Annotated in this window: 53 protein-coding genes and 2 tRNA genes; 30 read left to right on the top strand and 25 right to left on the bottom strand. The window is 69.9% G+C overall.

Going from position 1 to position 55,890, the window contains the following annotated elements; all coding sequences use genetic code 11:
* Positions 1-12: 12 nt before the first annotated feature.
* Positions 13-150, bottom strand: coding sequence for a hypothetical protein (locus H5411_RS47650; RefSeq protein WP_246369066.1), 138 nt, complete (start codon positions 148-150; stop codon positions 13-15).
* Here H5411_RS47650 and H5411_RS18960 point away from each other — a divergent pair.
* From H5411_RS18960 to H5411_RS18950, 3 genes are all read left to right on the top strand, one after another.
* Positions 149-1,489 carry an MFS transporter gene (locus H5411_RS18960; protein ID WP_246369065.1) on the top strand — a complete coding sequence of 447 codons (1,341 nt, stop codon included), beginning with the start codon at positions 149-151 and terminating at the stop codon, positions 1,487-1,489. The two genes, H5411_RS47650 and H5411_RS18960, sit on opposite strands and share 2 nt — an antisense overlap.
* Complete coding sequence (locus H5411_RS18955; RefSeq protein WP_279629980.1) at positions 1,486-2,418, top strand: ribokinase; 933 nt, start codon at positions 1,486-1,488, stop codon at positions 2,416-2,418. The genes H5411_RS18960 and H5411_RS18955 overlap by 4 nt, the downstream gene beginning before the upstream one ends.
* A gap of 258 nt (positions 2,419-2,676) precedes the next feature.
* Positions 2,677-3,915, top strand: coding sequence for a L,D-transpeptidase (locus H5411_RS18950; RefSeq protein ID WP_101434145.1), 1,239 nt, complete (start codon positions 2,677-2,679; stop codon positions 3,913-3,915).
* A 988-nt stretch (positions 3,916-4,903) separates the two neighbouring features.
* On the opposite strand, the gene H5411_RS18945 is transcribed toward H5411_RS18950, so the two are convergent.
* The 3 genes from H5411_RS18945 to H5411_RS18935 form a co-directional block, all read right to left on the bottom strand.
* The gene (locus tag H5411_RS18945; protein ID WP_183124497.1) at positions 4,904-5,380 is read right to left on the bottom strand and encodes an NUDIX domain-containing protein; all 477 of its coding nucleotides are present in this window, start codon (positions 5,378-5,380) and stop codon (positions 4,904-4,906) included.
* 5 nt (positions 5,381-5,385) lie between these two features.
* Positions 5,386-6,606, bottom strand: coding sequence for a helix-turn-helix domain-containing protein (locus H5411_RS18940; protein WP_220817129.1), 1,221 nt, complete (start codon positions 6,604-6,606; stop codon positions 5,386-5,388).
* Positions 6,607-6,806: 200 nt separating this feature from the next.
* The gene (locus tag H5411_RS18935; protein WP_183124493.1) at positions 6,807-7,163 is read right to left on the bottom strand and encodes a GntR family transcriptional regulator; all 357 of its coding nucleotides are present in this window, start codon (positions 7,161-7,163) and stop codon (positions 6,807-6,809) included.
* A 60-nt stretch (positions 7,164-7,223) separates the two neighbouring features.
* On the opposite strand from H5411_RS18935, the gene H5411_RS18930 reads away from it, so the two are divergent.
* The 13 genes from H5411_RS18930 to mobF all read left to right on the top strand — a co-directional run bounded on the left by H5411_RS18930 (position 7,224) and on the right by mobF (position 22,291).
* Positions 7,224-7,613, top strand: coding sequence for a helix-turn-helix transcriptional regulator (locus tag H5411_RS18930; protein WP_312878428.1), 390 nt, complete (start codon positions 7,224-7,226; stop codon positions 7,611-7,613).
* Positions 7,613-9,637: a type IV secretory system conjugative DNA transfer family protein gene (locus tag H5411_RS18925; protein WP_183124492.1), complete on the top strand. Its 2,025-nt coding sequence runs from the start codon at positions 7,613-7,615 to the stop codon at positions 9,635-9,637. The genes H5411_RS18930 and H5411_RS18925 overlap by 1 nt, the downstream gene beginning before the upstream one ends.
* Entirely contained in the window at positions 9,637-10,026 is a 390-nt protein-coding gene (locus tag H5411_RS18920; protein ID WP_183124490.1) for an SsgA family sporulation/cell division regulator, read from the top strand. Before H5411_RS18925 ends, H5411_RS18920 begins: the two co-directional genes overlap by 1 nt.
* The gene (locus H5411_RS18915; protein WP_183124489.1) at positions 10,023-10,580 is read left to right on the top strand and encodes a hypothetical protein; all 558 of its coding nucleotides are present in this window, start codon (positions 10,023-10,025) and stop codon (positions 10,578-10,580) included. The genes H5411_RS18920 and H5411_RS18915 overlap by 4 nt, the downstream gene beginning before the upstream one ends.
* A complete protein-coding gene (locus tag H5411_RS18910) occupies positions 10,577-10,981 on the top strand; it encodes a hypothetical protein (protein ID WP_183124487.1) in 405 nt (134 codons plus the stop codon). The genes H5411_RS18915 and H5411_RS18910 overlap by 4 nt, the downstream gene beginning before the upstream one ends.
* Before the next feature lie 95 nt (positions 10,982-11,076).
* Positions 11,077-11,280: a hypothetical protein gene (locus H5411_RS18905; RefSeq protein ID WP_183124485.1), complete on the top strand. Its 204-nt coding sequence runs from the start codon at positions 11,077-11,079 to the stop codon at positions 11,278-11,280.
* On the top strand, positions 11,277-11,729 hold the full coding sequence (locus H5411_RS18900) for a hypothetical protein (RefSeq protein ID WP_183124484.1): 453 nt from the start codon (positions 11,277-11,279) through the stop codon (positions 11,727-11,729). The genes H5411_RS18905 and H5411_RS18900 overlap by 4 nt, the downstream gene beginning before the upstream one ends.
* Complete coding sequence (locus H5411_RS18895; RefSeq protein ID WP_183124482.1) at positions 11,726-11,989, top strand: hypothetical protein; 264 nt, start codon at positions 11,726-11,728, stop codon at positions 11,987-11,989. The genes H5411_RS18900 and H5411_RS18895 overlap by 4 nt, the downstream gene beginning before the upstream one ends.
* Entirely contained in the window at positions 11,986-12,744 is a 759-nt protein-coding gene (locus H5411_RS18890; protein ID WP_183124480.1) for a hypothetical protein, read from the top strand. Before H5411_RS18895 ends, H5411_RS18890 begins: the two co-directional genes overlap by 4 nt.
* Positions 12,741-15,245, top strand: coding sequence for a hypothetical protein (locus H5411_RS18885; protein WP_183124478.1), 2,505 nt, complete (start codon positions 12,741-12,743; stop codon positions 15,243-15,245). The genes H5411_RS18890 and H5411_RS18885 overlap by 4 nt, the downstream gene beginning before the upstream one ends.
* The gene (locus H5411_RS18880; protein ID WP_183124476.1) at positions 15,242-16,687 is read left to right on the top strand and encodes a hypothetical protein; all 1,446 of its coding nucleotides are present in this window, start codon (positions 15,242-15,244) and stop codon (positions 16,685-16,687) included. The genes H5411_RS18885 and H5411_RS18880 overlap by 4 nt, the downstream gene beginning before the upstream one ends.
* Positions 16,684-17,607 carry a DUF2637 domain-containing protein gene (locus H5411_RS18875; RefSeq protein ID WP_183124474.1) on the top strand — a complete coding sequence of 308 codons (924 nt, stop codon included), beginning with the start codon at positions 16,684-16,686 and terminating at the stop codon, positions 17,605-17,607. The genes H5411_RS18880 and H5411_RS18875 overlap by 4 nt, the downstream gene beginning before the upstream one ends.
* A gap of 220 nt (positions 17,608-17,827) precedes the next feature.
* Positions 17,828-22,291, top strand: coding sequence for a MobF family relaxase (mobF, locus tag H5411_RS18870; protein WP_183124473.1), 4,464 nt, complete (start codon positions 17,828-17,830; stop codon positions 22,289-22,291).
* Positions 22,292-22,308: 17 nt separating this feature from the next.
* Here the strand turns inward: mobF and H5411_RS18865 are convergent, their stop codons facing one another.
* Positions 22,309-22,908 carry a hypothetical protein gene (locus tag H5411_RS18865; RefSeq protein WP_183124472.1) on the bottom strand — a complete coding sequence of 200 codons (600 nt, stop codon included), beginning with the start codon at positions 22,906-22,908 and terminating at the stop codon, positions 22,309-22,311.
* 371 nt (positions 22,909-23,279) lie between these two features.
* Here H5411_RS18865 and H5411_RS18860 point away from each other — a divergent pair, with 371 nt between their 5' ends.
* From H5411_RS18860 to H5411_RS18850, 3 genes are all read left to right on the top strand, one after another.
* A complete protein-coding gene (locus tag H5411_RS18860) occupies positions 23,280-23,501 on the top strand; it encodes a hypothetical protein (protein ID WP_183124471.1) in 222 nt (73 codons plus the stop codon).
* 153 nt (positions 23,502-23,654) lie between these two features.
* Positions 23,655-24,071 (top strand): hypothetical protein, encoded by a 417-nt coding sequence (locus H5411_RS18855; RefSeq protein WP_183124470.1) that lies wholly within the window; start codon positions 23,655-23,657, stop codon positions 24,069-24,071.
* Positions 24,068-25,648, top strand: coding sequence for a DNA cytosine methyltransferase (locus H5411_RS18850; RefSeq protein ID WP_183124469.1), 1,581 nt, complete (start codon positions 24,068-24,070; stop codon positions 25,646-25,648). Before H5411_RS18855 ends, H5411_RS18850 begins: the two co-directional genes overlap by 4 nt.
* Before the next feature lie 70 nt (positions 25,649-25,718).
* Here the strand turns inward: H5411_RS18850 and H5411_RS18845 are convergent, their stop codons facing one another.
* From H5411_RS18845 to H5411_RS18830, 4 genes are all read right to left on the bottom strand, one after another.
* Complete coding sequence (locus H5411_RS18845; protein ID WP_143271344.1) at positions 25,719-26,177, bottom strand: hypothetical protein; 459 nt, start codon at positions 26,175-26,177, stop codon at positions 25,719-25,721.
* Positions 26,174-27,091: a DUF6192 family protein gene (locus tag H5411_RS18840; protein ID WP_101434165.1), complete on the bottom strand. Its 918-nt coding sequence runs from the start codon at positions 27,089-27,091 to the stop codon at positions 26,174-26,176. The genes H5411_RS18845 and H5411_RS18840 overlap by 4 nt, the downstream gene beginning before the upstream one ends.
* A gap of 290 nt (positions 27,092-27,381) precedes the next feature.
* Positions 27,382-27,912, bottom strand: a complete 531-nt coding sequence (locus H5411_RS18835) for a hypothetical protein (protein ID WP_143271345.1) — start codon at positions 27,910-27,912, stop codon at positions 27,382-27,384.
* 5 nt (positions 27,913-27,917) lie between these two features.
* Positions 27,918-28,184 carry a BrnT family toxin gene (locus H5411_RS18830; protein ID WP_101434166.1) on the bottom strand — a complete coding sequence of 89 codons (267 nt, stop codon included), beginning with the start codon at positions 28,182-28,184 and terminating at the stop codon, positions 27,918-27,920.
* 394 nt (positions 28,185-28,578) lie between these two features.
* On the opposite strand from H5411_RS18830, the gene H5411_RS18825 reads away from it, so the two are divergent.
* Positions 28,579-28,875: a hypothetical protein gene (locus H5411_RS18825; RefSeq protein ID WP_143271346.1), complete on the top strand. Its 297-nt coding sequence runs from the start codon at positions 28,579-28,581 to the stop codon at positions 28,873-28,875.
* Between the two features lie 204 nt (positions 28,876-29,079).
* Here H5411_RS18825 and H5411_RS18820 read toward each other — a convergent pair whose 3' ends face one another.
* Both H5411_RS18820 and H5411_RS48970 read right to left on the bottom strand, forming a co-directional pair.
* On the bottom strand, positions 29,080-29,268 hold the full coding sequence (locus tag H5411_RS18820) for a helix-turn-helix transcriptional regulator (RefSeq protein ID WP_101434168.1): 189 nt from the start codon (positions 29,266-29,268) through the stop codon (positions 29,080-29,082).
* The gene (locus tag H5411_RS48970; RefSeq protein WP_312878425.1) at positions 29,252-29,572 is read right to left on the bottom strand and encodes an excisionase family DNA-binding protein; all 321 of its coding nucleotides are present in this window, start codon (positions 29,570-29,572) and stop codon (positions 29,252-29,254) included. The genes H5411_RS18820 and H5411_RS48970 overlap by 17 nt, the downstream gene beginning before the upstream one ends.
* Positions 29,573-29,956: 384 nt before the next feature.
* Between H5411_RS48970 and H5411_RS18810 the strand changes: the two genes are divergently transcribed.
* Together H5411_RS18810 and H5411_RS18805 are read left to right on the top strand one after the other, a co-directional pair.
* Positions 29,957-30,208 carry an excisionase family DNA-binding protein gene (locus H5411_RS18810; protein WP_244194487.1) on the top strand — a complete coding sequence of 84 codons (252 nt, stop codon included), beginning with the start codon at positions 29,957-29,959 and terminating at the stop codon, positions 30,206-30,208.
* A 2-nt stretch (positions 30,209-30,210) separates the two neighbouring features.
* Positions 30,211-31,671: a tyrosine-type recombinase/integrase gene (locus tag H5411_RS18805; protein ID WP_183124468.1), complete on the top strand. Its 1,461-nt coding sequence runs from the start codon at positions 30,211-30,213 to the stop codon at positions 31,669-31,671.
* Between the two features lie 123 nt (positions 31,672-31,794).
* Here the strand turns inward: H5411_RS18805 and H5411_RS18800 are convergent.
* Positions 31,795-31,868 (bottom strand) — tRNA-Pro (locus tag H5411_RS18800).
* 102 nt (positions 31,869-31,970) lie between these two features.
* Here H5411_RS18800 and H5411_RS18795 point away from each other — a divergent pair.
* Positions 31,971-32,044, top strand: a tRNA-Gly gene (locus H5411_RS18795).
* Here H5411_RS18795 and H5411_RS18790 read toward each other — a convergent pair.
* On the bottom strand, positions 32,013-36,734 hold the full coding sequence (locus tag H5411_RS18790; RefSeq protein WP_208637250.1) for a HAMP domain-containing protein: 4,722 nt from the start codon (positions 36,732-36,734) through the stop codon (positions 32,013-32,015). The genes H5411_RS18795 and H5411_RS18790 overlap by 32 nt on opposite strands.
* Before the next feature lie 155 nt (positions 36,735-36,889).
* Here H5411_RS18790 and H5411_RS18785 point away from each other — a divergent pair, with 155 nt between their 5' ends.
* On the top strand, positions 36,890-38,401 hold the full coding sequence (locus H5411_RS18785; RefSeq protein ID WP_101434170.1) for a SpoIIE family protein phosphatase: 1,512 nt from the start codon (positions 36,890-36,892) through the stop codon (positions 38,399-38,401).
* 291 nt (positions 38,402-38,692) lie between these two features.
* Here H5411_RS18785 and H5411_RS18780 read toward each other — a convergent pair whose 3' ends face one another.
* The gene (locus H5411_RS18780; protein ID WP_101434171.1) at positions 38,693-39,991 is read right to left on the bottom strand and encodes a serine/threonine-protein kinase; all 1,299 of its coding nucleotides are present in this window, start codon (positions 39,989-39,991) and stop codon (positions 38,693-38,695) included.
* A gap of 213 nt (positions 39,992-40,204) precedes the next feature.
* On the opposite strand from H5411_RS18780, the gene H5411_RS18775 reads away from it, so the two are divergent.
* Complete coding sequence (locus H5411_RS18775; RefSeq protein ID WP_183124467.1) at positions 40,205-40,657, top strand: MarR family winged helix-turn-helix transcriptional regulator; 453 nt, start codon at positions 40,205-40,207, stop codon at positions 40,655-40,657.
* Positions 40,658-40,708: 51 nt separating this feature from the next.
* Here H5411_RS18775 and aspS read toward each other — a convergent pair whose 3' ends face one another.
* Both aspS and xylA read right to left on the bottom strand, forming a co-directional pair.
* Positions 40,709-41,953 carry an aspartate--tRNA(Asn) ligase gene (gene aspS, locus H5411_RS18770; RefSeq protein ID WP_183124466.1) on the bottom strand — a complete coding sequence of 415 codons (1,245 nt, stop codon included), beginning with the start codon at positions 41,951-41,953 and terminating at the stop codon, positions 40,709-40,711.
* A 289-nt stretch (positions 41,954-42,242) separates the two neighbouring features.
* A complete protein-coding gene (gene xylA / locus H5411_RS18765) occupies positions 42,243-43,391 on the bottom strand; it encodes a xylose isomerase (RefSeq protein ID WP_183124465.1) in 1,149 nt (382 codons plus the stop codon).
* Positions 43,392-43,470: 79 nt separating this feature from the next.
* Here xylA and H5411_RS18760 point away from each other — a divergent pair, with 79 nt between their 5' ends.
* Positions 43,471-44,604: an ROK family transcriptional regulator gene (locus H5411_RS18760; RefSeq protein WP_101434175.1), complete on the top strand. Its 1,134-nt coding sequence runs from the start codon at positions 43,471-43,473 to the stop codon at positions 44,602-44,604.
* On the opposite strand, the gene H5411_RS18755 is transcribed toward H5411_RS18760, so the two are convergent.
* Positions 44,601-45,323, bottom strand: a complete 723-nt coding sequence (locus H5411_RS18755) for a dienelactone hydrolase family protein (RefSeq protein WP_101434176.1) — start codon at positions 45,321-45,323, stop codon at positions 44,601-44,603. The genes H5411_RS18760 and H5411_RS18755 overlap by 4 nt on opposite strands.
* Before the next feature lie 134 nt (positions 45,324-45,457).
* On the opposite strand from H5411_RS18755, the gene H5411_RS18750 reads away from it, so the two are divergent.
* Positions 45,458-46,684: an alkaline phosphatase gene (locus H5411_RS18750; protein ID WP_183124464.1), complete on the top strand. Its 1,227-nt coding sequence runs from the start codon at positions 45,458-45,460 to the stop codon at positions 46,682-46,684.
* A 70-nt stretch (positions 46,685-46,754) separates the two neighbouring features.
* Here H5411_RS18750 and H5411_RS18745 read toward each other — a convergent pair whose 3' ends face one another.
* Both H5411_RS18745 and H5411_RS18740 read right to left on the bottom strand, forming a co-directional pair.
* Positions 46,755-47,225 (bottom strand): SRPBCC domain-containing protein, encoded by a 471-nt coding sequence (locus H5411_RS18745; protein ID WP_183124463.1) that lies wholly within the window; start codon positions 47,223-47,225, stop codon positions 46,755-46,757.
* Positions 47,222-47,557: an ArsR/SmtB family transcription factor gene (locus H5411_RS18740; protein WP_183124462.1), complete on the bottom strand. Its 336-nt coding sequence runs from the start codon at positions 47,555-47,557 to the stop codon at positions 47,222-47,224. The genes H5411_RS18745 and H5411_RS18740 overlap by 4 nt, the downstream gene beginning before the upstream one ends.
* A gap of 396 nt (positions 47,558-47,953) precedes the next feature.
* Between H5411_RS18740 and H5411_RS18735 the strand changes: the two genes are divergently transcribed.
* A complete protein-coding gene (locus H5411_RS18735; protein WP_101434180.1) occupies positions 47,954-49,408 on the top strand; it encodes an amidohydrolase in 1,455 nt (484 codons plus the stop codon).
* Between the two features lie 86 nt (positions 49,409-49,494).
* On the opposite strand, the gene H5411_RS18730 is transcribed toward H5411_RS18735, so the two are convergent.
* Positions 49,495-50,259, bottom strand: a complete 765-nt coding sequence (locus H5411_RS18730; RefSeq protein ID WP_101434181.1) for an SDR family oxidoreductase — start codon at positions 50,257-50,259, stop codon at positions 49,495-49,497.
* A 101-nt stretch (positions 50,260-50,360) separates the two neighbouring features.
* Between H5411_RS18730 and H5411_RS18725 the strand changes: the two genes are divergently transcribed.
* Positions 50,361-51,200 (top strand): MmyB family transcriptional regulator, encoded by an 840-nt coding sequence (locus H5411_RS18725; protein WP_101434182.1) that lies wholly within the window; start codon positions 50,361-50,363, stop codon positions 51,198-51,200.
* Positions 51,201-51,256: 56 nt separating this feature from the next.
* Here the strand turns inward: H5411_RS18725 and H5411_RS18720 are convergent, their stop codons facing one another.
* Positions 51,257-51,634: a winged helix-turn-helix transcriptional regulator gene (locus tag H5411_RS18720; RefSeq protein ID WP_101434183.1), complete on the bottom strand. Its 378-nt coding sequence runs from the start codon at positions 51,632-51,634 to the stop codon at positions 51,257-51,259.
* Positions 51,635-51,723: 89 nt separating this feature from the next.
* On the opposite strand from H5411_RS18720, the gene H5411_RS18715 reads away from it, so the two are divergent.
* Positions 51,724-52,566: an NAD(P)H-binding protein gene (locus tag H5411_RS18715; protein WP_183124461.1), complete on the top strand. Its 843-nt coding sequence runs from the start codon at positions 51,724-51,726 to the stop codon at positions 52,564-52,566.
* Here H5411_RS18715 and H5411_RS18710 read toward each other — a convergent pair whose 3' ends face one another.
* The 4 genes from H5411_RS18710 to H5411_RS47645 form a co-directional block, all read right to left on the bottom strand.
* On the bottom strand, positions 52,567-53,115 hold the full coding sequence (locus tag H5411_RS18710) for a phosphoribosyltransferase family protein (RefSeq protein WP_183124460.1): 549 nt from the start codon (positions 53,113-53,115) through the stop codon (positions 52,567-52,569).
* Positions 53,116-53,155: 40 nt separating this feature from the next.
* Entirely contained in the window at positions 53,156-54,025 is an 870-nt protein-coding gene (locus H5411_RS18705; RefSeq protein ID WP_183124459.1) for an SAM-dependent methyltransferase, read from the bottom strand.
* A gap of 31 nt (positions 54,026-54,056) precedes the next feature.
* On the bottom strand, positions 54,057-54,935 hold the full coding sequence (locus H5411_RS18700; protein WP_244194488.1) for a helix-turn-helix domain-containing protein: 879 nt from the start codon (positions 54,933-54,935) through the stop codon (positions 54,057-54,059).
* A 153-nt stretch (positions 54,936-55,088) separates the two neighbouring features.
* A complete protein-coding gene (locus H5411_RS47645) occupies positions 55,089-55,337 on the bottom strand; it encodes a DUF397 domain-containing protein (RefSeq protein ID WP_101434188.1) in 249 nt (82 codons plus the stop codon).
* Positions 55,338-55,890 lie beyond the last annotated feature (553 nt).

The raw sequence follows: 55,890 nt of genomic DNA, 5'->3' as shown, positions 1-55,890 counted from the left end.
AATGAAACTGCGTCAGTCTACCACATTCATGATCGAAACCGAGGTGCCGACAATGACGTCTGTCAACCGAGCCCGGTCCGGGTCGCCGGTCGCGATATTGATGGTGGCTTTGCTTTCCGCTTGCTTGGCGTTCCAGTTGAACGCAAGCATGCTCAGTCCGGCGCTGGTGTCGATTCAGCGGGAATTGAACGTCAGCGCGGGCGCGGTGGCCGACACGCAAACCGCATTTTTCACCGCCGCCGCCCTGTTCTCGTTGTTTCTTCCCCGGCTCGCCGATATCGTCGGCCGGCGTCGTGCTCTCACCGGCGCGCTGCTCTTGATGGCCGCGGGCTGCGTGCTCGCCGCGCTGGCGACGAATGTCGAAATGCTTTTCGTCGGCCGGGTCATCCAGGGCGCATCCGGCCCCGTCGTCCCGATCTCGCTGGTGATGTTGCGCGTCGAGGTCCGAGAGCCGAAGACGTACGGAACGCTCATGGGGGTGGTCACCGCGGTCAACGGCGGGATCGCCGGATTCGACGCCCTCCTCGGCGGCTACCTCGTGACCGAACACGGATTCCACTCCATCTTCTGGACGATGGGGGCGGTGGCCGTTGTCGCAGCGGTCCTGGTGCGCCTGCTGACCCGCGAATCCTTCGCGAAGGACCGTCGCCGCCTCGACATCGGGGGAACTGTACTGCTCGTCGTCGCCGTCGGCGCGGCACTGATCGCCGTCAACGAACTGGGCAAGCTGCTCAACGCCAACTTGGCTATCGCGCTCGGAACCGTCGTTCTCGCCGCGGTCGCCTTCGCCGTGTTCTGGCTCGTAGAGGGACGTGTCTCCGCTCCCTTGGTCCCGATCTCGCAGCTGCGGGAGCGGGCAACCTGGGCATTGGTCAGCACGACCGCGCTGACTCTGGCCGGCGTCTTCGCGATGATGAACGGCATCCTCCCGGCGCTCGCTCAGGACGGCGCACTCGGGTTCCGCCTCAGTGCCGAAGGAGTGTCGGCTCTCGTCCTCACGCCCTACGCTGTCGCCGGTCTGCTCGTGGGCCCGCTCGCCGGACGGCTCGCCGCGGGTTTCGGCTACCGGACGATGCTGCGGTCGGGCATCGCCGGCGCGTTCATCGGCATGGTCGCCCTGACGTTCGGTGTGGCCGCCACCGCCCCGATCTTTCTGTTCGTCATCGCCGTATGGGTCGGAGTCACCTACGCGGGCGTAGCGAACATCATGCTGAACGGTCTCGGGGTCGTCCTGAGCCCGGCGGACCGCCCGGGTTCCCTACCCGGACTGAATACCGGTGCCTTCAACATCGGTGCCGGCCTCAGCTTTTTGGTGATCTATGCGATCCAGACAGCCGCGACGCCGTCTCCCACAGCCCCGGGCACCGGCTACGTCGCCGCGGCGATCGGCAGCGCGGCGCTTCTGGTCGCCGCCTTCGTCGTCTCGTTCGCGATCCCGCGCCCCGTTTCCGCTGAAGCAGCGGCCACCCCGGCCAGGACTGTCCATTGAGGACCGGCCGGATCCTGAGCGTCGGCTCGGTGAACATCGATCATTGTCTTGGGATGCCGGCGATCCCGAAGCCGGGGGAGACCGTGCTGGCCGAGTCCGTCAGCACCTGCGTGGGAGGCAAGTCCTTCAACCAGGCTGCGGCGGCGCGCCTGCTCGGCGGCGACGTGGAACTCGTCGCGATGGTCGGGGAAGACGACGCCGCGCGTACGGTCAAGGACGAGCTCCGTGAGCTCGGGATCGGTTCGGAGCGGATCCTCGTGCACCGGGAGGAATCGACCGGGTCTGCGTTCATCAGCGTCGACGGGAGCGGTGAGAACTCGATCGTTGTCGTCCCGGGCGCCAATGCGAAAATGGCGGCATGCGGTGAGGCCGATGCCGCGGTCGCGGAAGCAGATGTCGTTCTTCTTGCTTGCGAAATTCCGGTCGATGCGGTCGCTGCCTTCGCCCGGCGTGCCGCGATGACTGGTGCGAAAGTGGTACTCAACCTTTCGCCGTATCGGCCAGTCGCCGAAGAACTCTTCCGGGACTCATTCGTGGTCATCGTCAATGATCACGAACTGGCTCGGTTGCGATCGGACGCCATGCCTCCCGGCACTGCCGAAGATGACGCTGAGACTGCGGCGGCGTTGCGACACATGGGAATCCGCCGCGCCATCGTGACCCGCGGCTCTCGGGGATCGATGCTTGTCGACGCTGACGGGTGCACCAGTATCCCTGCTGTACAGGTGAATGCCGCAGACACGACCGGCTGCGGGGACGCTTTCGCCGGCACCGTCGGATACGGTCTCGCGTGCGGTCTCGATCTCGCCGCAGCGGTCAGGCTGGGTTCCGAGGTGGGAGCGTTCGCGGCGACACGCCCCGGAGCGCGCCCCTCGTATCCGACGATGAGTCAACTGGAAGCGTGGCGCAAGTCGGGCTACCCCAGGTGAAGGTGGTGCACGCCACCGCATCAGCTGGACGACGATCCGGACCGGCGACGCCGAGGCCACCGCCGCGGAACTGCGCGGTCCCCTCGGAGGCTTCTCCCAGCGATCGAGATCCGGGCGTCCTGGCCATTGTGGTCGCGCGCGGTCATGCATCAGCTGCCGACCCGGCGATCGTCGAACGTGTCTCACTGCACCCTGGCCTGTCCAGCGGGGAGCAATGTCACGGCGTCCCGGCTGTGGTCGGCGGTAGTCTCTTGTCGTATGGCACGAGGTGGACAACAGTCTCTGGCGCGCGAGACCGCCCGGCGGATCTTCGGGACGAAAAGATTGGCGGTCGGCGCGATCGTCGCGGTGGCCCTGTCGCTCACTGCCTGCTCGACGTCGAGCTCTCCGTCGGCGGGACCGGCGGGAGGCGCGCCGGCTCCGCGGCCGGTCGCGCAGGTGAGCATCTCGCCTTCGCCGGGTTCCGGGATCAACCCGACGACCCCGGTCGTCGTGCAAGCGGTGCACGGGAAGCTCACCACCGTCACGGTGACGAACGCGAGCAAGGGCAACACGGTCGCTGGCGCCTTGTCGCCGGACGGGGCGAAATGGACCTCCACCGAAGACCTCGCGTACGGGGCCAGCTACCGCGTGGTCGCGGACGCCACCGGCACGGACGGCAAGACCGTGACGCAGCAAAGCACCCTGACGACCGTGAGCCCGGCCGCGCAGGCGTTCCCGGCGTTGACCCCGGCGCCGCCCGCGCCCGGACTGACCTTCGGCGTCGGCCAGATCATCGGGGTGTCCTTCGACCACAAGGTCACCGACCGCGCCGCGGCCGAAAACGCGCTCACGGTCACCACGACGCCCTCGCAGCCAGGTAGCTGGCACTGGATCGACGACCGGACCCTGCACTACCGGCCGCCGTCCTATTGGCAGCCTGGCACCACCGTGAAGCTGGACGCGAAGCTGTACGGCGTCAATTTGGGCTCGGGCGTGTACGGCAAAACGGACCGGTCGGCTACTTACCACATCCACGACTCCTGGATCGCGAAAGCGGACGGTGCGACCGATCAGATGCAAATCGTGCACAACGGCGCGGTCGTCGGCACGATGCCGATCAGCATGGGTAAGGACGCCACCCCGACCCACAGCGGTCCGCACGTCATTTCCGACAAACAGCAACAAGTCGTCATGGACTCGTGCACCTACGGGGTCTGCCCGCCTTCGCCGAAGGCGTACAAGTCGACCGAGTTCTGGGCAGAACGGATCTCGAACGACGGAGAGTTCGTGCACGAGAACCCGGCGAGCGTCGGGGCGCAAGGCAGCACCAACGTGTCGCACGGATGCATCAACCTGAACCCGCAGAACGCGCAGATCTTCTTCAACGAGTTCGGCCTCGGCGACGTCGTGGAGGCGGTCAACACGCCTGGCGGGCCGTTGCCGATCTACGACACCTACGGGGACTGGGAACTCAACTGGACGCAATGGCAAGCGGGCAGCGCTCTGCACCACTGAAACCGGAACCTGACCAGGTGTCTGGCGCGAGAGTCATTAAAGACCCCGTCAAGCTATGGATTACGTGGTCGGGTCTGGCCCTTGGCATGCTCGGGTTCGTCGCATGGGGTCTCATTGCCGGAGATTTTCGGTGGGCATGGATCCCGATCGGGGTAATAGGTGCCCTTCGAATTGTTCCGTTTTCGATAATCGACGGCCGAGTCAAGGCGACGTAGCCAGTCTCGAGAAGCAGGCTTCGGGACGGAGGCCCTGGTGTGCACAAGGTCGCGCGCCAGGGCCAATTCTCACTTTGCAGACGAGCGACGTTGCGCAGTCGACGGTGTGTCGGCGGGCAGTTCCGGGCCTGTGGCCGAATGCGCGGGCTTGCGGCGCAGGCGCTCGGCGGTGACCGCACAACCGCCCGGCCCGGCTGTTCCGCGTCGAACCGCTGCCACGCGCGTCCACTGGCGTGCCGGATCGCTTCGTCAACTCGGCGAATTGTTCTGCGTGAGCGGTGACGGGTGGTCCTGCGGATGCCCCTTGCTGCCAGTCCGAACCCCCCACCGTGCAGGCGAAGATCATCGTGGGTGAACCAGGCGCTCAGCGCCCGGTAGTTGTTGTAGCAGCGGACCGTGCGCGGGCTCTTGTTCTCCGCCTCGAGTGACATGGCCCACTCGTCGATCAACGCCTGTCAGGGCACCGGAGCGGGGACCAGGGCTCGGGTGCGCAGGTGAAAGTCCTCAAATAGGAGGGTCACTGAGCGCCACGCCAGCTCCCGCGCCGCGTCGGACGGCACGAAAAAGGGGCAGAACCCGCAGGTCCAGCCCCTCTCGGTCGGGATGACAGGATTTGAACCTGCGACCCTCCGCTCCCAAAGACCTGGTTTGCCGGGTTGTTAGGTCACCCGAAGTTGCTTATGTGCTGGTCAGCGCGATATGAGCAACCCTCGCGAAGCTTGAAAACAGCACGAACTGAGACGGAAACTGAGACGGTTCGCGCGGGGCAGTCTTCACTCAGCGGGCGCGACGAGCGCAGGCTCGCCGTGTTCGAGGTAGACCGTCGTACTCGACTTGTGCGCCTTAAACGCCTGTGACAGTCGGCGGGCAAGCCTCGGGATCAGGTAGTCGTCAAGCTTCGAGGCGGGCACCCACTCCCAGTGGTCGAGTTCCTGCCCGTCAAGCGTTATCCGGTGTTCGTCGTCCCCGAGCGGGCCGCAGTCGAAGACGTACAGAAGCTTGTCGCCTTCCTTCTCGTTCGGAGCCCAGTCCTGGACGAGGAGATGGACAGGCGCGCGGTCGAGACTGAGTTCCTCGCGAAGCTCACGCTTGCAGGCAGCGGCAGGCGACTCGCCGCGGTCGACGTAACCGCCCGGGATGTCCCAGCGGTTGCCGTACGTCTTGCGGACCAGCAGCACACGGTCGCCATCAACGAACAACGCCCCGGCTGCGACCCGGGGCGTTGCGAACTTCTCGGTTGGATCGCTCATGATCCCTACCCTACGACCCGCATCCTGCGGGCGAGCTGGTCTAGCTCGAAGGACGGCTTACCGGGCGCGTTGCGGACCCAGTTCAGTACGAGCTGGCGGCTCAGGTAGTGGTGCCGCACCTGGTCGGGAGCCTTGCGTTCCGCATCGAGCACGGTACTCAATGCCATGTCGGCCCGTCCGGAGCTGTTGTACGCGCGGGCGACATCCAGCAAGTGCCGAACCTGGCGCTCGGCTGGCAGGGCGCTCGTGTCGAGCGTTGGTCCGAGGTCGAGCGCGACCTGGACATCGCCCAGCTCCATCGCAGTGTTGACGCGGTGTATGGCGACGTTGGTTGGTCCGAACGCCGTCCATAGGTAGTTGCTATCCGTGCCGAGCCGACGTGCGGCGTCGTCTGCCTCGGCGAGATAGCTCCTGGTTGTGGTTCGGTCGTCGGACCTGGCTGCGGCCATCGAACCGGCAAGGAAGAGCGTCCCGTAGGCGGAAAGCACCTCACCGCCTCCGGTGCCGAGGTGCGGCTCAAGATATGCAGCTCCCGCCTCCGTCAGACGCATTGCTGGCTCGTGTCGACCGGTAGAAAGAAGAGCGAACGCTACCGATCGGAACAGCGAGCCAGTGATCGCGTGATTGTCCGACTGCTGCGCTGCCGCCAGGCCCCGCTCGGCGGCGATCCAGGCGAGATCCGACTCGCCGAGCTTGGTGAGAACTGACGCCCCAGCTTGGTAGCTCAGGGCCAGCAGTTCATGCGCACGAACTCGTTGGTCTCCTTCGTGCTGGCGGGCAGCGAGGAGCGCGTCGGCCAGGAGGAGCGGTGCTCTGCCAGCTGCGAATCCGAACCGAGAGTTTTGATAAGCGTCGAACACCGATCGAAGCTCTGAGGCTAGAGCGTCGAGGCTTGGAGGTTCGGCGTCATCGGACGTTGCGCTCAGGATCGGCGTGAGCTGGCGGTAGTCCATCAGAGCGGCGCGGAGCGCCGGCACTGTCGATGTTCCGCTGTCTGGTGTCCAGTCGAGGAGCGCTGGCTCACCGATCAGGTCTCCTAGCGCAACGTCGAGCGCGTCGGCTAAACGTCGGATCACAGAAAGTCGATCCAGCTCTGCGCGGTTGTTTTCCGCCTTGCGGAGCCATTCTCCGGTGCGACCGACGAGCCCGGCGAGCGCTTCCTGTGACATGCCGCGGCGTCGGCGGTACCACGCAACGCGCTCGCCGATGGTCAGGTTCTCCGTCATTCCTCGCATGCCATCACCCTCCCCGTTGCCACTCGAACGTACCGGGAAAGTTTTTCCCGGGCGTTCCCGCAAACCGGTTCAAAGCTGAGCTCATGCGAAACCAGCGATACCAAGCGGTCGCCGATCCTCCGGGTACTGCTGCGGTACCGAGGAGGCACAGCTACGTCCGGAACTTCTGCGACGCACGACGAGGAACTGACTCAAAACCCCCGCGACTCGATGCGATCCAGCCGCTGCCTGAGCTCGGCCACTTCTGCGCGGAGTTCGGTCAGTTCGCTTACGAACTGACCAAACTCGTCGCTCTTGGGAGAGGCGGTAGCCGGACCCCGTCCGACAAACGAGCCCTTTCCCTGGTGGGAGACGACCAGCTGTGCCGAGCGCAGCTGCTCAAGTGCCCGCTTGACTGTCTCCGTGCCCACGCCGTATTCCGCGGCCAGCTCGCGCTGAGTCGGCAGTTGGTCTCCGGGCGAGAGGTCGCCCGCCTCGATCTGCCTGCGAATCCCGTCCGCGACGCGCAGGTAGCCGGCGCGCGGATCGCTCAAGTCGATGCCGTCCATAGCCGCGAGTCTAGGAGCAAAGCCAGCCAAGACGGCGAAGTCGACCAGATTTGGTTGCCAGTGACGTCTAAGACGTCTAAGCTGTCTATATTCTCAAGTTCTGCGGATGCCTCCGCAGTTTCCGTTCAACAGCAAGAGACCCCGGCCGGTGCTGCAACACCGACCGGGGCGCACATCGAAACCCTGGGAGTAACGATGCAGGTTGAGGCTACCCGGCTGTACCGGGTCCGAACGGTCGCTGACGAGCTCGACGTCTCTGTCGCGACGATCTACCGCGCCGTGGAGTCTGGCGCGCTGAAGGCCATCAGGCTGGGCACAGGGAAAGGTGCCGTACGAATTCCCGGTAAGGCCATCGAGGAGTACCTCGACGCATGCGCCTCTGCAGCCGCAACCCGCATTGGTCGCGCGGCTGAGGACGTGTGGGGCGCTTCGGCTGGGGGTGCGGCCTGATGCGCACGTTTTTTGCCGCCGTGGTGGCGGGTGTGTTGATTTTCTTGGGCGCGGCGATGGCGGACTGGCACGTGAAGGTTGCCGTGGTGTGGCCGTGGTTCGTGGTCGCGGGCGCTGTGGTGGCGTTGTTCCGGCTGGTGGAGCTGACCCGTGGCAATGTCGCGCGGCTGATGGTCGGGCTCGCCGGTCTGGCGGTCGTCGCGGTGTGGTTCGCGATCGAGGCTCCGGGCTCGACGCCGGGTTATGACGTGTGGCCGTGGGGTTTGGCCGGCGTGCCGGTGCTGGTGGTCGCCGGGGTGATGGCGGTGCAGGCGCGCGGCGGGTCGCGGGGGTTGATCGGCCGGTGGTCGCGGCGTTCGAGGCGCAACGGCGGGACGGCGTCGCGGTGGCAGATTTTCCGGGTGGCGTCGGCGTTCGCGATGCGGCGCAAGGCGAAGACGGTGAAGCCGAGCCTGCGGGAGATGTCGCGTCGCGAGCGGCGGCGGGTGCCGGTGACGGAGTACGCGACCCGGCTGGCTCGTGTGGGCGGGCAGGGGATCTGGTCGCCGGTGGAGGACGTGACGACCCGGGTCGGCGGTCCGCGGACCGGGAAGACGGGGGAGCTGGCGTGCCGGATCCTGGACGCGCCGGGCGCGGTGATCGCGACCAGCACGCGCACGGACCTGATCGACCTGACCGCGAAGGTGCGCCGCGGCAAGGGCCCGGTGTACGTGTTCAACCCGTCCGGGTTGGGCGGGCTGGAGTCCACGATCACGTTCGACCCGTTGTCGGGGTGCGAGAACCCGGTGACCGCGACCCACCGGGCCGGTGACCTGTTGCCGTCGGCGGAGGGGAACGCCGAGCGGGAGCACTGGGTGGCGCTGGCTCGGCAGGCCCTCGCGGCGCTGCTGCACGCGGCCGCGCTGGGCGAGCTGGCGATGCGGGACGTGCAGGCGTGGGTCGCCGACCCGGAGGCCGCGACCGACGAGGTGCTGCGCTTGCTGCGCCGTTCGGGGGAGCCGACGTTCGCGACCGCGGCCCAGCAGTTCCTGACCACGAACGAACGCACCCGTTCGTCGATCACGACGACGATCATGCCCGCGCTGGGCTGGCTGACCGACCCGACCGCGCATGCCGCGGCCACGGGCGGCGCGTTCGACGTCGCGCAGCTGCTGGAGGAGCGCGGCACGGTGTACATGCTCGGCGCGGAAGAGGGCCACACCGCACCGTTGGTGGCGGCGCTGACCGCGCACATCGCCCGCGAAGCCCGCCGGATCGCGTCCGAGTCGCCGGGCGGCCGTTTGGACCCGGCGCTGACGCTGGCCCTGGACGAGGCTGCCCTGATTTGTCCGATTCCGTTGCACAAGTGGACCGCGGACATGGGCGGGCGCAACATCACCATCCACATCGGAGCCCAGTCGCGTGCGCAGCTCATCGAGCGGTGGGGCGCCACGGGCGCGGCGTCGATCATGACCAACAGCGCGACCGTGCTGATCCTGGGCGGGTCGCGGGACCCGGACGACCTGAACGCGTATTCGCTGCTCACCTCCGACCGCGACGAGCACGTGGACACCGAGGACGCGGACGGGAACGTGACCGGCCGGTCGTTGCGGAAGGTCCCGGTGCTCTCGCCGGGGCAGATCGCGCAGCTGCCCGCGATGCACGCGGTGATCGTGCGCCGGGGGATGCCGGCGGCGGTGGGGAAGCTGCAGATGGCGTGGAAACGCCGCGACGTCAAGGCCGCCGCACGGCTCGAACGCCGCGCCGACCGGGTCGAGCGCTGGACCGAAGCGGTCGAGCGGTGGGCGGACCGCCGCGACGAGTTCGCGATCCGGGTCGGGGCGTTCGTGGACGGGCTGGCCGACCGGGTCGAGCCGTGGCTGGAGCGGGTCGAAGCCTGGTTCGAAGCCCGCGCCGAAGCCCGCCGACAGGCGCGCAGGGCGGCGCGGGTGCGGGTCCCGGAGCAGGACCACGCCGAGCCAATGGTGCGCGCCGACGCGCTGCGCCTCGACGCCGCCTCGGCCGAGCCGCGGGAGGGCGAGTGATGGACGCGATCACCATTCAGTTGCCGGTGTTGCTGGAGTCCGGGAACACCACCATCGCCGCGAGCTACCGGCGCGACGACCCCTACGCGGTCACGCTCGGGTTCGACGCGATCCGGCCGGGGGCGGAGTGGGTGCTGGCCCGCGACCTGTTCTGTGACGCCCTGATCTACGGGCAGGCCGGAGGCAAGCCCGGGGACGTGACGGTCACCGTCCGCGGCGACCTGGTCGTGCTGGGCTTGTCCACTCCGGACGGAGCCGCCACGGCGGTCTTCCGCCGCGACGACGTCGCCGACTTCATCGGCCAGACTCACCAGGTCGTCCGCGCGGGACAGGAAACCGCGGAACTGGACTGGTCCGACACCGCCGAGTTCCCGGGGGTGTCGCTGTGAACCCCGTTGACCTCGAACAGTGGGTGCAGGTTCCGGTGTTGGCCTCGGACGTGCAGATCGGCGACCGGGTGTTGGTTGAAGGCCACACGGAGCCTTGGACGGTTTACCGGCTGCACGCCGCGTCGTGGGGTCCTGCTCCGCATGTGGTGTCGCCAGCACCGAACCCGGACTGGGCGGGGCCGCGGTTCGAACGCGACCGGCTCTCGGACCCGGTGACGCTGCTCGTGGCGCCGGAAGACATTCCGACCCCGGCACCGCACGGTGCGCGGATCCGCTCGCACGCACCGGCAAAGCGCGGTTGGTACACCGACCCGGGCGGCTGGGACGTGGCGTGTGGGTGCGGGTGGCGTCTCGCCGTCCCGGTCGAGGGCAACCGCGCGGCAGCGCGACGGGAATGGCTGCGGCACAAGGCGTCCGCGCTGACCGGTCTTCTCGCTGTCACGCCCGGGCGACCTCGCACGGCGATGCTGGCGCGGTTGCCGGAACAGGCCGAGCGGTTCGGGTCGCGCCGGTGGCGGCTGGTCCGCCTCAACCGGGGCGGTGGGTCGCGATGAGCAACAACCCCGACGACCTGTTCGGCCCGGTGACCGAGGCCGAGCGGCGGACCTGGCAGTTGCGGGCACACGCGGCGCTCGCCACCGTGCTGTCCCTAGCCGCGGCTGCCGGGCTGGATCCGGTGACGTGGACGCTGACCGATCTCGGCGGCCTGTACGGGCGGATCAACGAGTACGGCCGGGTCCTGACGGAGCAACAGGCCCGGGAGCGGTTCGCCCACTGGGCGGAGTTCCTCGACCTGAGCAAGAACCCCCGCACAGCCCGGCCGGAGTCGGCGGCCTTGCGCGCGGTGGGCTCGCTGCCCGCACGGGACGGCGGATCCGTCGTCGTCGTGCTCAGCGCCTTCCTGCCCGACCACCACGACCCGGACGGGACCGACCCGGGCAGCGAGGGGTGCTGAGCCATGCATTTGCCCGAGGACCCGTGGGAGATCCACGACCACGTCACCAGCGAAAACGACCGCATCGCCCGCGAACGACGCGAGAGGACCGGCCGATGACCACCGCTACCCCTCCGCGGGTGTGGCTCGCCGCCGCCCCGTGCCCGGCCCCGGCCGACCGGCCGGTGGTCCGCGACCAGATGGGCCGCCGCTGGCAGCCCGAGAACAACGCCGACAGCTACCGCACCGCCGACGGTCGGCACCACGCCGACTGGCTCGAACTGCACACCCTTTTCGACCTCGTGGAGGTTCCCCGATGAACACCGCGATCTACCCCGACACCAAGACCCTGGTCCAGAACTTCCGGCAGCACACGATCGACGAGATCGACGGCTGGTCCGTCGGGTGGCGCGGCATGCGTGTCGAGGCCGACGCGTGCGAGCTGCAGTCGTGGCTGGCGGGTTTCGACGGCGCGGAGGCCGCGCTGGTCGAGCTGCACGCGACGATGCTGCGGTCCGCCACCGGCGACGTGACGACGGTGCCGGAGCGCATGACCGTTCCGGCTGCAGTCCTGTTCGGATTGACGCGCGCGGTCCAGCACGGCGGGCGGGCCGTGTCCGACGACGTGGTCCTGCGGTGCGTCGCGCACGTGCTGGCCGCGGTCCACAGCCCGAACTACGGGGCTGACCATCGTCGCCACCTGGACATGGCGCGCTCGTGGATGGCGCAGGCGTACCTGCTCGCCGGTGTCGAGGCAGGTGCGCGATGAGCGGCGAGCAGGAAGAAATCGAGCGGGTCACGTTGTCCCGCAGCGGGATCCGGCAGATGCAGCGCGAGGCGCGGGCCCGCGGCTACGCCCGGGGCCGGGTCGACGAGCGCCGGGACGCCCTGCGCCGTCTGGAGCGCCGTCCGGTCGGCGAGGCCGAGTTCGTGCACGAAGCGATGGCGCGACCGGGCGAGCCGTTCGGGCTCGTCTGGAACGTCCTGCAGGCCGCTCCCCGAACCGAGACGGGAGGCGAACCCCGATGAGCACGATCGACAACAACGGCACCGGCCCCGTGCAGGGTCCGGAGGAGACGATGCGCGCGGTCGCGGGCCTGGCCCGCGAAGTCGAAGCGCTGCGGATGGCGGTGGAAGCGGTGTCCCCGCTGCCGGAGCAGGTGCGCGTCTTGCACGACGAGGTCGCGCCGCTGCCGGAGCAGGTGAGCAAGCTGGCGAAGGTCGTGAAAACCCTTGCCGAGCAAGCCAACCCGGACGGTGACGGCGGGAAGACCCGGCCGTTGTCGTGGCTGGACCTGGACGACGGCGAGGACGTCGTCGGCGATCCGGCCGAGGCCGCGCAGGAGACGCTGGAGGACCTGTCGGTCTGGCTGCGCCGGGTGTTCCTGCGCTACCGCGACGCGGCGGCGGCGCTGCCGGAGTGCTGGTGGTGGCACCCGGACGTGGTCGAGGAACTGGTGTGCCTGATGCGTTCCTGGCTCGCGGCCTATGTCGACAAGGACGCCACCGTGGGCCGGGCGGCGGACTGGCACGACCGCTACCGGCCCGGCGCGGTGAAACGGATCAAAAACGCGACCGCGAACTGCTCGCTGGAAGCCCACCTGGCCGACGGCGAGCACCACCGGCCTGCCGCACCGGTGCCCGCCGGGCTCGCGCTCGCCCCGATTGCCCTGTGGTGGGGCGAAGACCGCGAGAGCACCGCGCCCGAACCCGACCAGCAGTTGATCGACGAGGCGCGTGCCGCCGAGGCCGCGCGCCGCCGCAACGGAGGTGTCCGGCGATGAGCATCCTCGACAGATTCCGCCGCGACCGCGGCACCCACGGTTCGCCGTACCTGGCTCCGGCCGAGCGGCCGGCGGTCCGCGCCCGGATCGCGCGGGAAGAAGAGGAAATCCTGCGCGGGGCGGGGAACGACCCGGAGACCGCGCGCAGGGTCGCGGGCGAGCGGGCGGCGCGGCGGTCGGTGATCCGGCCGGAGATCGCGAAACGGATCGACGATGCCGCCACCGCGGCGCTGGAGCAGGCAAACCGGGACGGGGCCGGGATGGGCGCCTACCGGAGGGCGGTCAAGGAGGAATGCGCCCGGGCAGGAGTGTCCGAAGCGGACTTCTACCGCGCCGAGCCGGGCTTGCTGGCGATGGCGTGGCCGAGCCTGCACGAGCGCCTCGGCGACGAGGAACCGGTGTTCGACCTCGACGCCGAGGAAGCGCACGAACGCGCGGAATTCCGGCGCCAGATGGAACTGCACGGCCTCGCCGACCCGCAGGACGGCGCAGCGGCCGCGAGCACGGTCCGCCCTCCTGTCGCCGACGGCCCGGGGCTGGACCTGGACGACGTGCGCGAGGCGTTCGGCGACGACGTCGAAGTCGTGACGATCGACCCGGCCCAGCTGATGCCTGCGGTCGAGGCATTGCGGAACTACGACCTCGCCGACAACGCCGTCGAAAGCTACCGGCGGAACCTCGCGGAAGGCCGGGGCAGCGACGACGCGCTGAGCGCGGTGCTCGACGCTCAGGAACCAGGCTCGCGGGCCTTGGCCGAGCACGCCGTCGCCCTCTACCTCGACGCCGCCGGTTCCGGAGCCGACCCGGACGATGCGCGGCACACGGCCGTCGCCGAGGCCGCCGCCGCGGCAACACCCCGGATCAGCAGCGAGCACGCTGACCAGATCCGCGCGGCCCTGGCCGAGGAACCCGTGGGCGAACCCGACGTCGTCGACGCCGTCGAGCCGATGACCGTCGCGCAGGCACGCGACATCGTCGTCCGCGCCGAAGAACTCACCCAGCATCTGTACACCTGCAGTCTGGGGGAGGAGCACTGCCCGACCTGCAGCGAGAACATTCTCGACGCGGACGGCTTCTGGGACCACCAGGTCGGCGACGCCCGCGCCCGGCTGGCCGACTACAGCCTCGACGACATCCTCGCCGGGAACTTCACCGCAGCGGACCTGGAAGACGCAGTGCCCGAACGTGACCCGGAGCCGGGCAGCTGGATCGCCCGGAACCTGACCGCGAACGAGCAGGGCGACCCGTTCAGGTCAGAGGCCGCAACCGCCCGCGAGGCCGACCACGATCTGCGCGGGTTGATGACCGAGGCGGAGGCCCGGGACACGATCCTGCGCGCCGAGCGGCTGCGCGGCCACCTCGACACCTGCACCGCGACGGCGGAGGAGTGCGCCACCTGCAGCGAGTACGACCCGAGCAGGACCGATTTCTGGGAGGTCGAGGTCGCCGCAGCGACATCGCGGCTGGCCGGCCAGGACCCGGACGCCGTGATCCTGGTCGACACCGACCGGGACGAGGTGGTCGTCGTCAACCCGCGCCAGGTCGCCGCCGAGGCGGCGGACCGCATCGTCGGCGAACCCGACGTGAACGACGCCGACTGGCGAACGAACCCGCCCGCCCCGTCACCGGTGCCCGAACGCGACCCGGAACCGGGCAGCTGGATCGCCCGGAACCTGGCCCCCGCCGACAACGCCGACGTCGGGCCGGTGGTCGACGGCGAGCGTGTCTACCTCGAGGACGTGCAGGCACGGCTGGCGCGGCTCGCGGACGGCCCGGTCACGGAAGAGTCGCTCGCACAGGTCGGGCTCGACGCGAGCGAGCTTCACTCGCTCGAATATCGACAGTTGCCCGCTGCGGTGCAGGAATTCTTGAGTGCCGAGCGGGCACGGGTATACGAGGAAGAACTGCGTGCGCACGAGGCGGAGCGGCGCGACACCGCGGACAGCCTGACCGCCGAGCAGGCCCAGCGGATCCTCGACCAAGCCGCCGAGATCGATGCTCACACGAGCGGCTGCCAGATCTCCGTCCAGAACTGCCCGACCTGCAGCGAACAGGAACACGACGACGCCGCGCCCTTCTGGGACCGCGTCGCCGCCGCACAGGACCGGCTCGCCGGGCTGACGCCCGACCAGATCACAGCCCAAGCTGCCGCGGAAAACGCTGCGGATCCGGCGGTCGTCGGACAGGCCGTCGAGCGCGACGCCGAACCCGGCCGCGGCGCTCGCGCAGGGCAGCCGGTCCCGGCAGAGGCAGCGTCCGATGTGGACAGCGTGCTGGGCCGGATCGACGAGGTGCTCGCGGCGCCGGAACCGCCGCCGCTGGGCGACGCGGTGCGCGAGTGCGACCGGTCGCTGGCCGAGGCCGAAAACGCCGTCAACCGCGCGCAGACGGTGAACGAGGACGACGCGCGGGCCGAGCGGTGCGCCCGGTGGAACAGCGACGACGCCTGCGCCGAGGCCGCCGACTGCGACCGCGACTGCGACGGGGGCGAGCGCGCGTGATCGACGATCTGACCTCGCGCACCGGACAGCCGGAGTTCCGGGACTTCGCACAGGCCGCGGAAGACGTGCTCAACGACTACGACAACGGGCTCGTCGCGGCCGAGGGCGAGCACGCCGCGACCGGGCAGCGCTGGCTCTGGCCGGCCGCCCTGTTCCGGCGGTTGTCCGCGGCGGGTGTTCCCCGCGACCTGGCGCGGACAGTCGCGGCGGACACCTACGCCGCCGTCGCGCTGCGGCAGCAGCACCGGCAGACCGGTCCGGCGCGGGAGATCCAGGCCCGGTTCGACGCGTTGGTCGACAAGGTCGCCGCCGGAACGGGGCCCGAGCTGGCGGTCGCCGACTACCGCGAGGACATCGCGGGCTGGCGCGGCGACGGGCGGGCGCAGGGCCTGTTCGCCACGCCGGTCCCGGTCTCGTTCGCCGACGGCACGGTCCTGCCCGACGGCATGGAGCTGGCGGGGATCCGGGAAACCGGGGCCCGCCGCGCCATCGTCGCCCCGCTGGTGGAAGCCGGGATCGACGGCTGCGACGCCGCCCGCGCCGCCGGGACCGCGGACACGCGGCCGTGGGCCGGAGCTTCGGACGTGCCCGGGGTGTCCGATGCCGTCGCCCGGTACTGGGCACGGATCGAGCTGGCCTGGGAGGAACCGGAACGGGCCCGCGCTGGGGTGCTGGCCGAGGTCGCCGCCCAGGCCGCGATCGGCCAGTTCCTGTCGCTGCGCGCCGAGGGCATGGCCGCGGGCGAGGCGGCCGCGGTCGCGGCGGCGGGCGACCCGGTCGCGGTGCACGCGATCGCGGGATTCGTGCAGCGCTGCCGCGACGGAGCCGCCGAAGACGAGGCCGAGCTCGACGCAGTCGAGGCTGCGGCAGTCGCGGCCGAGGACGGCGAGGACTACCGGGGCCTCACGCCGCGCGCCGACGAACTGCCCGGCTACGGCGAAATCCGCACCGAGGCTGAGGAAGCCCTGGCCTGGCACACACCCGGGCTCGCCCCGCCGACGGCGGAGGACCGGGTCGAGGGCGAGGTCGTCGGCCGGTTCGAACGGCTCGCCCGTTGCGGCATGGACCGCGCCACGGCGGCCCGGCTGGCGGTGGCCGACACCGCCGAGCGTCGAGCCCTGGCCCGCGAGGAGCGGGAGTCGGCCGTGTTCGGCGAGGCGATGACGGTCGTCGTCGACGCCGCCACCGATCTGCATGAGCACCTGGAAGCCCAGCTGCCGCGCTGGCCCGGCGACGACGACGAGGACGAGGACGGCGAGACCGACGAGGCGCCTGGCGGGCTGGGCCGGGCGGTCGCCGAGTCCGGCCGCGCCGTGGACGACGCGGAAGCCGCCCTCGGCCGCTGGCCGGACGACGAGGACGAAGAGTCGTGCGGCTACTGGGCCGATGCCAGCGACGACGACTGCTGTGACGACTGGGACGACGAGTGGGACGGACGATGAGCACGAACGACACGAACTCGACGGCGGCGGGGCCGCAGCGCGCGACGACGGCGGTGTTCGTCGCGGGGCTGCTGGTCGCGCTCGGCGCGGCGGCGGCGACGGCGCACGGCTTGTTCGAGGTGGCCGTGGCGTCCGGGGTGCCGTGGCAGATCGCGTGGATCTACCCGTTGATCACCGACGGGCTGGCGATCGTCGCCTACGCGGCGACCTCGCGGCTGCCCAAGCAGGGACGCCGGTACGCGTGGGGCGTGGTGATCCTGGCGGCCGGGCTGTCGGGGCTCGCGCAGGCGGTGTATCTCGCCGGCGGGGTCGCCCGCACCGCCGGGACCGCCTCGGCGGCGGACGGGCTGTTGCGGTTCGGGGTGGGGGCGTGGCCGGCGGTCGCGGCGGCGATCGTGGCGCACCTGCTGTTCATGCTCGCCACCGACCGTCCGGCCGGGACGGCGGACGCCGCTTCCGGCGGCACTCTCGCGAACGCTCCGGAGAATCCGTCGACTGCCGAACCGGCCGTCCCGGTCGTCGCGGCGGCGTCCGTTCAGCGTCCGGCCGTTCAGTCCCCGGATGTTCAACCGGGGCCTGTTCAGTCGCCCGGGTCGGACGCGTCCACTGGCGCGGCGGCGGGTGAACGTACAGCCGACGAGCCGCAGTCCGTACAGCCGGAGCCGTCCAGCGCGGACGCGGCGGAGCCGGTGAAGCCGGAGCGTTCAGCCGCGCCGGTGTCGTCGCCGAAGAAGGACCGGGCGCGCGCGGAGGCCCGCCGCTTCCAGATCCACGCCGGGCGCCTGCCGACCGTGGACGAGCTGATGAAGCTCGCCGATGTCTCGCGCGGAACCGCCGGAACAGCCCTGCAGGAACTGCGAAACCAGCCCGCAGCACTCCAGCTCATCACCGACCACAGCACCCAGCAGGCCAACTCATGACCACCACGACCCTCACCAGCACGACAGCCACCAGCACGCCACTCACGAAGCCCATCACCAAGCCATCCAAGTCACCTCTCAGCTCCAAGCCACAGAACCAAGACAGTGCACACCTAGGCATCACGATCCGACGGGCCGCCGCGCCCTGGCGGGCGCGCGGAACCGCCACCGCCGTTGTCGATCTTGAAAGCCCGCTAGTCGATCTTGTGAGGGCGTTCTGATGCTGTCGATCGCGCGGGGATATTCGGTGAAGTACCTGACCGAGGAAGTGGCGAAGGGGCGGGAGAATTACTACACCGACGCGGTCGCGGCCGGGGAGCCGCCGGGGCGCTGGTACGGGTCGGGCGCGGCGGCGCTGGGCCTTGTCGGGCTCGTGGACGAGCAGGACATGCGGGCGGTCTACGAGCGGTTCGTGGACCCGCGCGACGAGGCGTTCAAGGATCCGGCGCGGTGGGGCGAGGCGTCCACTCTCGGGCACACCGGCCGGAATTATCCGACGCCGGACGAGTTGTACGCGGCCGCGTTGGACGCCGAGCCGGACGCGACGGCTGAACGCCGCGAGCAGTTGCGGTTGGACGCGAACAAGTCCGCGCGGCAGAATCTGGCCTTTCTGGACGCGACGTTCAGCGTCCAGAAGTCCGTCACCGTGTTGCATACGGCGTTCGAGGCGCAGCAGGTGAAGGCCGAACGGACGGCGCGGCGGCTGTCGGACGCGCTCGCCGCGGCCGCGGGATCCGGCGCGAATGCGGGGGAGTTGGCGGAGCTGGCGCGCCAGCGCGACGGTGCCGCGGCGGCGGCGGAGTCGTGGAAGGCGCACCGGGACGCGGTCGAGGACGCGATCTGGGCGGGCAACCGTGCGGCGCTGGACTACCTGTCCGAACACGCCGGCTACAGCCGGGTCGGGCACCACGGCGGATCCGCGGGACGGTTCGTCGACGCGCACGACTTCGTGGTGGCGTCGTTCTTCCAGCACGACTCGCGCAACCACGACCCGCAGCTGCACATCCACAACGCGATCCTCAACCGCGTGCAGGGCAGCGACGGGCAGTGGCGGACGCTGGACTCGCGCGCGATCCACAAGTTCCGCGGCGCGGCCGCGGCGGTGGGGGAGCGCACGATGGAGGAGCACCTCTCCCGCGCGCTCGGCGTGCGGTTCGCCGCCCGGCCGGACGGAAAATCCCGCGAGGTCGTCGGGATCGACCAGCAGGTCATGGATTTGTTCTCCTCGCGGCGGCGCGCGGTGACCGCGAAGACCGCGAGCCTGGTGGAGGCGTTCGAGACGAAGTTCGGGCGCGCGCCGAACAGCCTGGAGCTTGACCGGCTGCAGCGGCAGGCCACGTTCGCCACCCGCAAAGCCAAGTCCCACGACGGGGAAACCGTCGAGGAACGGCTGCAGCGGTGGGACCGGGAACTGCGCGCCGAGGTCGCCGACGGGCTCGCCGGGGTCGCGCGCGACGTGCTCGCGCTCGCGCACGGCCCGCGGGAGGCCGTCGAGTGGTCGCCGGCCGAGGTGCTCAAGACCGCGCTCGCGGACGTCCAGTCCGGCAAGTCCGGGTGGACCGCGCCGGACCTGACCCGCGCGATCAGCGACGCGCTGCCCGACCAGCTCGGCGACCTCGACGGGCCGCGGCTGGCCCGGCTGCTGGACACCCTCACCGAGGAAGGCCTGAAACTGGCGACCCCGTTGCACGCGGAGCGGCCGGGAAACGCCGTGCTGCCGCGGGAACTGCGGCTCGCCGACGGCCGCTCCGCGTACGACGCGCCCGCCGGTCGGCTCTACGCCACGCCCGAGCACGTGCACACCGAACGCGCCCTCGCCGCCGCGACCGCCCGCCGCGACGCCCCGGCGCTGGACACCGCGACCGCCGACGCGTTCGTGGCCGCGCTCGCCGAGCAGGGCGTGGTCCTCGGCGCCGACCAGGCGGCGGCGGTGCGCGGCGTCCTCACCTCCGGCGCGGCGCTGGAGTCGCTGGTCGGCCCGGCCGGAACCGGGAAGTCCTTTGTGGTCGGCGCGCTCGCGAAAGCGTGGCAGGACAACGACATGTGGGACGGGCACAGCCGGAAGGTCGTCGGGCTGGCGTCCAGTCAGGTCGCCACCGACGTACTGGCCGGCGAGGGCCTGACCGCGCGCAACATCGCCCGCTGGCTCACCGCGCAGGACAAGCTCGCCGCGGGCTCGACCCACCCCGAGCACCTCGAGTGGAAACTCGCGCCCGGGGACCTGGTGGTGGTCGACGAGTCGGCGATGGCGAACACCGCCGACCTGGCGAAGATCCACCACCACGTCCGGGAGGCGGGCGCGAAACTCCTGCTGACCGGGGACCACCGGCAGCTGGCCGCGGTCGGCGCGGGCGGCGGCATGGCGATGGTGGCCGACGCCGGCGCGGCCTACGAGCTGACCGAGGTCCGCCGGTTCGACGCCGAATGGGAACGCGCCGCGTCGCTGCGGCTGCGCGAGGGCGACGAGACCGTGCTGGGCGACTACCACAAACAGGGCCGGATCCTGGATTCCGGCACCCGCGAACAAGCCGAGCAGGCGGCCGGGAAAGCGTGGCTGGCCGACACCCTGGCCGGGAAGCACTCGATCCTGATCGTGGACACCAACGAGCAGGCCGCGCACCTGTGCGCGGAACTGCGCCGCGAACTCGTCCGCCTCGGCAAAGTCGCCGAAGACGGCGTGCCGCTGGGCCAGCAGGGCACCTGGGCCGGGGTCGGCGACCTGGTGCAGGCCCGGTTCAACGGCTGGGACCTCGCCGGTGTCGAGGGCAACCGGGAAGTCCCGGTCAACCGCAAGCAGTACCGGGTGCTGGAGACCCGCGAGGACGGCGGCCTGGTCGTGGCCCGCGTGCTCGGCCACAGCAAGGACGGCGAGGACGCCGAGCGGCTCGGGCCGCGGGTGACGCTGCCCGCCGACTACGTCGGCGAGCACCTCGCACTCGGCTACGCCTCCACCGTCCACAGTGCACAAGGGCTGACCGTCGACACCAGCCACGCGGTCGTGACCGAGTCGACCCGGCTGGAAGCCCTCTACGTCGGCATGACCCGAGGCCGGTTCGGCAACACCGCGCACGTCACCACCCTCGCCGTGCCCGCCGACGCTCCGGACGCCGCCGCGCTGGACGCGGTCAAGCGCAGCCCGGCCGCGGTGCTCGCGGGGGCGTTCGAGGGCGCCGGGCCGCAGCGGTCGGCGCTGGACGAGGCCGCCGACGCGGCGGCCGAGACCGACGCGATCCGCACCCCGGCCGAGCTGCTGGCCGACGCCACCGAGATCGCGACCGCCGGGCGGACCACCCGGTGGCTGGACGAACTGGCCGAGGACGGCGCGCTGACCGAAGACCAGCGGACCCGGATCGCCGCCGAGGACGGAGCCGCGACCCTGGCGCGCCTGCTGCGCCGGGCCGAGCTGGCCGGGCACGACCCCCGGCAGGTGCTGCGCGACGCCGTCGCGGTCCGCGACTTCGACGGCGCACGCCAGCTGTCGAACGTCATCCACGGCCGCATCGCCACACGCGTCGACCTCGAACCTTCCGGCGACTCCTACGCCGACTGGCTGCCGCGGGTGGACGACCCGCAGTGGTCGGCCTACCTGCGGTCGCTGGCCGACACTGCCGACCGGCGCCGCCGGGAGCTGGGGGAGCAGCTCGCCGAGAACCCGCAGCAATGGGCGCTCGAGGCGTTCGGCCCGGTGCCCGAGGACCCCGACGCGCGCGGCGCCTGGGCCGAGCGCGCCGCGGTCGTGGCCGCGCACCGGGAACTGACCGGATTCGACGACGCCGCGACAGCCTTGGGTGCGGCCCCCAAATCGGGCCAGGCCGAGGCCTACGCGTCGTGGCGCGCGGCCTGGCGGGCGCTGGGACGGCCGGACGCCGGCCGCGACGAATGGGAGATGTCCGACGGACAGCTGCTGATCCGCGTCCGCGCCTGGGACCGCGAAAAAGCCTGGGGACCGGAATTCGTCGCCAACGAACTCGCCGGCACCCGCCAGGCCCGCGACGCCCGCCGCCGCGACGCGGCCGTGCGCCGCGCCGAAGCCGACGCCGCGGCCGACGCCGCCGAGCGGGAGCGGCTGCTGGCCGAAGCCGCCGACGCCGACGCGCTCGCCGACACGCTCGCCGCCCGCGCCGCCGAACTGGAAACCGCGGACGAGGCGCGGGCGCGGTGGCTCGCGCACACCGCCGAGACCCGCGCCGCGGCCGACCGGGCCCGGACCCAGCTCGCCGCCCGCGCCGCCGACAGCGACCCGGAACCGACCGTCACCGCCGACGAATGGATCGACGCGCACCGCGAGCACACGATCGCCGAGGACGCGCACCGCGTCGTCGCCGACGACTACGACCTCGCCGACGTCGTCGCGCAACGCGACCGCGACGTCGCCGACGCCCGCGCCACCGCCGACCGCGAGCCCGTCGACGAGCAGCCGGTCCCGGAGACCGCTGTTGCGGACCTGCGCGACGTCGCCGCCGAGGAACCGGCGGTCGCGGACTCGGAAGAAACGCGCGTGCCCTCGGCCGCCGAGACCGCCGCCACGATCGAACGCGCGCAGCGGACCCTGCGGGAAATCCAAGCGCGCGAAGCCGCCGACGCGGCCCGCGAGGCCGAAGAAGCGCACGCGGACGAACTGCACCGCCGGCACACGGCCGACGCCGAGGACGCCGCGGTCAGCGACGACGCGGCGGTCCTGTGATGCCGCCCCGCCCCGGGTCAGCCCCGACCCGGGGCGGGGTCCGCGGTGGCGTCGGCCAGGCGGCGCACGTGCCGCCAATGCCGGCACGCATCGGCCAGGGCCTGCTCCCGGTAGGCCCGGTCCGCCGCCCGCCACGCCGGCGTGCCGCGCTGCGACGGCGGCACCGCGATGTGCGCGCGCTCGCGCGGAATCCCCGCCGCACGATGCCACCCGGTGCGGACCGGCCAGTCCTCCCGCACCCCCAGCAGCCACGCCAACGCCCGCCACACGCCGTAGGCGTACTGCGCGTCGACCGGCAGCGCCGCCCGAGGCTCGACCTGCAACCGCTGCCAGTCGCGGTCGGTCGGCCCCGGCATCCCCGCCGCGGCGCACAACGCCACCCAGCTTTCCGCCCGCGCGGCCTCCCGGCTCACCGCCGCCCCGGACCGCTCGGTCATCGGCGAGACCTCGCCGATCACCAGCCAGTGCAGCGCGTCCACCGCGCCCTTCTCCATCTCGTCCGCGAACCCGGAATCCGTCAGCCGGCAACCGACCCGGTAGCACTCCTGAACCGCGTCGAATTCCGGCGCGACCCACTGCGGCAATTCCCCGGTGATCTCGCCCCACGTATCCGCCATGACCCCGATGGTGACACCAGGCACTGACAAAAACAGCGGCCCGAACGGGGCAGTTCGCCTGCCGCAGCGGCGGTTCACCCGACACCGCCCTCCGCGGGCGGAACAAGGTCCGCGCAAGCGCGGACAGCGTCTTCTCGCTTCGCAGCCCGGCTTAGCACGGCCCCACCTCACGATCAAGGGGTCAGAAAACTTTCGGGCCCACAAAAAGCGCGTGGACCCGAAACTTTTCTGCCTGATCCCTTGACCGCGAGCCTCCGGGGCCGCGCGAGGCGCCGATAAGGGCGACGGGCACAGCCGTCGCCCGCCCTCCGGGCAGCGAAGAAAAACCACCCGCCCAGGGCAGCCGGCACCACTCGCACCGGGAGATCGCCATGGCAGCACAGGGAAAGAAGACCAAAGAAGAACTCGCCGCCGAGAACCTCGGCATTCCGGTCGAAAAACTCCGTGAGCTCAAGGCACAGACCAGGGCCGCGAAGAGCCGCGGGAAGCGCCCGGCCGGCACCGCCGGAGCCGAGACGAAACTCGCCGCCTGGGGCCCGGTCGAGGGACAGGAAGAACTGTTCGCCTGCGACACGGACCAGGCCGCGTCATGAGCTGCACGCACTGGGACTTCTACGTCCTCGCCGGGCTCGCGACCTGCCTCGACTGCGGCCACCAGTGGCACGTCTGAGAAGCACAACCGCCCGGACCCCGCTGGCGTCCGCACCGCACACCTGACACTTCCGCTGCAGCACAAGGAGTTTCCGATGGGGATCATCTACTGCGGGCCGTACGCCGACGCGCTCGCCGACGACCACGAGGGCTACGCAGCCCGGATCCTGCCCGACGGCACCGAGACGGGCACCTGGACGCACGCCACCCGCGAGTTCACCGGTTACCGCGCCCACTGCGCCTGCGGGTGGCGCGGCACCGCCGCGTACCCGGCCACCGACGAGGGCGAGAACCTGGCGGTGGAGGAATGGGGCCGCGACCACCTCATCCCGCTGGTTAACACCGTCGCCCGCCGCCACACCGTCACCGGCGAGCAACTGCTCACGCTGGTGCGCGAACTACGCGGCTCCGTCGACTGCGTCGGCGACGAGCAAGGCGCGGGCGTGCTCCACGCGGTGGAGCGTATCGAGGAACTGCTCGACGACCTGGCGCACGACGAGGCCGTCCGATGACCTTCACCCTCTACGACGAGTTCGCCGGATTCGGCGGCAGTTCCCAGGGCGCCGCGGCGGTGCCGGGAGTGGAGCTGATGCTGGCGGCGAACCACAACCCGCTCGCCGTCGACGTGCACGCGCTGAACTTCCCGAAAGCCGACCACTACTGCGGGGACATCGCGAAAGCCGACATCGCCGGGTTCCCACGCGCGGACCTGTTCTGGTCCTCGCCCTCATGTCCGCCGTGGACCGATGCGCGCGGGGTGAAACGGGATTTCGACCGCTCGACACAGGGCGTGCTGTTCGACCTCGCCCGCGGCCCGGTCGCCACCGACCCGAACGTCGCCCGCGCCCGAGCCCTGATGGAGGAGGTCCCGCGGTACCTGCAGGCCATGCGCCGCAAGGGCAAGCCGGTACTGGCCGGGGTAGTGGAGAACGTCGTGCAGGTCCGCAAGTGGGACCAGTTCGCGCGGTGGCGGCGCGAAATCGAGGCCGAGGGCTACCGCACCCGCCTGGTCGCGCTCAACTCCATGCACGTCACCGCCGCGGGAACCGGGCGGGTCGCGCAGTCCCGGGACCGGTTCTACATGCCGTTCTGGCTCGCCGACCTCGGCCGGAACCCGGACTGGGACAAGTGGCTCCGCCCGCGCGCCTACTGCCTCGGCTGCGACGAGGTGGTGGACGCGGTGCAGGTGTTCAAGAAGACCGGCGTGGACATGGGCCGCTACGGAATCAAAACCGGCCAGTACGTGTACCGCTGCCCGCGGAGCTCCTGCCGTCACCAAGTCGTCGAACCCGACGTGCTGCCCGCCAGCACGGTCATCGACTGGTCACTTCACCCCGGGCAGAAAATCGGGGAACGCGTCGACGGCAAAGGCCGACCGGACCCGCTGGCCGAAGCAACCCTCGCCCGGATCGAAGCCGGACTGCGCCGGCACGCGCGGCCCCTGCTCACCCCCGCAGGCGGGACCTGGCGGCACGACGCCACCAGCATCGACATGCCGATGCCGACCCGCACCACCCGCGACACGGATGCCCTGGTGGTGCCGCCACTGGTGGTACCGGTCGCGAAACGCGCAGGCGTCGACACCGCGACCAGCGTGCAGCAGCCGTTGCGGACCCAGACCTGCCGCCGCGAAACCGCGATGGTGATCCCGCCGTTCGTGTCCCTGCTGCGCGGCGGTGGCTCCAAAACCACCGCCTACCCCGTCCACGGGCCCTTGCCGACCGTGTCCGCCCAAGGCAACCACCACGGGCTCGTCCGACCGGACCCTAAAGCGACAAGCATGCTGTTGGCGTACTACTCCAATGGGCCCGCGCGTCCGGTCAGCGAACCGGTCGGCACGCTCACCACCAAAGACCGCTACGCCCTCGTCAGCGACACCCGAGGCGCGGTCGAGCAGTGCACCTTCCGGATGCTTGCCCCACATGAAATCGCCGCCGGAATGGGCTTCGCCAAGGACTACCAGGTCAAAGGCTCCAACCGCGACCAAGTCCGCGGCTACGGCAACGCCGTCACCCCACCCGCCGCCGAAATCCTCGTCTCCGCACTCGTCGAAACCATCAGCGGCGAAGACGCCTCAGCTCCTCACTGACCGCGAGAGCGATTCGGCCGGGCCTCGGACCACACAGGTCCGCAGCCCGGCCGCTTCGCGCCTTCCCGGTTCAGCGGGCCTGTGCTGCCTCTCGGATCTGCTTGGAATGGACCGAGTACCCGGACTGCCGCATGATGTTCAAGTTGTCGATCATCGCCTCAAGCTGTTTTTTGAGATACCGGAACGCTTCGTCGTGGACGCCGTCCTTCGCGATCGGGTCGCACGCGGACTTGTGCAGGCGTATGAGCTGCTTGTCGATGGACCGCATCTTCGCCGCCATTGCGGTGGCGGCACGTCCTGGATCGCGCGTCACTACGTACACGTCTCCGTCGTAGAGGAAGCACTTCTGCTCGTCGGCGCAGCGGTAGTCGCGCACGTGCGCCTTGCCGTTCTCGAACTGGCTGTGCGTCAGATTCTGCGTCTCGCAGATGTCGGGGCCTCGCAGGCCGGTCTCGCCAGTAGCCTCGACCGCTCGCCAGACGCGGTCACCTGCGTCGGCTGCAGGCAATGGATCAGGCTGGTTTGTCATGACTCACCTCCGAGCATCTTCGCCAGCGCTTCGTCCATCGACGTGTCGCCGGTGTTGATCACAGTCTCGGCCCAGCCTGCAGCTGCACGTACTCGCTCGATGCTCTCCAGCAGAGTGTGCTTGGTGTTCTTGTCATATTCGGCGACATGCAGCGTGGGGATCATGCGCTGCATCTGTGTGTAGAACGTGGTGCATGCCCCCAGCAGCTCGAGCACCTCCCGCGGTGCCTCGGAGTAGTGCACTTGCGACGTTCGCCGCGGCGGCGGAGGTGCGGACTCCGGCTCGTCGTATCCGACGTCCGGCTCGTTGTCCTCGTCGTCCTCGTCTGCGACGTAGTACCGGGGCCTGTCGGCCTGGCGCAGGATGTGCCGTGCGGACGGGTCATTGAGCACGTGCCGGACGACCGTTGGCCTCTTCAAGATGTCCTTGACCGCGAGAGCAGCGTCTTCGTCATCCCGCACCAGATCGCGGACGCGATCCACGCGTTCCTGCGGAGTCACCGGATGCTGAGGAGTGCGCCCGGCGGCGCGCAACGCCTCATTGACAGTCCAGCGACGCTCTCCGCTCACCGGGTCCAGGGGCGGTTTACCGATCTTGCGGAACCTGCTGGGATGAGCCGACAGAATGTCGTGAATTGTGAAGCTCACATCCGGGTTGCGCTTCTCCGCCGGCCAGGCAATCGCTACGTGCCGGTAGCTCTTGAGGGTGTTCGTGGACAGCCCGATCGCTGCAGCGTAGGCGCGCAGGACTGCCTCGACGCCGTGGTCCTCAAAGCCATTGCGTTGCTTTGGGATCATGTCAAGGGTGATTTCGCCCAGCTCGAACTGAATGTTGGTCTTGCTGCGGACCAGGGTGCGGCCGCGTTTGACCCACCGGTCCCATTGCCGGGCGGTGAACATGTCGGGTCGCGTCATTGTTACCTCCTGTTTGTACCTCGCAACAGGGGGTGCCGCGTCGTCCTCCGACCTGCACTGCTCAGCGCGTGCCGCGGGGTGCCGCAGCACCCGCTCGCTGACTAAAAATCAATCGAACCTCGGCCTGCATCCAGCTCCCCCGCCTCCGGGGCACTGGCCATCCAAGTCTGCTCCTGAGCGCCCAGACCTACAAGAGCGTAGAAACGCGGACTGAGGCCGCTGCGGTCCCAGTCCGCGTCTCGCTGCCGTGAACGTGGATGCTGTCTCAACCCAGGTCGGTCGGGCCGGTTCTACTTTTTCTCGACCTTGTATGACACACCCGAGATTCCCTTGACTGACAACGACTTCTTCCCTTTTGCCGTCGGCAGTCTCGTTGCGGCGGCAGCTGCTGCTGCGGCGGCTCTCGTCGCGGTCCCGGTCCTACGCGTTCCGCCGTGTCGCTGTGTTCCGGCGCGCGGTCGGAGCGACCGAACCACGGTCGTCGGCTGATTCGACCGCGGGCTTTCCTGTGCGGGGATGTTGCGAATGTCTGCCAGTGCCGCTTCGAGCCGGGCCACTCGGGCTTCGAGGTCGGCTCGGTCTTCCATCGCAGCTTCCCTGCCCGAGAAATTCCTCTCCACCAGCTGGCGAATCCACGAAGTGGGCTTGACGCCGTCATCGTCAGCGGCTTGGCGGACGCGGTCCATCAAGGACTTTGGCAGTCTGATGGACGTTGAGATCATGGGGTCATCGACTACGTCCGTCTCCCATGTGCCCTGCTTCATCTCCTCTGCAAAGTCATGATTCGCTACGTATTCGGCCATCTCGTCGATCTTGGTCATCATCCTCACCTCGCTTTCTTGTCGAATGTGCGACGCTCCGCTGTGGTCATATTGCGCGCAGTCACCACGTATTCGCGCCCGTCGGCCGCCTCTGCCAGCACTACAAGCAAGCGTCGTCCGTTCGCAGTGCTGCCGAAGACCAGTGTCGTGTCGTCGCGGCCCGAGAGCGTCAGCCGGGGGTGGGTGTAGATGACCTCTTCGACCTCCTCCGGTCGAACTTGGTGCCATGCGATGTGCTCTTCGCTCTGCTCGGTCCAGTGGATCTCCCGCACAAGTCAATGTAGCACGAAGTGGCACAATGTGGCACGTCGTGAGTCCAATGCGGGCCGGCGGCTAGGAGGGACTGCGTCGGCCTGAGCCCCCTTGGCGACTTCGGATACGCCTAGCCGTGGGCCACGAAGGGTTGCGGGTCTGTGCGTGAAAACTGACTGGGTCTACGGTGACCGTGTGAACGCACGCCGTGACTTGCACCTCACTAGCGATGGCCGATGGGAAAGCTTCGACATCTTCTCCGGGGCTCCTGACTCTGAGGGTCTCAACGTGGGTGAGCACCTCCAGTCGCAGGGATGGGAGCACTTTCTCCGGTTGGGCCAGGGCGATTGGTGCAGTCTGACCTTGACTGCGTGGCGACGGCCGTTTGAGGAGCGGGCGGAATACTTGCTATCTGTGAGCACCGGTCTGGCGGCCTCGGAGTTCCTGAAGGTCGACAACCTGCCCCAACTGATGGACTTGGTGTCGAAGTGGGCTCCGGCCGTCCAGGCTGCCACCCTCGCTGACCTCGTCGAGGACCTCAACGAGCCCGACCTCAACGAGATGGGAGTCCTGGAAATCGCGGCCGCTCGGGCGGCCTGGGGTGCGCGCGAGCGTTTGCCGGAGCTTGAAGCGGATCGGCAACGGATGATCGCCGAGCGACGTCAGCGCCGCCGCGACCAGGGCAGCAACCAGCCTCGACCAACCGACTGATCTTGGATCACGAACTGTCGGAGACCGGTGTCTTCACCGCGCTCGTGACTGTCAAGTGAGATGATCACTGGGGGCCACGATGGGTGCGAAACGTCGTCGAAAGCATCCGCTCCAGCCATCCCAGGCGGCGGCTACTTCGCTCTGATCAGCAGCGGACACCTGAGTTGGGATGAACCACTACTTTTGCAAAGCGGTGCTTGCCGGTTACAGGTCTTCCTCCCTCTCGTCGATCCAGCGATCGAGGTCGGCGCGTCGGACCCGGAGCTCCCCGTTCGGGAGCTTGATGCACTTAGGGCCGCGTCGCTTGGCTCGCCACTCGTAAAAGGTGCGTCGGGCTACGCGCAGCTCGTCGCACACCTCCTCGACTGTCAGCAAGCTATTGGGGCGGTTCATTCTGCTCCTTGCGAAGGCGTGCCACGAACTCGTCAACGGCGGCAGCCGGCACCCGCCGAGTGCGGCCGATCGTCACCGACTCGAGCTGTCTGGATCGCAGCAGCGCATAGACAACGGATCGACCGATCGCCAGCCGATCGGCTGCTTCCTCGACCGTGAGCAAGACCCGCGGTTGGCCGCCGGGGAGTTCGCGGAGTCTCTGCGCGACGACGTCGCCGACTATCGTTGCGAACCGGTGGGCGAAAGCGTCCGAAATGGCTAGGTCGCCGACGCTGACCGCCGGCTTGTCTTGATTTCCTTGCACGGCTTTCTCCGTGAAGTGGGGCTGGGCTGTGGGCCTGTCGCGGTGGTGACGCTAGTGCTCATCCGGGCGTCGCGCAGCTGGGCGACGCGGACCGGCTGGGCCTCGCCAGGTGCCTGCCCTCGCCCTCGCCCTCGGGCAAGCAGGGGGGAGTCGGACGTGGTGGTGGATGCGGGCGAGGTCGGCGGTGTTCGCGATTGTTGCGGCATGACGTCGTCTCGATTGGTTCGGCTCTTCTTGCTGTTGACGCAGCGGCGGGCTTGCTGTCGACCTAATTACAAGTTCATTTGCAAAACGTGCGACATGTGCAATACCTGCAATTAGAGATAAGAAATGAACGATCATTTGTCCCGCTTTAATGCCGGTATTCGACGTACAATTTTGCTCATGTCGAACACGGAACGCCGCTTTGCTCAGGCGGCTCAAGAAACGCAGCCGGACGAGCGGTCCGCAGGGCCGCGCGAGATGTTGACGGTTGAGGAGGCAGCGGACTGGCTCGCGGTCAGCCGCACCACGATGTTCGCGCTCATCAAAGACGAAGTAGTGCCCAGTGTCTTGGTCGGCCGATACCGGCGGGTGCCGGCCGACGAGCTGGCGGCTTACGTCGAGGGGCTCATCGCACGAGCGGAGGAGTGCTGACGGTGCCGGCGAAGAAACGACCCGAAGGAACGCGAGCGCCCAACGGGGCCAGCAGCATCTACCTCGGGGCGGATGGAAAATGGCACGGACGCGTCACGATGGGCGTCAAAGACAACGGCGAACCGGATCGCAGGCATGTCGAGCGCACAAACGAGAGCGATGTCATCGAAGCGGTCCGCGAACTCGAGCGCCAACGCGACAGCGGCCAGGTGTCCGAGCCCGGTTCACAGAAATGGACGGTCGAGACCTGGTTGACGCATTGGGTCGAGACGATCGCGGCCCCTTCGGTTCGCGAGAACACGGCCACCGGGTACCGGACCGCTGTCTACCGGCACCTCATTCCCGGGCTCGGCGCGCACCGGCTTCGCCGACTGGAGCCGGAGCATCTGGAGAAACTGTATTCGAAGATGACCGCCGCAGGTCTGAAGCCGGGGACCGCACATCAAGTCCACCGGACGGCGAAGACGGCGTTCAAGGTCGCGCACGATCGCGGGTACATGACCAAGAACCCGGCGAGCCTGGCCAAGCCGCCGCGGGTGGACGAGGACGAGATCGTTCCGTTCACGCCCGCCGAGGCGAAGCGGATCATTGCCGAGGCGGGAAAACGGCGAAACGGCGCGCGGTTCGTCGTGGCGCTCGCGCTCGGCTTGCGCCGCGGCGAGGCGCTCGGCCTGAAGTGGACGCGGCTCGACCTAGACGCCGGTCTGCTGCGCACGCCGCGTCAGCTGCAGCGATACCCGTGGAAGCACGGGTGCGAGGACCCGCACGCGTGCGGGGCTCGGTTCCACAAGCGGACGCCGTGCCCGTCCGGGTGCAAGCGGCACAAGCGCGGTTGTCCGCCGGTCTGTCCGCCGGACTGCGTCCGGCATGCCGCGTCGTGTCCGCAGCGGCGCGACGGTGGATTGCGCGAGGTCGACGTGAAGTCCAAGGCCGGGCGGCGCACGGTCGGCATTCCCGGCCCGTTGCTGGAGATGCTGAGGCGGCAGAAGGAGGCCCAGGACGCGGAGCGGGAGTTCGCGGGAACGCTGTGGCACGAGGGCGGCTGGGTGTTCGCGCAGCCGACCGGACATCCAATCGACCCGCGTGTCGACCACGACGACTGGAAAGAGCTGCTCGCCGAGGCCGGGGTCCGCGACGCCCGGCTGCACGATGCCCGGCACACGGCCGCGACCATGCTGCTGGTGCTGAAGGTGCCGCTGCCGGTGATCATGGAGATCATGGGCTGGGGCGACGCCGCGGTCGCGAAACGCTACGTCCATGTTCCGTCCGAGATCGTCGCGTCCGTCGCCGGCCAGGTGGGGGATTTCCTCTGGAGCGACGGCTCGGAGAAGCAGCCGGAGCCACCGACGCCGCAGCCGGACGCCGCCGCGATTCTCGCGCAGCTGCAGCGCATGCTCGACGCCACGAAGGACCCAGCCGGCCACGACGGCGACGAGCCGCCCGGCCTCCGGGCGGTTGGCTGAGTGACACGAGGGACTAGAGAGAGCCCGTATAACGGCTTGTACTGAGACGGAAACTGAGACGGCGGGCGTGCTCTACTCCAGAGGACGTCCGCCGTTTTCGCTGGTCAAGCAAGTAAAGCAGGGTCGGGATGACAGGATTTGAACCTGCGACCCTCCGCTCCCAAAGCGGATGCGCTACCAAGCTGCGCCACATCCCGGCACCCCCGGAGCCTTCGGAAACCCGCGGGTACCCGGGGGGTGTACGACCCACCCTAGCGGGCACGCTAAGCTGGCTTCGCTCCCGGGTCACCGAGGGCGCTGCGGGTGTAGCTCAATGGTAGAGCCCTAGTCTTCCAAACTAGCTACGCGGGTTCGATTCCCGTCACCCGCTCCATCGTTTCCACCTCGGACGACGCCGCGTCCGCCTCCAGGCGGGCGGCGATCACGTCCAGCAGCAGATCAGTGTCCACCGGCTTCGTGATGTAGTCGTCCGCCCCCGAAGCCAGGGTGCGTTCGCGGTCTTCCTCCGTCGCCTTGGCTGTGACGGCGATCACGGGCAGGTCTTCGTGGGCCGCTTCGGCTCGGATGGCTGCGATGGTCGCGTTGCCGTCCAGTTCCGGCATCATCACGTCCATCAGCACCAGCGCGGTGTCCTCGTGGCGTTCCAGGGCCCGGATCCCGGCCACGCCGGTGTCGGCGTAGATGACTTCCAGGCCTGCCTGCTCCAGCACCGCCGCGAGGGCGAAGACGTTGCGCAGGTCGTCGTCGACGATCAGGACCTTTTCGCCGTTGAACCGCTTCGGGGCGCTGTTCGGCTCGGCCACGGTGATCGTGCTCGGCAGGACCGGCAGCTTCGGCGTGGGACGCACGGGCGTCGTCGGGGCGATCAGGTTCGCGGCGCCCACCGGCAGGTACAGCGTGAAGGTGCTGCCCTTGCCCGGGACGCTGCTAACGCGCAGTTCGCCGCTCAGGAGTTCCGTCAGCTGCTGGCTGATCGACAGGCCGAGGCCCGTTCCGCCGTACTTGCGGCTCGTCGTTCCGTCGGCCTGGCGGAAGGCGTCGAAGATGACCTCCAGCTTCTCCTCCGGAATCCCGATCCCGGTGTCCTCGACCGCGAACGCGATGATCCCGGCCGCCGAGCGCAGGGATTCCTGTTCGACCTCCTCGGGGTCGGCCATCCGGATGTGCAGGCGCACGCCGCCCTCGTCGGTGAACTTCGCGGCGTTCGACAGCAGGTTCCGCAGCACCTGCTGCAGCCGGTGCTCGTCGGTGTGCACGCTGCCCGGCACCGGCGGGTCGATCAGGACCGCGAACTCCAGGCCCTTGTCCGCGGTCAGCGGGCGGCACAGCGATTCGACGTAGTTCACCAGCTCCGGCAGCGTCACGTCGGACATCTGCAGGTCCAGCTTCCCGGCCTCGACCTTCGCCAGATCGAGGATGTCGTTGATCAGCTGCTGAAGATCGCTGCCCGCCGCCCAGATCGTCTTCGCGAACTGGATCTGCTTCTCCGTGAGGTTGCCCTCCGGGTTCTCCGACAGCAGTTTCGCCAGGATCAGCGCGCTGTTGAGCGGAGTTCGCAGCTCGTGCGACATGTTCGCCATGAACTCGTTCTTGTACTGCGAGGCGACCGTCAGCTGCCCGGCCCGTTCCTCCAGCTCCTGGCGGGCCTGCTCGATCTCGATGTTCTTGACCTCGATGTCGCGGTTCTGCTGGGCCAGCAGCGCCGCCTTCTCGGCCAGTTCGGTGTTCGACCGGCGCAGTTCGCCCTGCTGGGCCTGCAGCTGCTCGGACCGCGCGCGCAGTTCCTGGGCCAGCCGCTGCGATTCGGTCAGCAGCGCCTCGGTGCGCGAGTTCGACAGGATCGTGTTCACGTTGACGCCGATCGTGTGCCGCAGCTGCTCCAGCAGGTCCAGATGCACCGCGGAGAACTCGTTGACCGACGCCAGTTCCAGCACGCCGAGCACCTCGCCCTGGAACAGCACCGGCAGCACGATCACGTTCACCGGCGGCGCTGAGCCGAGCCCGGACGACACCAGCGCGTACTCCGGGGGAGCGCCGTTGACCAGTATCGTCCGGCGGTCCACCGCGGCCTGGCCGATCAGCGATTCGCCGAGCCGGAACCGCAGCCCGGTGCGGGCCTGGGCGAGGCCGTAGGCGGCGATGCAGTCGAGCAGCTTGTCCGGGTCGCCGCCGTCCTCGTCGTCGTGCGCGATGAAGAACGCGCCCTGCTGCGCGCTCACCAGCGGGGCCAGCTCGGACAGGATCAGCGTCGCCACCGACGCGAGGTCGCGATGGCCCTGCATCCTCCCCGACAGCCGCGCCAGGTTCGTCTTCAGCCAGTCCTGTTCGCGGTTCGCGGAGGTGGTCTCCTTGAGGTTCGCGATCATCTGGTTGATGTTGTCCTTGAGGTCCGCCAGCTCGCCGGACGCGTCCACGGTGATGTGCCGCGTGAGATCGCCCGCGGTCACCGCCGTGGCGACCTGGCCGATCGCGCGGACCTGCGTGGTCAGGTTGCCGGCCAGCTGGTTCACGCTCTCGGTCAGCCGCTTCCAGGTGCCGGACACGCCCTCGACCTCGGCCTGGCCGCCCAGCTTGCCCTCGGTGCCGACCTCGCGGGCAACACGCGTGACCTCCGCGGCGAACGCGGACAGCTGGTCGACCATCGTGTTCATCGTGGTCTTCAGCTCGAGGATCTCGCCCCGGGCGTCGACGTCGATCTTGCGCGACAGGTCGCCGCGCGCGACCGCGGTCGTGACCTGCGAGATGTTCCGCACCTGGCTGGTCAGGTTGTGCGCCATGAAGTTGACGTTCTCGGTCAGGTCCTTCCAGGTCCCGGCCACGCCGGGCACCCGCGCCTGGCCGCCGAGGATGCCTTCCGTGCCGACCTCGCGGGCGACGCGGGTGACCTCGTCGGCGAACGCGCGCAGCGTCTCGACCATGTCGTTCAGCGTCCCGGCCAGCGCCGCGACCTCGCCCGCCGCGTCGATCGAGATCTTCTTCGACAGGTCGCCGTTCGCCACCGCGCTCGCCATCGTGGCGATGCTCCGCACCTGCACCGTCAGGTTGTCGGCCATGACGTTCACGTTGTCGGTGAGGTCTTTCCAGATCCCCGCGACGCCCGGGACGCGCGCCTGGCCGCCGAGGCGGCCCTCGGTGCCGACCTCGCGGGCGACACGGGTGACCTCGTCCGCGAAGGCGGACAGCTGGTCGACCATGGTGTTGAGGATGTTCTTCAGCTCGAGGATCTCACCGCGCGCGTCGACGGTGATCTTCTGCGTCAGGTCGCCGCGGGCCACTGCCGAGGTGACGTGCGAGATGTTCCGCACCTGCTCGGTCAGGTTGTTGGCCATGAAGTTCACGTTGTCGGTGAGGTCTTTCCAGGTGCCCGCGACGCCCGGCACGGTCGCCTGTCCGCCGAGCTTCCCGTCCGTGCCGACTTCGCGGGACACGCGGGTGACCTCGTCGGCGAACGCGGACAGCTGGTCGACCATCGTGTTCAGCGTGGTCTTCAGCTCCAGGATCTCGCCCTTGGCGTCGACCGCGATCTTCTTCGTGAGGTCGCCTCGCGCCACCGCCGTCGCGACCTGCGCGATGTTGCGGACCTGCGCGGTGAGGTTGTTCGCCATGAAGTTCACCGAGCCGGTCAGGTCGCGCCAGATGCCGGCGACCCCGGGCACGGTGGCCTGGCCGCCCAGCTGCCCCTCGGTGCCGACCTCGCGGGCGACCCGGGTGACCTCGTCGGCGAAGGACGAGAGCTGGTCGACCATCGTGTTCATCGTGGTCTTGAGCTCGAGGATCTCGCCGCGGGCGTCCACGGTGATCTTCTGCGTCAGGTCGCCCTTCGCGACGGCGGTGGTCACGTGCGAGATGTTGCGGACCTGGTCGGTCAGGTTGTCGGCCATCTGGTTGACCGAGTCGGTCAGGCCGCGCCAGGTGCCGGCCGCGCCGGGCACCTCCGCCTGACCGCCGAGGCGGCCCTCGCTGCCGACCTCGCGGGCGACTCGGGTGACCTCGTCGGCGAACGACGAGAGCTGGTCGACCATCGTGTTCAGCGTCGTCTTGAGCTGCAGGATCTCGCCGCGCGCGTCGACGTCGATCTTCTTCGTCAGATCGCCCGCCGCGACCGCCGTGGCGACCTGCGAGATGTTGCGGACCTGGTCGGTCAGGTTGTCCGCCATCAGGTTCACCGAGTCGGTGAGGTCGCGCCAGGTGCCCGCGACGCCCGGCACGCGCGCCTGGCCGCCCAGCCGCCCTTCGGACCCGACCTCGCGCGACACGCGGGTCACCTCGTCGGCGAACGACGACAGCTGGTCGACCATCGTGTTGATGGTGTTCTTCAGCTCGAGGATCTCGCCCCGGGCGTCGACGTTGATCTTCTGCGTGAGGTCGCCCCGGGCCACCGCGGTGGTGACCGACGCGATGTTCCGGACCTGCTCGGTGAGGTTGTCGGCGAGGAAGTTGACCGAGTCGGTGAGATCGCGCCACGTCCCGGCCACGCCGGGGACCTCGGCCTGACCGCCGAGGCGGCCCTCACCGGCGATCTCGCGAGAGAGCCGGATCACTTCGGCGGCGAACCGCGACAGCTGCGCGTTGAGGCCGTTCACGGTCTTGGCCAGCTCGGCGTACTGCCCGCGCAGCGGACGGCCGTCCAGCTGCAGCGCCATCGGCTGCGACAGATCGCCCTCGGCGACCGCGCCCAGCACCCGGTCCAGCTCCACGACCGGACGGCTGACGTCCTCGATCAGCCCGTTCACCGTGTCGACCGCGGCGCTCCAGCCGCCCGGGCCGATCTCGGCGCGCACGCGCTCGGTGAGCCTGCCTTCCTGGCCCACCGCGGTGCGCACGCGCATGAGTTCCGTCACCAGCCGCTGATTGCGCTCGGCGATGTCGTTGAACGCGGACGCGAGCCGGGCGGTGATCCCGTCGCCGTGCGCCACGAAACGCCGCCGGAAGTTGCCGTCCCCGAGGTCGTGGACCGCGGCGAGCAGCCGCTCCAGCGCCGCGACCTCGCTCGCCGGGACGAATTCCGGTTCCTGGGCCCCGGCGTTCCGGGAGCGCCCGGAAGTCTGGGGGGACTCTGTCATCTCTGCCGACCTTCCCACCACGCGTGTGTCAGCCATGGTCGTCGACCCAGCCTGCCACGGTTCGCCCTACACTTCGACCCAGTCCGCCCGCGCACACTGTGCCAACCTGGAAGGACCAGGACCGTCAGGTCGACCCGGAGGCAGGAGGTTCGTGCATGGTGTCACGGCCCGCTCCGGCGTCGGCCCTGCCACCCGGCGCCGACCTGCCCGAGCACGCCGGTTTCTGGCGCTCGGTGCTCGACGACGTCCGCGAGCCGGTCTTCCTGCAGGACCCCGAAGGCGCCCTGCGCTGGGCCAACGCGGCCGCCGAACGGCTCGGCCCGGCCGAACTCGTCAGCGTGACCGAGACCACCGGCAAGGTCGGCCACCGGCCGGCCAAGGTCCGCGTGCTTCCCGGAGGCTGGCGTGCCTGGACCGTGGTCGACGACGGCCGTCGCCGACCAGAAGAGTTCCTCGCCGAGGCCGGTCCGAAACTGGCGCTCGCGCGCGGACGGCACGGCACGGCGCGGGTGATCGCCGAACTGGCCGCGTCCGCGTTGGGCGATTGCGCGTTCGTGCTGCTGCCGACGACCCGCGGCCGCTGGGAATGGTGGAGCTGCACCGAGCACGGCGCGGCGGGCCACGGCCGGATCCGGCGGGTTCCGCCGCAGCTCGCGCCGGTCGTGTCGGACGCGGTCACCGACGTCGCCCGGCCCGAGGTCCGCCCGGTGCCCGCGACCGAGGTCGCGGCGCTTCCGGCGGCGGTAGCCGAGCCGTTCGAGGGGCATCTCGAGGTGTCGGTGGTCTCGTTCGGCTCCGGCATGGCAGGCGCGGTGCTGCTCGGCAGGCGCGGCGAGCCGGCGTTCGGGCTGTCGCAAGGTGAAGCAGTCGAGGCGTTCGCGGACGCGGCTGGTACGGCGCTGGCCAACGCGCAGCGTTATGCGCGTCAGGAGGAAGCCACCCGCGGGCTGGAGTCGACGTTGCTGCCGACGCCGCCCGCGCAAGTCGACGGCGCGAATTTCGAGCTGTGGTACGAACCCGCCGGCGGAGTGCTGGGCGTCGGCGGCGATTTCTACGACGTCCTTTCCCGCGACGACGGCAGCGCGTTCGTGGTCGTCGGCGACATCTGCGGCAAGGGCGCCGAGGCGGCCGCGCTGACCGGGCGGGTGCGGCATTCGCTGGCCGCCCTGCACCTGGTCGAACGCGACGGCCGGACAATGCTGCGGCTGCTCAACGAACTCCTGATCTCCGGCGGCAGCAACCGGTTCGCGACGCTCGTGCTCGGTTCGGTCGCGGCCGCGGACTCCGGGCTCGACGTCACGCTCGCCTCCGGCGGCCATCCCGCCCCGCTCGTGCTGCGGCGCGGGGGACGGGTCGAGGAGATCAGCGTGCCCGGCACGCTGGTCGGCGTGTCGCCCCAAGCCCGCTTCGCCGAGGAGACGACGCATCTGGACGAGGGCGACGTCTGCCTGCTCTACACCGACGGCGTCACCGAAGCCCGCAACCGCACGGAATCCACCGAACTGTTCGGCGACGAACGGCTCTACACGGTGCTGGAGGACTGCGTCGGGCAGCCGGCGAGGGAAGTCGTGCGCCGGCTGCGCGAGGCGGTGCGGGCGTGGCTCGGGAATTCCGGCCACGACGACATCGCGGTGCTGGCGATCGAGGCCGCGCCGCGCGCGGAGTAAGCCCAGCCCTTGCGCGGCAAGGGAAATTTCACTTCCCGGACTGGACCTGTTCTTCCGTCACTTGGTCTGCCTTCGCCGCTTGCTCCGGCGCTGGAACGGCCTCGGCGTCCGGTTTCGGCTCGGCGGCGCGGGCGGCGTCCGGGCGCCCGAAGTGTTCCCGGCACTGCCTTCCGAACCGACGTGCGTGTGCGGTCATCGGTCCCACCTCCCCGGCTCGCCACCAGGATCGCGCGCCGGGACGGACTTCGCCACCGAATTGCGCCGCGTCAGCCGACCGGGTGGCCGGTCTGTCTAATGTGGATTCTTCCCGCTCGGCGGGCCGGTGCTGGGAACCTGGGGCAATTTGGTCAGTCCTGGCGGCGTTCTCGGCGGAGTCCGGCCCGGTTCGCTCGGTGGGTTCGCCTGGCCGGACGGCACGGTGCGGGTCGTCGGGCTCGGCGGCGGCGTCGTGGTTTGCGCGGGCGCGTCCGCTTTCGCCGAACGTGCTGGCAGGGCCGACGACGCGTGCCGCGGGGCCGAGTCCGGTGAATCGGACGGAGCGGACGAGGGCGGAGAAACCGGAGCCCGAGCCGGTTCGGGGACCGGCGCGGACCCGGTGCTCGGCCGGAGCGGAGCAGCGAGCAGCAGCGTCCCCGCCGCGACCAGCGCCACCGGCAGGCCCGCCGCGAGCACCGCGCGCCGCCGCGAGACCCGGTGGCGGCGGCAGAAGACCGCCAGCCGCGTTTTGATCGGAAGCCGCAACGTTTCCGTGCCGCGCAACGCACGCGCCACGGCGGTCGCGGACGGTCTTTCTTCCGGATCGCGCATGGTCATCGCGCGCAAGGTTCTCGCCAGCGGTTCCGGCGTGTCCGGCGGCACCCGTGGCGCCCGATGCAGCCGCACCACCGCGGTTTCCGCCGCCGTGCCCGGGTATTCGCGGACGCCGGTGAGGCATTCCAGGAGAACGAGCCCCAGTGCGTACACGTCCGAAGGCGGGCCGGGCTGCTCGCCGAGCACCTGCTCCGGCGAGAGGTAGGCCGCTGTCCCGACGACCGCGCCGGTGTCGGTCACGCGGGTCGCGTCCACGATGCGCGCGACGCCGAAGTCGGCGATCCGCGGGCCGTCGTCGGACATGAGGATGTTGGCGGGCTTGAGATCCCGGTGCGTCACCTCGTGCGCGTGCACGTGGGCGAGCGCCTCGGCCAGCTGCGCGCCCAGCTCCACGACCTGGCCGGCGGGCAGCGGTCCGGAGCGCAGCCATTCGGACAGGTTCGGCCCCTGCACGCAGTCCATGACAAGGTACGCGTACCCCTCGTCGACCCCGGCGTCGACGAAACTCACCAGCCCGGGATGGCGCACCGCGCGCAGTGCCGCGATCTCCTGGTCCCGGCGGTGGCGGCCCAGTTCCACCGCTCCGGCGTGGAACAGCTTCACCGCGACCTCGGCACCGGTTTCGCGGTCCTCGGCCTGGTGCACGCAGGCCGTCGCGCCTTCGCCGATCCGCTCGCCCACCGCGTACCGGCCGGCCAGGACCAGCGGAGCGGGCCCGTACCGGCCCAGCGCGAACCGTCTCGCGGTGGTGGCCGCGTCCGAATCGCCGGTGCCGGTCATCTCCGATCGCCCTTCCCCCGGGGTAGCGGGGCCAATTTACTCGCCGTCGGGCGGAGGCCAAAGCGGAGCTGGTCAGGCTGGCGGAGGAGCCCGCCCGGCCGTTTCGCGAGTACAGTGGCAGCTGAGTACTACCGGCGCGCGCAATACTTGCGCGCGCCGAAGACGCTCGGGGCCGCGGCCGCCCGCAACCGGGCCGCCTGGAGGAGGTGCACCATGTCGGTGTCGGACGACGCCGTCGAGGCGCGCGCGCAAGGCTGGCGGACGCTGGCGGCGGTGCACGCGCGGATCGAAGACCGGCTGAATCGCGCGCTGGAAAGCGAGCACGAGCTGTCGGTGAGCGAGTACACGGTGCTCGACGTGCTCGGCCGCCAGGACGGCTTCCACCTGCGGATGAGCCAGCTGGCCAACGCGGTGGTGCTGAGCCAGTCGGCGACGACCCGGCTGGTCACGCGGCTGGAGGAGCGCGGCCTGCTGTCGCGGTACCTGTGCCAGGACGACCGGCGCGGCATCTACACCGAGGTCACCCCGTCCGGGCAGAAGCTGCTGGCCGCCGCCCGCCCGACGCACGACGCGGCGCTCTCCGCCGCGCTCGCCGAGGCGGAGGAACTTCCGGAGCTGGCCCCGTTGGTCACCGCACTGGGCGCGCTCACCTTCGCTGCCCAGTGAGCGGTCCGGGAGGGGCACCCTGATTTCCGCGGGGTTCCCCTCCCGGAACCGTCACGGGCGCAGGCGGTGCAGGTCTCGCGGGAAGAGCGTCGCCCCGCGCACATTGGCCGCGCCCAGCACTCGCGCGACCCATCGCTCCAGCCCGATCGCGAACCCGCCGTGCGGCGGCATTCCGTACGCGAACGCGTCGAGGTAGTCCGAGTACTGCCCGGCTTCCTCGCCGAGCACGGCCAGGTAGTCCGCGTACCGATGGAGCCGCTGGCCGCCGGTGACCAGTTCCAGGCCGCGGAAAAGCAGGTCGAAACTGTTCGACCGGGCCGGGTCCGCCGGGTCCGGCTGGGTGTAGAACGGCCGTTTCGCCATCGGGTATCCGGTCACGAACAGGAATTCCGACCCGTGTTCCCGCTCGGCCCACTCGCACAGCCACCGTTCGTGCGCGGGCGCGAGGTCCGGTTCGCCGCGCGGGTCCTCGCCGATGTTTCGCGCCAGAAGTTCTTGCGCCGCGGCGAAATCGATCGACGGAATCTCTTCCGGCACCACCGGCGCGTCCGGCCCGGCAGCGGCGGCCATCTCCGCCACGACGTCGCGCAGCACGGCCATGACGTCCCGGTGGTCGGAGATGAAGCCCAGTTCCGCGTCGAGACTCGTGTACTGAGCCAGATGTCGTGCGGTGTCGTGGGGTTCGGCCCGGAAGACCGGCCCCACCTCGTACACCCGCTCGAAGACTCCGACCATGGCCTGCTTGAAAAACTGCGGCGACTGCGCGAGACAAGCCGGACGGCCGAAGTAATCGAGCCGGAACACATTCGCTCCGGATTCCGTCGCGGTGGCGACGATCTTCGGCGTATGGATCTCAGTGAAGCCCTGGCCGTCCAGCACTCGCCGAAACGCCGCGACGCTGGCCGCGGCCACCTCGAATCGCCTACGCAGCACCGGATGCCGCAACGCGACCGCCGCGTTGTCCAGTACCACAGGCAAACCAGCGGCCACCTCAGGCCGATACAGTTCGAACGGCGGCCGTTTTTCCGGTGCGGACAGCACCTCCCAAAGAGGCTCCCGGAGCTCGACTCCTTGCGACGCCCGCGGATTGGCGACCACCTGCCCGGTGAGCCGCACAACGGTTTCCTCGGCAACATCCGGCGGCTCGGCGAAAACCGCTTGCGCGGTACCGGATCGGTCGCGGACGACCAGGAACGCCACGGATTTCAAGACGCGCCGGCGGTGCACCCAGCCGGCGATCGTCACGGTGGAGCCCACGCGGTCACGCAGGCAGGCCACCGGGGTGCGGGTACTCATTCCTTCTCCTGAGCGCACTCGGCGACCCCTTGGGGGTGCGGGCGAGAAGGGACACTCGCGGTGCCACCGCACCTTCGCCGCCCGGCGGGCGGCCTCGTTCTGGCCGGATGACGGCGGCCGGGCCGGCGGGGCATTTCCTCCCCGCACTCAGGAGTGTCTTCGCGCGGGGCCGCGACGCTGCCTTCTCACCGGCGGCAGCTCTCTGTCCCTCGCCGCGCCCCGCGCTACTCGTCTCCGTCAACGTGTTGCCCGCAACGGTAAAACACCGCCGCCACCCGCGTCGCCTGATTTACCGGACGCCCAGCAGATGCTCCAAGGCCAGCTGGTTGAGCCGGGTGAAGTGGTACCCGCGGCGGCCGGCTGCTTCGACATCGAAGTCGTCAGCGGCCAGATCGTCCAGAGTTTCGCCCTCGGACAGCGTCGGCGTGGCCAGCTCCGGGACCCGCGACGCGGCAAGCGCTTCGGCGACTTCCGGATCGGCCCGGAACGCGCGGGCTTTTTCGCGCAGGATCAGGTAGGTGCGCATGTTCGCCGCCGCGGAAACCCAGACGTCCTCGGGATCCTCGGTGCGCAGCGGTTTGTAGTCGAAGTGGCGCGGGCCGTCGTAGCCGCCGTGCTCCAGCAGGTCGACGAGGAAGAACGCGCTGGTGAGATCGCCGTGGCCGAAGATCAGGTCCTGGTCGTATTTCGGGCCGTGCTGGCCGTTGAGGTCGAGATGGAACAGCTTGCCCTGCCACAGCGCCTGCGCGATGCCGTGCACGAAGTTCAGCCCGGCCATCTGCTCGTGGCCGACCTCCGGGTTCAGCCCGAACAGTTCGGGCCGCTCCAGCTGCGAGATGAAGCCCAGCGCGTGGCCGATCGTCGGCAGGAGGATGTCGCCGCGCGGTTCGTTCGGCTTCGGCTCGAGCGCGAACCGGAGGTCGTAGCCCTGCGAAACGGCGTAGTCGGCGAGGACGTCGAGGCCTTCCTTGTACCGGGCGAGCGCGGCGCGGACGTCTTTCGCCGCGTCGGATTCCGCGCCCTCGCGACCGCCCCACAGGACGTAGGTCTGCGCCCCGAGTTCCGCGGCGAGGTCGAGATTGCGCCGGACCTTGGTGAGCGCGTAACGCCGGATGTCGCGGTCGTTGCTGGTCAGGCCGCCGTCCTTGAAGACCGGGTGGCTGAACAGGTTCGTCGTCGCCATCGGCACGCGCAGGCCGGTGTCCGCCAGCGCCCGCTTGAACTTGGCGATCGCGGCGTCGCGGTCCGGTTCGGTGGCGAGGAGGTCGTCGTCGTGGAAGGTGACGCCGTACGCGCCCAGGTCCGCCAGCCGGTGCACGCTCTCGACCGGGTCGAGCGGCGGGCGGGTGGCGACGCCGAACGGGTCGGCCGCGGGCCAGCCGACGGTCCACAACCCGAATGAGAATTTGTCTTCCGGCACGGGGGCGTAGTCGGCCATGCCCGTCCTTTCATTTAGTTCACGATGTAGACTAAATACTGCGCCGCGGCCGCCCCGGCCGTCAAGAGCGGAGGTGGACATGGAGCCGGTCCGGCACGAAGCGATGCGGGCGCGGAACCTCGAGCTGGTGCTCGGCGAGATCAGCCGCGGCGGCCCGCTCACCCGCGCCGCGCTGGCGGAGCTGACCGGGCTGACCAAGTCGACTGTGTCCACTTTGGTCGGCTCGCTGGTGGACGCGGGGTTCCTGGCGGAGACCGCTGCCGTGCGAGCGGGGGAGCGCGGCCGGCCCGGCGTCGAGGTGTCGCTGAGCGGCGCGCGGATGGCGTCGCTGGGGCTCGAGGTCAATGTGGACTATCTCGCCGCGTGCCTTCTCGATCTGACCGGCGCGGTCCGCCGGTCGGTCCGAATCGAACGCGACAACCGGGGCGCGCCGGCGGAAACCGTGCTGGACGCGGTACGGGAGTTGGCTTCCGCGGAGTTGGCTGAGGCGCGCGGGCTGGGTTTGACGGTCGCTGGCGCGGTGCTCGCGGTGTCCGGTCCGGTGCGGGACGGCGTGGTGCTGAGCGCGCCGAACCTCGGCTGGCGGAACGTGCCCGTTTCGCTGGACCTGCCGGTCCCGGTCTCAGTGGACAACGAAGCGAATCTCGGCGCGCTCGGCGAGCTGTGGTTCGGTGCCGGGGCGGCGGATTTCCTTTATGTGTCAGGCGAGATCGGCATCGGCGCGGGACTGGTCGTGGACTCGCGGTTGTTCCGCGGCACCGGCGGGGAACTGGGGCACGTGCTGGTTTCCCCGTCCGGCCCGTCCTGCCGCTGCGGCGCCGCGGGCTGCCTGGAGACCTACGCCGGACAGGAAGCGATGCTGACCGCGGCCGGAGTATCCACAGTGGACGCACTCTCCGCGGCCTTGGCCGAAGCGGACGACGCGGCGTTGTCGGCCGTCTCGGCGGCGGGGGAGGCTTTGGGGCTGGCGCTGGCGTCGGCGGTCAATCTGGTGGATGTGGACCGCGTGGTGCTCGGCGGCGTGTTCGGCCCGTTGTTTCCCTGGCTGGCCCCCGCCGCGGAGGCGGTGCTGCGGGCGAGGTTGACCGGCCTGCGCGGTTCGGTGCCGGTGCTGAGCCCGTCCGCCCTCGGCGATTCCGCCGCGACACTCGGCGCCGCGGGCCGCACGATCCACGGCGTTTTGGCTGATCCGGGGCCGTTCCTCGCTCGTTAGCCCAGGTTGTCGGCGAGCAGGGCCACGACGTCGCGCCAGGCCCGCTCGGCGTGCACCGGGTGGTAGCCGACGCCGGGGAGAAGCCTCTGCTCCGGGCCGACCGGCGGGTGGTGGAAGGCGTGCAGGGCGCCGCCGTAGACCGTGAGACGCCAATCGACGCCCGCGGCCTGCATCTCGGCGGCGAACGCGTCCCGTTGCGCGGCCGGCATGATCGGGTCCTCGGAGCCGACGCCCGCCCACACCGGGCAGCGGATGTTCGCGGCCTCGCCGGGACGCCCGGTGACCAGCCCGTTGATCGTGCCGATCGCGCGCAGGTCCACGCCCGCGCGGCCGAGTTCCAGCACGACCGCGCCGCCGGTGCCGTAGCCGATCCCGGCGATCCGGCTGGGGTCGGTCCGCGGTTCGGCGAGCAGCACGCCGAGCGCCGCGCGGCCGATTTCGCGCATCCGGTCGGGGTCGTCGAGCAGCGGAAGGCAGCGCGCCAGCATCTCGTCGGGATCGCTGAACCAGCGGCCGCCGTGGATGTCGAAGGCGAGGGCGACGTAGCCCAGTTCAGCGAGCGCATCGGCCCGTGCGCGTTGGAAGTCGTTCAGGCCGGTGCCTTCGGGTCCGATCAGGACCGCGGGCCGCCGATCAGTGCCCGCCGGGACGGCGAGGCGCCCGACCATGGTGAGGCCGTCGGCCGGGTATTCGACGGTGCGCGTCGTGACGGTCTCCATGGGAGCCAACCGTAATGAGCGCCGAGGCCCGGCGGAGTGCTGTTCACCGTCGGCGGACACGTCCGTTCAGGTGATGCTCTCGCGGTGGTCCGGAAATCATGTTAGGAAAGCTTCCTAACTAAAGGAGGGTCCGGATGCGCAAGACGACGGTGCTCGCGGCGGCCGCGCTCGCGGTGGCCGGGGCGGTGCCCGCGGTCGCGATGGCGGGCGACGGCCCGGTCGCGGACTCCAGCGGCTGGCAGCCGAAAGCGCGCAACATCGTCTACATCCAGGGCGACGGGATGGGCGCGGCGCAGCGGGAATTCGTCCGGCTCGCGACGACCGGCCGGGCGGGCGACCTGGTCATGAACCGGCTCCCGGTCACCGGCCTGGTGCACACCGACCCCGGCGACCCGGAAGCACTCGTCACCGACTCGGCCGCGGCGGCGACCGCACTGGCCACCGGGCACAAGACCCGCAACGGCGCGGTCGGGCAGGACGCGCAAGGCCGCCGTTTGCCGACCATCCTCGAGCAGGCGAAACGCGCCGGTAAGTCGACCGGTCTGGTCACGACCGCGCAGGTCACCGGTGCGTCGCCGGCCGCGTTCGCGTCGCACGTGCCTTCACGGGACCTGCAGAGCGACATCGCGAAGCAGTACCTCGCCGAAAGCCGTCCGGAAGTCCTCCTCGGCGGCGGCGAGGACTGGTGGCTGCCGAAGGGCGATCCGGGAGCGTGGCCGGACAAGCCGGGCGAGGAAAGCCGCAGCACGCACGGCAACCTCATCGAGCAAGCGAAACGGTCCGGCTACACCTACGTGCGGAACGCCAGCGAACTCGCCGCGACGCGGGCACCGCGGCTGCTCGGGTTGTTCGCCAACGAGGACATGGTCGACTACGGCCCGGACGGCAAGGGCGCGTACCAGCCGAAGGTCGCCCTGCCGGTGATGGCGAAGAAGGCGCTCGACACGCTTTCCGCCAACCCGCGCGGTTTCTTCCTGTTCCTGGAAGAAGAAGGCATCGACGGAATGGCCCACGAGAACAACGCGCACGGCGTTCTCGACGCGGGCCGGGCGCTCGACTCGGCCGTCGCCGAAGTGCTTCGCTTCACCCGCTCGCACCCCGACACGCTGGTGATCATCGGCGGTGACCACGAGACGGGCGGACTGGCCATTGAGGACACTGACGGTGCCCCCGAGGGCAAGGAAGACGGTCCGTTTCCCGTTCCTGGCACCAAACTTTCGCTGACCGTCGACTGGACGACCGGCGACCACAGCGGCGTTCCGACCCCGGTCACCGCGACCGGCCCCGGCTCGGACCTGCTTGACGGGACGCTCGACAACACCGACGTCTACCGCGCGATGGTGTCCGCCGCCCGCCTGTGAATGGCCGTGCCGGTTCTAGTCGGGATCGCCACTCACGAGGCCAGATTCGTGATGTCGTGCGCTACCCGCGTCAGGACTCGTTTTCCGCGACCCGGGCGAGCTGAGCCGTGACAGTGCCCCAGCCGTCCGCGAATCCGAGGTCGGCGTGCCGTTCCCGTGCGGCCGGGTCTCCGTGCCGCACGACGACGCGGTAGTCGGTGTCGTCCGGATGGTCGCGAAGGACGATCTCCGCCGTCATCGCGACCGGCTGCGGATTCGCGGGCCGCCACGTGCTGTCGAGCGCGTTCGTGAAAACAATCCGCTCATAGTCCTCGACCACCAGGAAACACGCGTCGAGATGCGGGACGAAGGTGCGGCCGTCCTCGCTCATCCTCGTGACGAACGCACCCCCGGCGCGCACGTCCAGTTCCTCGACGCGGCACCGCAGCGGGGCCGGAATCCACCACCGGGCGAGGCTGGCCGGGTCGGTCCAGGCGTCCCAGACGCGCTTGCGCGGCGCGCGGATGACGCGGTCGAGACCGAGATCGAGATCGGGGTTCACGGCTGGTCCTCCTGGCTGGTGACGAACTGTTCGAGGCGGTCAGTGCGCTCGGCCCAGACGCGCCGCTGTTCGGCGAGCCAGTCCTCGACGAGCGCGAAGCGGTCCCGATTGAGGACGCACGTCCGCACCCGCCCGGACTTCACGGTGCGGATCAACCCGTGCGATTCGAGCATCCGCACGTGCTTCATGAAGGACGGCAAGGTCATCGGCGCGTCGCCCGCCAGCTCCCCGACGCTCGCCGGACCCTGCCCGAGCCGCCGCACGACAGCCCTCCGGGTCGGATCGGCGAGGGCGGCGAACACCCCGTCGAGCGCGGTCGAATACTGAGCCATGAGGCTAAGTATTGCGAGCGAGGATGGTGAGCGCAAGGGCTAAGTGTTCAGGGCGGGCCGTGCCGCGTGGGAAAGCACGGTATTCGGGCAGGGCAGCGAAAAGCGTTCACCAGACGGCGATCGAAGCGTCTCCGGGGCCTGCTCGGCTGCTGGACTCGCGTCCCTAAGCCGTGCCCAAGGCAGCCCCAATCAGGCCGATCCGCGCCGCGGCTCAGCGAAAAGAAGTGGCAACCGAGGGAGTCGAACCCTGCGCGGCTTGTGAAGGCGGCGCTCCTGACCGGCCCTGACCCTTCGGCGGGCGACGGCTGCCATGTCCTCTGAGTACCCGTTTCAACGCCGGCCCCAGCATCCGAATTCCCGCTTCACCCGAACGGGCGGGGCTGGCAGGCTGGGCGCATGGACGATCTTCTCCTCCGCCGCGTCCGGGTCGGGTTGCGGGGTCCGCTCGCTGACGTCCGGGTGCGCGACGGCGTCGTGTCGGCTGTCGAGGAACCGGGCGCTGGCACCGGGTTCGCGGCGCGGGTGCTCGACGGGCATGGCGGCACGCTCCTGCCCGGCCTGGTCGACGCGCACGCGCATCTCGTTCAGTGGGCCGGTTTCCGCAGGCGCATCCCGCTGGACGGGGCGACGTCCGCGGTGGGCGCGGTCGAGTTGCTGATGGAGAAGCTGCTCGACGCTCCGGCGGAGGACCTCGTCGTGGGAGTCGGGTTCCGGGACGGGCTGTGGCCGGATCGGCCGCACAAGGATCTGCTGCAGCGCGCGCTTCCGGGCCGCGCGGTGGCGTTGTTCAGCGCGGATCTGCATACGTTGTGGCTCAGCCCGGCCGCGTTGAAGCTGATCGGCCGCGAGCATCCGACCGGCGTCCTGCTCGAGAACGACTGCATGAGCGCGACGGCGGCGTTGCCGTCCGCGCCGGTCGAGGTTCAGGACGGCTGGGTCGCCGAAGCGCTGGCCGCCGCGGCGAAACGGGGCGTGACGGCGGTGGTCGACTACGAATACGCGGACACGGTCGCGGATTGGACCCGGCGGGCAGCCGCGGCAAGGCCCGCGACGCGGGTTTCCTGTGTGATCGCCCGGTATTTGCTGGACGAGACCATCCAAAGAGGACACCGCACCGGTGACGTTCTGGCGGCGGGCGAAGGGCTGCTCACGGTCGGCCCGTTCAAGCTGTTCGTCGACGGCTCGCTCAACACCCGCACCGCTTATTGCCACGAGCCGTACCCGGGGTCCGGCGAGAAGGGTCTGCTGGAGCTGCCGCCGGAGGAACTGGTGCCGTTGATGCGCCGCGCGCACGAGCACGGCCTGACCCCGGCGGTGCACGCGATCGGCGACCACGCCAACACCATCGCGCTGGACGCGTTCGCCGAGGTCGGCTGTCCGGGCCGGATCGAGCACGCGCAGCTGGTGCGGCCCGAGGACGTGCCGAGGTTCGCCGCGCTCGGGCTGGTCGCGAGTGTGCAGCCCGCGCACCAGCCCGACGACCGCGACGTCGCCGACCGGCATTGGCCCGGCCGCACCGATCGCGCGTACGCCTACCGCACGCTGCTGGAATCCGGTGCCCGGCTGGAATTCGGCTCGGACGCGCCGGTCGCGCCGCTCGACCCGTGGGACGGGATCGCCGCCGCGGTCGGGCGGACGGACGACGAGCGGCCCCCGTGGCATCCGGAGCAGGCTATTCCGCTCGAGGACGCGCTGGCGGCGTCGTCGGGCGGCCGCCGCGGCGTCCAGGTCGGCGACGTGGCCGATCTGGTGCTGACGGCGGCCGACCCGAGCGGACTGTCGGCACGGGAACTGCGGGAAATGCCGGTGTCCGCGACGATCGTGGCGGGAAGGCCGACGTACTTGTCGTAGCGAAGGTCGAACGGCGCGGGCGGTGGCCTACACCCGGGTGGTCGCGCTCGGCGGCATGGTGCTCACCGCCGTGCTGTACCTGTGCGTCACTTGCCGTGCGGGTCCGCGGCGTTGAGCGTCGCCACCACGTGGTGGTAGTCGCCCCGGGCCTCGCCGTGGCGGAGGAACTTGACGTTCTCGACCTGGATCTCGGTGGCGTCCGGCTGCGTTTCGAGCAACTCCATGACCTCGCTGACGAAGGCGTCCAGCGGCATCGCGAACTCGCTTTCCTCCTGACCGGGCAGGAGCGCGGTGCGCACGGACGGCGGCTCCAGTTCGACGACCTTCACCGAGGTGTCGGCCAGTTGCAGGCGCAGCGATTCGCTGAGCATGTGGATGGCGGCCTTGGACGCGTTGTAGCTCGGCGTGGCTTTCAGCGGCGCGAAGGCGAGGCCGGACGAGACGGTGAGGATGGTGGCGTCCGGGCGGGTCTGCAGGTGCTCGACGAACGCGGCGATGAGCCGGATCGGGCCGAGGACGTTGGTGGTCACGGTCGCTTCCGCGCTGTCCACAAAGGACTCGGGGCGGTGCCAGTCCTCGACGCGCATGATGCCCGCCATCGGGACGAGCACGTTCAGGTCCGGATGCTTCGCGAGCACCTCCTTGGCCGCGGCAGCGATGCTCGCCGGGTCGGTGGTGTCGATCCGCACGGTGTCGAGGCCGGGGTTCTCGGCGGCGATCCGCGCGAGCAGTTCGGTGCGCCGCCCGCCGACGATGACGGTGTTGCCCTTCGCCTGCAGTTCGCGGGCGAGGGCGAGGCCGATGCCGCTGGTCGAGCCGGGGATGAAGACGGTGTTTCCGGTGATGTTCATGCCACTGAGTTTCGGCGGATCGAAGCGGCGGCGGCAGAGACCGCATATCGGGGGATCGGCGATCCCTGGCTGACGCGCCGGACCGGCCGGATACTGAAGACATGGATCGAGCTGAGCTGGCGGTTTTCCTCCGCAGCCGTCGCGAGGGATTGCGGCCCGAGGACGTCGGGCTGCCCGCGGGCGCGCGGCGGCGGGCGGCCGGGCTGCGGCGGGAGGAGGTCGCGGCGCTGGCGGCGATGTCCACCGACTACTACACCCGGCTGGAGCAGCAGCGCGGACCGCAGCCGAGCGAGCAGATGCTGGCCGCGCTGGCCAGGGCGTTGCGGCTGACCGACGACGAGCGGGACTACCTGTTCCACCTCGCGGGCCGTAACGCGCCGTCGCCGGTGGTCGCGGCGACGCACGTCGCTCCGGCGCTGCTGCGGGTGCTCGACCGGCTGTCGGACACGCCCGCGCTCATCCTCTCGAACCTCGGCGAGGTGCTGGTGCAAAACCGGCTCGCGGAGGCGTTGTACGGCGACCGCTCTCAGTACACCGGACTGGCGCGCAGCGAGATCTACCGGTGGTTCACCGACCCGGACGAGCGGCTCGTCTACCCCGCGCACGACCGGGACCGGCAGAGCCGGGCGCTGGTGGCGAACCTGCGAGTGGTGCACGGGTCGATGGGCCCGCGTTCGCGCGCGGGCGAGCTGGTCCGCGCGCTGACCCGGGAGAGCCCCGAGTTCGCGCGGCTGTGGGAAGAACACCAGGTGGCCAAACGGTTCGAGGACCACAAGGTGCTTGTGCATCCGCAGGTGGGGGAGATCGAGGTGGACTGCCAGGTGCTGTTCACCGAGGACCAGTCGCAGGCGTTGCTGGTGCTGACCGCTCCGCCGCGCAGCGAGGCGTTCGAGAAGATCCAGCTGCTGGGCGTGCTGGGGAACGAGCAGTTCGCCGGGTAGCCCGGGTCTCGTGAGCGGCAATCCCGGTTAGAACCGGGATTGCCGCTCACGAGACCTCAGCGCGGAAGCGGGCCGGTGTACGCGTCGCGGGCCTTCTCGACGGCTGGCAGATGCTCGTCGGTCCATTCGGCGAGCGCGGCGAAGACCGGCGACAGGCTCCGGCCGAGTTCGGTGATCTCGTACTCCACGCGGGGCGGCACCTCGGCGTAGTAGTGCCGCTGGACGAGGCCGTCGCGTTCGAGCTGGCGGAGCCGCTGCGTGAGAACCTTCCCGGTCGCGCCGAGCCGCCGCTCCAGGTCGACGAAGCGCACCGGCCCGGACTGGTTGAGCGTCCACAGGATCGGGGTCGTCCACCGGCTGAACAGCAGGTCGACGGCCGGGCTGATCCGGCACGCGGCGAGCGGATCGGCCCCGGGCTGCGCGGTCGTGGTCATGCGGCTCCAATACTTTCCCTGGGGAACCTACTGTACGGCGGCTTTTAGCCTCGCTGTGTCGCTTTCGACCGCTAGCTGAGGAGCAAATCTTGATCGTCGTCACTGGTGCCACGGGCAACGTCGGCCGCCTGCTGGTCGAATCCCTGACCGAATCCGGCCACGCCGTGACCGCCGTCTCCCGTGGGTTGACGTCCCCGCCGCCCTCGCGGCCCGGGGTCACCCCGATGGTCGCGGATCTGGCTGACGCGGGCAGCCTGGTCCCGGCGTTGAAGGGCGCGGAGGCACTGTTTCTGCTGGTCTCCGGCGCGGGAGCGCACGTCGACGGGGAAGCCGTCCTGCGGGCCGTGGCCGACGCCGGCGTCTCGCGGGTTGTCCTGCAGTCGTCACAGGCCGTGGGAACCCGGCCGGACGCGGTTTCGCACGGGCCGCTCGCCGCGTTGGAAGAAACGGTGCGGTCGTCCGGTCTGGAATGGACGGTTCTTCGTCCCGGTGGATTCACGACCAACGCCTTCGCCTGGATCCCGTCGATTCGGGCGCAGCGCAAGGTTTTGTCGCCGTTCGGCGATGTCGCGCTCCCGGCGGTGGATCCGCTCGACATCGCTGAAGTCGCTGCGGCCGCCCTGACTGGATCGGGTCACGTGGGCCAGACTTATGTCCTCACCGGACCGGAGGCGACGAGCCCGCGGCAGCGCGCGGAAATCCTCGGTGCCGCGCTCGGCGAGCCGCTGGAGTTCGTCGAACTCAGCCGTGAGCAGGCACGCGGACAAATGCTGCGGCAGATGCCGGAACCGGTCGCCGACGGAACGCTCGACATCCTCGGCCAGCCGCTTCCGGCGGAACTGCGGATCAGTTCCGATGTCGAGAAGGTGCTGGGCCGTCCGGCGACTTCCTTCGCGTCGTGGGCGAGCCGGAGCGTAGACGCGTTCCGGTGATCAGAAGTCGCGCGAGTGCAGGAGGGACCGCACGCGGAGTTGCCGGCGGGGTTCGTGGCGGCGGAGCCCGTCGACAATTACGGCGACCCCGATCCACGTCGCCCCGGCGTCCGCGACCAGGGCTTGTGCGGCGAAGGCCTGGCCTCCGGTGTCGATCCAGTCGTCCACCAGCAGCGCGCGGTCGCCCGCTTGGAGCAGGCGGCGGCTGAAGCCGAGACGCAGGTGCCGGTCCTGGTAGTCCGGCGGCGAGGTGCGCTGGAGCCATCGGTCGGAATCGCTGGCCGGGTACCGGTTTTTGCGCACCTCGACGAAGCCCGCGCCGAGTTCCACCGCGACCAGCGGACCGAGCAGCGACCCGCGGGATTCGGGGCCCAGCACGACATTCGGCTGGTCGTCGGCGAACAACCCGGCGAGCGCCGGACCCAGTTCGCGCAGCAGTTCGGGCGAACGCCACCATCCCGTCGGGTCGGGGTAACGGTGGCGGTCGGTCCGGTCCCCGAGCACGACGGTGGCTTCGCGGATCCGGTCCGCCACAGTGCTCGTGCGCATGCGCCGATGGTCTCAGCGGCGCGGACGCGAGGCGAGCGAATTACGGTTTCCGCGCGGCTCCGGCCAGGATCACCGAATGCGCCGGCGTCGGGAACTCCACCTGCGGCGCGCCTTCGCCGGACTCCTCCGGATGCCACGACGGCGTCCAGGTGAGCCCCGGTTCCAGCATCTCGAACGACCCGAACAGCGACTGGATCTCCTCGCGCGACCGCCAGATCACCGGGCTGCTCGACCGGTCGTACAGCTGCTTCAGCTCGACCAGCCCGGCGTCCACGTCGGAGGGGACGCCCTGGTCGGTGATGTGCGAGAGGGCGAGAAACGAGCCGGGGGCAAGGAGATCGCGGTACTGCGCGACGATGGACGGGCCGAGGTCTTCGGTGCTGCCGCTGTCTTCGGCGGGCGGCTGCTGGACGTGCAGCACCGCGATCAGCAGCAACGCGAGCGGTTTTTCGACGTCGATCACGCCGGTCGCGGCGATCTGCTCCCACAGTCGCTTCGGATCGCGCATGTCGGCGTGGATCACCGCGTGCCGGTCGAGGTCGCCCGACTCGCGCAGCAGGGTTTCCGAATGCGCGACGGCGACCGGTTCGTAGTCGACGTAGCAGACATGGGCCTCGCCCGGCGCGAGCTCGTCGGCGACCTGGTGCGCGTGGCCCATGGTCGGCACGCCGGAGCCGAGGTCGACGAACTGCCGCACGCCCTTTTTCACCAGATGCCGCACGAGCCGGTGCAGGAACAGCCGGTTGGCCTTCGCGATCGGGCGGATCAGCGGGAACTCGCGGATCACCTCGTCGGCGAACTCCCGGTCGATCGTCCAGTTGGTCGTGCCGCCGAGGTAGTAGTCGTACACCCGCGCGACGCTCGGGTGGTCGAGATCGACCCCGGGAGGCGGGAAGGGTTCGTCGGCCACCGGTGGCTTTTCCTTTCGTCCGGTACTGCGGTCAGCGGGCGGGCGTCGCGCAGCGGCTCGCCCATTCTTTGAGGTATTGCAGGGACTGGTCGCGCGAAAGCGTGGCGGCGAGCTGGGCTTCCCAGGACTCCTCGTAGGAGGCGAACTCGTCCTGGCTCTCCGGCACGGTGATGAGCTTGACTTTGCTTTCCTGGTAAGCGAAATCGAGGAGGTCGGGCTGGGCGAAGCGGAGGATGGTGAAATCCTCGTCCGGGTACGCGGCCGCGTCGCGCGGGAGGATCCGGACCTCGGCGGTGGGATGCGTTTCGACGATGCGGATCATGTGTTCGAGCTGGTCAGTGGCGATGCTGGCCTTGGTGCCGTAGACGAGTTTTTCGACGCAGCTGTACTCCAGCATGAAGACCGCGCGCGGACCCGGGCAGGCGTCGAAAAGCCGTTGCCGCGCCTTGCGTTCGGCGACGCGGTCGGTGACCCGCTCCTGGCGGCTGGCTTGGAACTGCGCGAGCATGTAGTACTCCGATTGGAGCAGTCCCGGGATGCGATTCCCGGTCCAGCTCAGGATTTCCGTCGCCGCTTGCTCCCGTTCCAGGATCTCGCGGAACCAGTGCGGAGTGATCATCCTCCGCTCGGCGCGGCGTGCGGAAGGATCGTTGGCCTGGTTGAGTTCCCGCAGCTGATCTGCGTCGGCGTGCGGGATGTCCAGCACCTCGATGATCCGCTCGAGGTCGTCGGGGCGGGTGCCCGCCTTGCCGGATTCGATTTTCTGGACCTTGGGCTGTTTGCAGCCGATCCCGTCGGCGAGCTCGACCTGGGTCAGCCCGCGCGCGGTGCGCCACGCGAGGATCCGGGAGCCCAGCCGGGAACGCTGGGTCCGCAGGGAGGGCGGCGGCTGCCGGATCGGCGTGGTCACCAGGGGCTCCGTCATTTCGTCCAGGGGCCGATGCGAACCTCCGATAGTAATGCGCCGACCCGGCGGACAATACTCCGGGTCGGCGTCTTTTTTCGCAAGGATCGCTGGCGCCGGACGGCGGTTTCGGTGCGACGATTTCGCGGTCGCGCCTGGTCAGCCGTCGAATTCCCCGCGCCGCACGGCCTCGACGAAACGCGCCCACTCGCCCCGGTCGAAGACCAGGACGGGAGAGCTGTCGGTCTTGCTGTCCCGCACCCCGACAAGCCCGTGAGCAGCCAGGTTGACCTCGACGCAGTTACCGGAATTCGGCCCGCAGGCGGAGGGTTTCCGCCAGCCGTGGTCCGGGAAGCCCACTGCCGGGCGGGTCGGGTGCGCGTGCTCGTGCGGGTCGTAGGTGTCCACTGCAACCCCTCGTTTTCTCGGTTTCGGCCGATGAATGGAATATTCCGCGCAGTACGGAATGTGTTCGGAATATTCCTAAGGGTAGTGGGAGGGTGGGGCACACGCGCTCTGCGTTGGGGAATTCACCTGAATGGACACTTCTCGTGCATTGGGCAGTGCTTGCGCACGTGCAATTTCGCATTGTTGGTGCGGATTCCGTTGTTGGGGTGGGTGGGTGTTGCTTTTTTCGTGGTTTTTTGAGGCGTGGAAGGGTTGGGGTGCCTGCGCTTGATGACACCTGTGGAGCGGCTGACCGGCCGGGCTGGTCCAGTGGAGTTTCCGCTTGCGCCGCTTGGTGATCCGGCGGCCGGGCGCGGTGGAGCGGATGGCCTGCGGGTGTGGGGTGGGTCGGGGCTCGGCGGCTCCGCTGCTTCGCTGCTTCGCGACTGAGTGCTGCGGGCTCGGACACCGTCGGCGGGTTGCGGCGCTGCAGATGGGAGCGACGCTTCTCCGAGCCGAGCCGAGCCGAGCCGAGCCGAGCCGAGCCGAGCCGAGCCGAGCCGAGCCGAGCCGA

Origin of the sequence: Amycolatopsis echigonensis, from assembly GCF_014174495.1 — a bacterium.
GTDB lineage: Bacteria > Actinomycetota > Actinomycetes > Mycobacteriales > Pseudonocardiaceae > Amycolatopsis > Amycolatopsis echigonensis.
This window is presented reverse-complemented; position numbering and strand designations above follow the sequence as displayed.

Excerpts from the sequence above, each read along its gene's own strand:
- H5411_RS18960 (WP_246369065.1), top strand. The coding sequence starts at position 149 with ATGCTCAGTCCGGCGCTGGTGTCGATTCAGCGGGAATTGAACGTCAGC.
- H5411_RS47650 (WP_246369066.1), bottom strand. The coding sequence starts at position 150 with ATGCTTGCGTTCAACTGGAACGCCAAGCAAGCGGAAAGCAAAGCCACC.
- H5411_RS18950 (WP_101434145.1), top strand. The coding sequence starts at position 2,677 with ATGGCACGAGGTGGACAACAGTCTCTGGCGCGCGAGACCGCCCGGCGG.
- H5411_RS18945 (WP_183124497.1), bottom strand. The coding sequence starts at position 5,380 with ATGAGCGATCCAACCGAGAAGTTCGCAACGCCCCGGGTCGCAGCCGGG.
- H5411_RS18940 (WP_220817129.1), bottom strand. The coding sequence starts at position 6,606 with ATGACGGAGAACCTGACCATCGGCGAGCGCGTTGCGTGGTACCGCCGA.
- H5411_RS18935 (WP_183124493.1), bottom strand. The coding sequence starts at position 7,163 with ATGGACGGCATCGACTTGAGCGATCCGCGCGCCGGCTACCTGCGCGTC.
- H5411_RS18925 (WP_183124492.1), top strand. The coding sequence starts at position 7,613 with ATGCGCACGTTTTTTGCCGCCGTGGTGGCGGGTGTGTTGATTTTCTTG.
- H5411_RS18920 (WP_183124490.1), top strand. The coding sequence starts at position 9,637 with ATGGACGCGATCACCATTCAGTTGCCGGTGTTGCTGGAGTCCGGGAAC.
- H5411_RS18910 (WP_183124487.1), top strand. The coding sequence starts at position 10,577 with ATGAGCAACAACCCCGACGACCTGTTCGGCCCGGTGACCGAGGCCGAG.
- H5411_RS18905 (WP_183124485.1), top strand. The coding sequence starts at position 11,077 with ATGACCACCGCTACCCCTCCGCGGGTGTGGCTCGCCGCCGCCCCGTGC.
- H5411_RS18900 (WP_183124484.1), top strand. The coding sequence starts at position 11,277 with ATGAACACCGCGATCTACCCCGACACCAAGACCCTGGTCCAGAACTTC.
- H5411_RS18895 (WP_183124482.1), top strand. The coding sequence starts at position 11,726 with ATGAGCGGCGAGCAGGAAGAAATCGAGCGGGTCACGTTGTCCCGCAGC.
- H5411_RS18890 (WP_183124480.1), top strand. The coding sequence starts at position 11,986 with ATGAGCACGATCGACAACAACGGCACCGGCCCCGTGCAGGGTCCGGAG.
- H5411_RS18885 (WP_183124478.1), top strand. The coding sequence starts at position 12,741 with ATGAGCATCCTCGACAGATTCCGCCGCGACCGCGGCACCCACGGTTCG.
- H5411_RS18875 (WP_183124474.1), top strand. The coding sequence starts at position 16,684 with ATGAGCACGAACGACACGAACTCGACGGCGGCGGGGCCGCAGCGCGCG.
- mobF (WP_183124473.1), top strand. The coding sequence starts at position 17,828 with ATGCTGTCGATCGCGCGGGGATATTCGGTGAAGTACCTGACCGAGGAA.
- H5411_RS18865 (WP_183124472.1), bottom strand. The coding sequence starts at position 22,908 with ATGGCGGATACGTGGGGCGAGATCACCGGGGAATTGCCGCAGTGGGTC.
- H5411_RS18860 (WP_183124471.1), top strand. The coding sequence starts at position 23,280 with ATGGCAGCACAGGGAAAGAAGACCAAAGAAGAACTCGCCGCCGAGAAC.
- H5411_RS18855 (WP_183124470.1), top strand. The coding sequence starts at position 23,655 with ATGGGGATCATCTACTGCGGGCCGTACGCCGACGCGCTCGCCGACGAC.
- H5411_RS18850 (WP_183124469.1), top strand. The coding sequence starts at position 24,068 with ATGACCTTCACCCTCTACGACGAGTTCGCCGGATTCGGCGGCAGTTCC.
- H5411_RS18845 (WP_143271344.1), bottom strand. The coding sequence starts at position 26,177 with ATGACAAACCAGCCTGATCCATTGCCTGCAGCCGACGCAGGTGACCGC.
- H5411_RS18840 (WP_101434165.1), bottom strand. The coding sequence starts at position 27,091 with ATGACGCGACCCGACATGTTCACCGCCCGGCAATGGGACCGGTGGGTC.
- H5411_RS18835 (WP_143271345.1), bottom strand. The coding sequence starts at position 27,912 with ATGACCAAGATCGACGAGATGGCCGAATACGTAGCGAATCATGACTTT.
- H5411_RS18820 (WP_101434168.1), bottom strand. The coding sequence starts at position 29,268 with ATGAACCGCCCCAATAGCTTGCTGACAGTCGAGGAGGTGTGCGACGAG.
- H5411_RS18810 (WP_244194487.1), top strand. The coding sequence starts at position 29,957 with ATGTCGAACACGGAACGCCGCTTTGCTCAGGCGGCTCAAGAAACGCAG.
- H5411_RS18790 (WP_208637250.1), bottom strand. The coding sequence starts at position 36,734 with ATGACAGAGTCCCCCCAGACTTCCGGGCGCTCCCGGAACGCCGGGGCC.
- H5411_RS18785 (WP_101434170.1), top strand. The coding sequence starts at position 36,890 with ATGGTGTCACGGCCCGCTCCGGCGTCGGCCCTGCCACCCGGCGCCGAC.
- H5411_RS18780 (WP_101434171.1), bottom strand. The coding sequence starts at position 39,991 with ATGACCGGCACCGGCGATTCGGACGCGGCCACCACCGCGAGACGGTTC.
- H5411_RS18775 (WP_183124467.1), top strand. The coding sequence starts at position 40,205 with ATGTCGGTGTCGGACGACGCCGTCGAGGCGCGCGCGCAAGGCTGGCGG.
- aspS (WP_183124466.1), bottom strand. The coding sequence starts at position 41,953 with ATGAGTACCCGCACCCCGGTGGCCTGCCTGCGTGACCGCGTGGGCTCC.
- xylA (WP_183124465.1), bottom strand. The coding sequence starts at position 43,391 with ATGGCCGACTACGCCCCCGTGCCGGAAGACAAATTCTCATTCGGGTTG.
- H5411_RS18760 (WP_101434175.1), top strand. The coding sequence starts at position 43,471 with ATGGAGCCGGTCCGGCACGAAGCGATGCGGGCGCGGAACCTCGAGCTG.
- H5411_RS18755 (WP_101434176.1), bottom strand. The coding sequence starts at position 45,323 with ATGGAGACCGTCACGACGCGCACCGTCGAATACCCGGCCGACGGCCTC.
- H5411_RS18750 (WP_183124464.1), top strand. The coding sequence starts at position 45,458 with ATGCGCAAGACGACGGTGCTCGCGGCGGCCGCGCTCGCGGTGGCCGGG.
- H5411_RS18740 (WP_183124462.1), bottom strand. The coding sequence starts at position 47,557 with ATGGCTCAGTATTCGACCGCGCTCGACGGGGTGTTCGCCGCCCTCGCC.
- H5411_RS18735 (WP_101434180.1), top strand. The coding sequence starts at position 47,954 with ATGGACGATCTTCTCCTCCGCCGCGTCCGGGTCGGGTTGCGGGGTCCG.
- H5411_RS18730 (WP_101434181.1), bottom strand. The coding sequence starts at position 50,259 with ATGAACATCACCGGAAACACCGTCTTCATCCCCGGCTCGACCAGCGGC.
- H5411_RS18725 (WP_101434182.1), top strand. The coding sequence starts at position 50,361 with ATGGATCGAGCTGAGCTGGCGGTTTTCCTCCGCAGCCGTCGCGAGGGA.
- H5411_RS18720 (WP_101434183.1), bottom strand. The coding sequence starts at position 51,634 with ATGACCACGACCGCGCAGCCCGGGGCCGATCCGCTCGCCGCGTGCCGG.
- H5411_RS18710 (WP_183124460.1), bottom strand. The coding sequence starts at position 53,115 with ATGCGCACGAGCACTGTGGCGGACCGGATCCGCGAAGCCACCGTCGTG.